Source organism: Malikia sp., from assembly GCF_028687635.1.
Taxonomy (GTDB): domain Bacteria; phylum Pseudomonadota; class Gammaproteobacteria; order Burkholderiales; family Burkholderiaceae_C; genus Malikia.
Genome location: NZ_JAQTZS010000006.1, coordinates 55,443 through 111,807, shown reverse-complemented (window position 1 = coordinate 111,807; position 56,365 = coordinate 55,443). Strand labels below are relative to the sequence as shown.

At 66.9% G+C, this 56,365-nt stretch carries 50 protein-coding genes, 3 tRNA genes and 1 riboswitch (2 of these 54 only partly in view); of the genes, 34 read left to right on the top strand and 19 right to left on the bottom strand.

Translation table 11 applies throughout. From position 1 onward, the window contains the following. Positions 1-186: the 3' portion of an arsenate reductase ArsC gene (locus tag PHR85_RS06270; protein ID WP_300051892.1), read on the top strand. It extends 321 nt beyond the left edge of the window; only the last 186 of its 507 coding nucleotides appear in the window; its start codon lies beyond the left edge, outside the window; the stop codon is at positions 184-186. Between the two features lie 3 nt (positions 187-189). Here PHR85_RS06270 and glmM read toward each other — a convergent pair whose 3' ends face one another. The 4 genes from glmM to PHR85_RS06250 form a co-directional block, all read right to left on the bottom strand. Further along, positions 190-1,521, bottom strand: coding sequence for a phosphoglucosamine mutase (gene glmM / locus PHR85_RS06265; RefSeq protein WP_300051889.1), 1,332 nt, complete (start codon positions 1,519-1,521; stop codon positions 190-192). Between the two features lie 33 nt (positions 1,522-1,554). Then, positions 1,555-2,445 carry a dihydropteroate synthase gene (gene folP, locus PHR85_RS06260; protein WP_300051886.1) on the bottom strand — a complete coding sequence of 297 codons (891 nt, stop codon included), beginning with the start codon at positions 2,443-2,445 and terminating at the stop codon, positions 1,555-1,557. Between the two features lie 71 nt (positions 2,446-2,516). Beyond that, the gene (gene ftsH / locus PHR85_RS06255; RefSeq protein WP_300051884.1) at positions 2,517-4,436 is read right to left on the bottom strand and encodes an ATP-dependent zinc metalloprotease FtsH; all 1,920 of its coding nucleotides are present in this window, start codon (positions 4,434-4,436) and stop codon (positions 2,517-2,519) included. Between the two features lie 128 nt (positions 4,437-4,564). Next, positions 4,565-5,233 carry an RlmE family RNA methyltransferase gene (locus PHR85_RS06250; RefSeq protein ID WP_300051881.1) on the bottom strand — a complete coding sequence of 223 codons (669 nt, stop codon included), beginning with the start codon at positions 5,231-5,233 and terminating at the stop codon, positions 4,565-4,567. A gap of 103 nt (positions 5,234-5,336) precedes the next feature. Between PHR85_RS06250 and yhbY the strand changes: the two genes are divergently transcribed. The 3 genes from yhbY to PHR85_RS06235 all read left to right on the top strand — a co-directional run bounded on the left by yhbY (position 5,337) and on the right by PHR85_RS06235 (position 9,822). Continuing rightward, positions 5,337-5,813, top strand: a complete 477-nt coding sequence (gene yhbY, locus PHR85_RS06245) for a ribosome assembly RNA-binding protein YhbY (RefSeq protein WP_300051879.1) — start codon at positions 5,337-5,339, stop codon at positions 5,811-5,813. 169 nt (positions 5,814-5,982) lie between these two features. Continuing rightward, positions 5,983-8,064, top strand: a complete 2,082-nt coding sequence (locus PHR85_RS06240; protein WP_300051876.1) for a M3 family metallopeptidase — start codon at positions 5,983-5,985, stop codon at positions 8,062-8,064. Between the two features lie 48 nt (positions 8,065-8,112). Beyond that, positions 8,113-9,822 (top strand): S8 family peptidase, encoded by a 1,710-nt coding sequence (locus PHR85_RS06235; protein ID WP_300051873.1) that lies wholly within the window; start codon positions 8,113-8,115, stop codon positions 9,820-9,822. Here PHR85_RS06235 and PHR85_RS06230 read toward each other — a convergent pair. Both PHR85_RS06230 and rpiA read right to left on the bottom strand, forming a co-directional pair. After that, entirely contained in the window at positions 9,721-10,314 is a 594-nt protein-coding gene (locus PHR85_RS06230; protein WP_300051870.1) for a rhomboid family intramembrane serine protease, read from the bottom strand. The two genes, PHR85_RS06235 and PHR85_RS06230, sit on opposite strands and share 102 nt — an antisense overlap. Before the next feature lie 20 nt (positions 10,315-10,334). Next, complete coding sequence (rpiA, locus tag PHR85_RS06225) at positions 10,335-11,021, bottom strand: ribose-5-phosphate isomerase RpiA (RefSeq protein ID WP_300051867.1); 687 nt, start codon at positions 11,019-11,021, stop codon at positions 10,335-10,337. Between the two features lie 67 nt (positions 11,022-11,088). Here rpiA and PHR85_RS06220 point away from each other — a divergent pair, with 67 nt between their 5' ends. Continuing rightward, entirely contained in the window at positions 11,089-12,144 is a 1,056-nt protein-coding gene (locus PHR85_RS06220; protein WP_300051864.1) for a quinone-dependent dihydroorotate dehydrogenase, read from the top strand. A 109-nt stretch (positions 12,145-12,253) separates the two neighbouring features. Beyond that, entirely contained in the window at positions 12,254-13,429 is a 1,176-nt protein-coding gene (ppk2, locus tag PHR85_RS06215; protein ID WP_300051862.1) for a polyphosphate kinase 2, read from the top strand. Between the two features lie 24 nt (positions 13,430-13,453). Here ppk2 and PHR85_RS06210 read toward each other — a convergent pair whose 3' ends face one another. Continuing rightward, positions 13,454-14,986, bottom strand: coding sequence for a methyl-accepting chemotaxis protein (locus tag PHR85_RS06210; RefSeq protein WP_300051859.1), 1,533 nt, complete (start codon positions 14,984-14,986; stop codon positions 13,454-13,456). A 359-nt stretch (positions 14,987-15,345) separates the two neighbouring features. On the opposite strand from PHR85_RS06210, the gene PHR85_RS06205 reads away from it, so the two are divergent. From PHR85_RS06205 to PHR85_RS06185, 5 genes are read left to right on the top strand one after another with little or no spacing between them, the layout of a single operon-like run. Further along, a complete protein-coding gene (locus tag PHR85_RS06205; protein ID WP_300051856.1) occupies positions 15,346-17,712 on the top strand; it encodes a class I SAM-dependent DNA methyltransferase in 2,367 nt (788 codons plus the stop codon). After that, positions 17,706-18,998 (top strand): AAA family ATPase, encoded by a 1,293-nt coding sequence (locus tag PHR85_RS06200; RefSeq protein WP_300051854.1) that lies wholly within the window; start codon positions 17,706-17,708, stop codon positions 18,996-18,998. The genes PHR85_RS06205 and PHR85_RS06200 overlap by 7 nt, the downstream gene beginning before the upstream one ends. Further along, the gene (locus PHR85_RS06195) at positions 18,995-19,675 is read left to right on the top strand and encodes a hypothetical protein (RefSeq protein ID WP_300051851.1); all 681 of its coding nucleotides are present in this window, start codon (positions 18,995-18,997) and stop codon (positions 19,673-19,675) included. Before PHR85_RS06200 ends, PHR85_RS06195 begins: the two co-directional genes overlap by 4 nt. Further along, positions 19,672-20,997: a restriction endonuclease subunit S gene (locus tag PHR85_RS06190; RefSeq protein WP_300051848.1), complete on the top strand. Its 1,326-nt coding sequence runs from the start codon at positions 19,672-19,674 to the stop codon at positions 20,995-20,997. Before PHR85_RS06195 ends, PHR85_RS06190 begins: the two co-directional genes overlap by 4 nt. A gap of 14 nt (positions 20,998-21,011) precedes the next feature. Further along, complete coding sequence (locus PHR85_RS06185; RefSeq protein WP_300051846.1) at positions 21,012-23,987, top strand: type I restriction endonuclease; 2,976 nt, start codon at positions 21,012-21,014, stop codon at positions 23,985-23,987. 35 nt (positions 23,988-24,022) lie between these two features. Here PHR85_RS06185 and PHR85_RS06180 read toward each other — a convergent pair whose 3' ends face one another. Then, positions 24,023-24,511 carry a disulfide bond formation protein B gene (locus PHR85_RS06180; RefSeq protein ID WP_300051985.1) on the bottom strand — a complete coding sequence of 163 codons (489 nt, stop codon included), beginning with the start codon at positions 24,509-24,511 and terminating at the stop codon, positions 24,023-24,025. A 109-nt stretch (positions 24,512-24,620) separates the two neighbouring features. Continuing rightward, positions 24,621-25,397: a ferredoxin--NADP reductase gene (locus PHR85_RS06175; protein WP_300051843.1), complete on the bottom strand. Its 777-nt coding sequence runs from the start codon at positions 25,395-25,397 to the stop codon at positions 24,621-24,623. 297 nt (positions 25,398-25,694) lie between these two features. On the opposite strand from PHR85_RS06175, the gene PHR85_RS06170 reads away from it, so the two are divergent. The 16 genes from PHR85_RS06170 (at position 25,695) to PHR85_RS06095 (ending at position 41,626) form a co-directional block, all read left to right on the top strand. Then, a complete protein-coding gene (locus tag PHR85_RS06170; protein ID WP_300051840.1) occupies positions 25,695-25,970 on the top strand; it encodes an oxidative damage protection protein in 276 nt (91 codons plus the stop codon). A gap of 7 nt (positions 25,971-25,977) precedes the next feature. Then, a complete protein-coding gene (gene mnmC / locus PHR85_RS06165) occupies positions 25,978-27,810 on the top strand; it encodes an FAD-dependent 5-carboxymethylaminomethyl-2-thiouridine(34) oxidoreductase MnmC (protein ID WP_300051836.1) in 1,833 nt (610 codons plus the stop codon). A gap of 125 nt (positions 27,811-27,935) precedes the next feature. Continuing rightward, positions 27,936-28,751, top strand: coding sequence for a sulfite exporter TauE/SafE family protein (locus PHR85_RS06160; protein WP_300051833.1), 816 nt, complete (start codon positions 27,936-27,938; stop codon positions 28,749-28,751). A 24-nt stretch (positions 28,752-28,775) separates the two neighbouring features. Then, complete coding sequence (locus tag PHR85_RS06155; RefSeq protein WP_300051830.1) at positions 28,776-30,563, top strand: nitrite/sulfite reductase; 1,788 nt, start codon at positions 28,776-28,778, stop codon at positions 30,561-30,563. A 29-nt stretch (positions 30,564-30,592) separates the two neighbouring features. Continuing rightward, the gene (locus PHR85_RS06150; RefSeq protein ID WP_300051828.1) at positions 30,593-30,982 is read left to right on the top strand and encodes a DUF934 domain-containing protein; all 390 of its coding nucleotides are present in this window, start codon (positions 30,593-30,595) and stop codon (positions 30,980-30,982) included. A gap of 11 nt (positions 30,983-30,993) precedes the next feature. Further along, positions 30,994-31,764: a phosphoadenylyl-sulfate reductase gene (locus tag PHR85_RS06145; RefSeq protein ID WP_300051826.1), complete on the top strand. Its 771-nt coding sequence runs from the start codon at positions 30,994-30,996 to the stop codon at positions 31,762-31,764. Positions 31,765-31,778: 14 nt separating this feature from the next. Beyond that, entirely contained in the window at positions 31,779-32,687 is a 909-nt protein-coding gene (gene cysD, locus PHR85_RS06140) for a sulfate adenylyltransferase subunit CysD (protein ID WP_300051823.1), read from the top strand. A 32-nt stretch (positions 32,688-32,719) separates the two neighbouring features. Further along, entirely contained in the window at positions 32,720-34,021 is a 1,302-nt protein-coding gene (locus PHR85_RS06135; RefSeq protein ID WP_300051821.1) for a GTP-binding protein, read from the top strand. A gap of 142 nt (positions 34,022-34,163) precedes the next feature. Next, the gene (fdxA, locus tag PHR85_RS06130; protein WP_300051818.1) at positions 34,164-34,493 is read left to right on the top strand and encodes a ferredoxin FdxA; all 330 of its coding nucleotides are present in this window, start codon (positions 34,164-34,166) and stop codon (positions 34,491-34,493) included. 27 nt (positions 34,494-34,520) lie between these two features. Continuing rightward, entirely contained in the window at positions 34,521-35,573 is a 1,053-nt protein-coding gene (locus tag PHR85_RS06125) for an NAD(P)/FAD-dependent oxidoreductase (protein ID WP_300051816.1), read from the top strand. A 28-nt stretch (positions 35,574-35,601) separates the two neighbouring features. After that, a riboswitch (TPP riboswitch) is annotated at positions 35,602-35,704 on the top strand. Between the two features lie 51 nt (positions 35,705-35,755). Next, complete coding sequence (locus tag PHR85_RS06120) at positions 35,756-36,832, top strand: long-chain fatty acid--CoA ligase (protein ID WP_300051813.1); 1,077 nt, start codon at positions 35,756-35,758, stop codon at positions 36,830-36,832. Continuing rightward, on the top strand, positions 36,829-38,289 hold the full coding sequence (locus PHR85_RS06115) for an acyl-CoA reductase (RefSeq protein ID WP_300051811.1): 1,461 nt from the start codon (positions 36,829-36,831) through the stop codon (positions 38,287-38,289). Before PHR85_RS06120 ends, PHR85_RS06115 begins: the two co-directional genes overlap by 4 nt. Positions 38,290-38,293: 4 nt before the next feature. Further along, positions 38,294-39,037 (top strand): ABC transporter ATP-binding protein, encoded by a 744-nt coding sequence (locus PHR85_RS06110; RefSeq protein ID WP_300051809.1) that lies wholly within the window; start codon positions 38,294-38,296, stop codon positions 39,035-39,037. Beyond that, the gene (locus tag PHR85_RS06105; protein ID WP_300051806.1) at positions 39,034-39,774 is read left to right on the top strand and encodes an ABC transporter permease; all 741 of its coding nucleotides are present in this window, start codon (positions 39,034-39,036) and stop codon (positions 39,772-39,774) included. Before PHR85_RS06110 ends, PHR85_RS06105 begins: the two co-directional genes overlap by 4 nt. A gap of 44 nt (positions 39,775-39,818) precedes the next feature. Then, positions 39,819-40,856, top strand: a complete 1,038-nt coding sequence (locus PHR85_RS06100) for an ABC transporter substrate-binding protein (RefSeq protein ID WP_300051803.1) — start codon at positions 39,819-39,821, stop codon at positions 40,854-40,856. Beyond that, entirely contained in the window at positions 40,853-41,626 is a 774-nt protein-coding gene (locus PHR85_RS06095) for a 3-oxoacyl-ACP reductase (RefSeq protein WP_300051800.1), read from the top strand. The genes PHR85_RS06100 and PHR85_RS06095 overlap by 4 nt, the downstream gene beginning before the upstream one ends. Positions 41,627-41,640: 14 nt before the next feature. On the opposite strand, the gene thiD is transcribed toward PHR85_RS06095, so the two are convergent. Then, the gene (gene thiD, locus PHR85_RS06090; RefSeq protein WP_300051797.1) at positions 41,641-42,495 is read right to left on the bottom strand and encodes a bifunctional hydroxymethylpyrimidine kinase/phosphomethylpyrimidine kinase; all 855 of its coding nucleotides are present in this window, start codon (positions 42,493-42,495) and stop codon (positions 41,641-41,643) included. A 61-nt stretch (positions 42,496-42,556) separates the two neighbouring features. Between thiD and thiO the strand changes: the two genes are divergently transcribed. The 7 genes from thiO to PHR85_RS06055 all read left to right on the top strand — a co-directional run bounded on the left by thiO (position 42,557) and on the right by PHR85_RS06055 (position 46,013). Further along, positions 42,557-43,678 carry a glycine oxidase ThiO gene (thiO, locus tag PHR85_RS06085; protein WP_300051794.1) on the top strand — a complete coding sequence of 374 codons (1,122 nt, stop codon included), beginning with the start codon at positions 42,557-42,559 and terminating at the stop codon, positions 43,676-43,678. Between the two features lie 7 nt (positions 43,679-43,685). Further along, positions 43,686-43,883, top strand: coding sequence for a sulfur carrier protein ThiS (gene thiS / locus PHR85_RS06080; RefSeq protein ID WP_300051792.1), 198 nt, complete (start codon positions 43,686-43,688; stop codon positions 43,881-43,883). A gap of 62 nt (positions 43,884-43,945) precedes the next feature. Continuing rightward, entirely contained in the window at positions 43,946-44,752 is an 807-nt protein-coding gene (locus PHR85_RS06075; protein WP_300051789.1) for a thiazole synthase, read from the top strand. A 7-nt stretch (positions 44,753-44,759) separates the two neighbouring features. Then, positions 44,760-45,671 carry a thiamine phosphate synthase gene (locus PHR85_RS06070; protein ID WP_300051788.1) on the top strand — a complete coding sequence of 304 codons (912 nt, stop codon included), beginning with the start codon at positions 44,760-44,762 and terminating at the stop codon, positions 45,669-45,671. A 46-nt stretch (positions 45,672-45,717) separates the two neighbouring features. Further along, positions 45,718-45,793: transfer RNA gene (locus PHR85_RS06065), tRNA-Asn, on the top strand. Between the two features lie 58 nt (positions 45,794-45,851). After that, positions 45,852-45,927, top strand: a tRNA-Asn gene (locus tag PHR85_RS06060). A 10-nt stretch (positions 45,928-45,937) separates the two neighbouring features. Next, positions 45,938-46,013, top strand: a tRNA-Gly gene (locus PHR85_RS06055). Positions 46,014-46,153: 140 nt separating this feature from the next. Here the strand turns inward: PHR85_RS06055 and PHR85_RS06050 are convergent. The 9 genes from PHR85_RS06050 to PHR85_RS06010 form a co-directional block, all read right to left on the bottom strand. After that, the gene (locus PHR85_RS06050; RefSeq protein WP_300051785.1) at positions 46,154-47,401 is read right to left on the bottom strand and encodes a transposase; all 1,248 of its coding nucleotides are present in this window, start codon (positions 47,399-47,401) and stop codon (positions 46,154-46,156) included. A gap of 118 nt (positions 47,402-47,519) precedes the next feature. After that, positions 47,520-47,939 (bottom strand): Hpt domain-containing protein, encoded by a 420-nt coding sequence (locus tag PHR85_RS06045; protein ID WP_300051783.1) that lies wholly within the window; start codon positions 47,937-47,939, stop codon positions 47,520-47,522. Further along, positions 47,939-50,497 carry an ATP-binding protein gene (locus PHR85_RS06040; protein WP_300051780.1) on the bottom strand — a complete coding sequence of 853 codons (2,559 nt, stop codon included), beginning with the start codon at positions 50,495-50,497 and terminating at the stop codon, positions 47,939-47,941. The genes PHR85_RS06045 and PHR85_RS06040 overlap by 1 nt, the downstream gene beginning before the upstream one ends. 44 nt (positions 50,498-50,541) lie before the next feature. Continuing rightward, positions 50,542-51,018, bottom strand: a complete 477-nt coding sequence (locus PHR85_RS06035) for a chemotaxis protein CheD (RefSeq protein WP_300051777.1) — start codon at positions 51,016-51,018, stop codon at positions 50,542-50,544. Between the two features lie 53 nt (positions 51,019-51,071). Then, the gene (locus PHR85_RS06030; protein ID WP_300051775.1) at positions 51,072-51,980 is read right to left on the bottom strand and encodes a sensor histidine kinase KdpD; all 909 of its coding nucleotides are present in this window, start codon (positions 51,978-51,980) and stop codon (positions 51,072-51,074) included. Then, positions 51,961-53,127, bottom strand: a complete 1,167-nt coding sequence (locus PHR85_RS06025) for a chemotaxis response regulator protein-glutamate methylesterase (protein ID WP_300051773.1) — start codon at positions 53,125-53,127, stop codon at positions 51,961-51,963. Before PHR85_RS06025 ends, PHR85_RS06030 begins: the two co-directional genes overlap by 20 nt. A gap of 3 nt (positions 53,128-53,130) precedes the next feature. Continuing rightward, positions 53,131-54,021 (bottom strand): CheR family methyltransferase, encoded by an 891-nt coding sequence (locus tag PHR85_RS06020; protein WP_300051770.1) that lies wholly within the window; start codon positions 54,019-54,021, stop codon positions 53,131-53,133. Beyond that, positions 54,011-55,939 carry a chemotaxis protein CheW gene (locus tag PHR85_RS06015; protein ID WP_300051768.1) on the bottom strand — a complete coding sequence of 643 codons (1,929 nt, stop codon included), beginning with the start codon at positions 55,937-55,939 and terminating at the stop codon, positions 54,011-54,013. Before PHR85_RS06015 ends, PHR85_RS06020 begins: the two co-directional genes overlap by 11 nt. Next, on the bottom strand, positions 55,936-56,365 hold the 3' portion of the coding sequence (locus PHR85_RS06010; protein WP_300051766.1) for a response regulator. 11 nt of this gene lie beyond the right edge of the window; 430 of the gene's 441 nt are visible here — the last part of the coding sequence; the start codon falls outside the window, past its right edge; its stop codon occupies positions 55,936-55,938. Before PHR85_RS06010 ends, PHR85_RS06015 begins: the two co-directional genes overlap by 4 nt.

The following is a 56,365-nucleotide window of genomic DNA, read 5'->3' as shown; positions in this document are numbered from 1 at the left end:
ATCGCGCACTGGTCCTACCCCGACCCGATGCTGGCCGAGGGCGACCATGACGCGCTGCTGGAAATGTTCAAGCAGGTCATGCACCGCATGCACCTGCGGCTGGAGCTGTTCATGAACCTGCCGCTGGCCAGCCTGGACCGGCTGGTGCTGGAAAGCCACGCCAAGGAACTCTCGGCGCAGCACTGAACGTCAGCCGCGCGCGGCCTCGGCCATGCGCTCGGCCAGCTCCTTGGCCTGCCGGGCGTCGCGGGCCTCGACCATCACGCGCAGCAGCGGCTCGGTGCCGCTGGCGCGGATCAGCACGCGGCCGGTCTCGCCCAGCTCGGCCTCGGCCGCTGAAATAGCGGCCTGCAGCGTCGCGTTGCTCTTCCAGTCCTGCCCCGGCTGCAGCCGCACGTTGATCAGCACCTGCGGGAACAGCTCGACGCCGGCCAGCAGCTGCGCCAGGGTCTTGCCGCCGCGCACGCATGCCTGCAGCACCTGCAAGGCCGACACCAGCGCGTCACCCGTCGCCTGCCGGTCCAGGATCAGCAGATGGCCCGAGCCCTCGCCGCCCAGCAACCAGTGGTGGCGGTGCAACTCCTCCAGCACGTAGCGGTCGCCGACCTTGGCGCGCACGAAGGCACAGCCCTTGGCCTTGAGCGCGACCTCCACCGCCATGTTCGTCATCAAGGTGCCGACCACGCCGGGCACCACCTCGTCGCGCGCCAGCCGCTCGGCAGCCAGCAGATAGAGCAATTCGTCGCCGTTGTACAGGCGTCCCTGTGCATCAACCACCTGCAGCCGGTCGGCGTCACCGTCGAGCGCGATGCCGATGTCCGCCTGATGCTGCCTGACCGCCTCCACCAATGCCTCGGGGTGGGTCGCGCCGCAGCCGTCGTTGATGTTGAGCCCGTCCGGGCTGCAACCGATGGCGGTCACCTCGGCGCCCAGTTCGTGGAACACCTTGGGCGCGATCTGGTAGGCCGCGCCGTGCGCCGCATCGACCACGATCTTCAGGCCCTTGAGCGAAAGCTCCTTGTCGAAGGTGCTCTTGCAGAACTCGATGTAGCGACCGGCCGCGTCATCCAGGCGCTTGGTCCGGCCCAGCGAGGCCGAGTCGGCCCAGACGCGCGGCTCGGCGATCGCGGCCTCGACCGCCAGCTCCCAGTCGTCGGGCAGCTTGGCGCCCTGGGCGCTGAAGAACTTGATGCCGTTGTCGGCAAACGGATTGTGGCTGGCGCTGATCACCACGCCCAGGCTGGCGCGCTGCGCGCGGGTCAGATAGGCCACCGCGGGCGTCGGCACCGGACCGAGCAGCAGCACATCGACACCGGCCGAGTTGAAACCGGACTCGAGCGCGGACTCAAGCATGTAGCCCGAAATCCGGGTGTCCTTGCCGATCAGCACCAGCGGGCGCGCTTCCTTCTGCTTGAGCACGCGACCGACCGCATGGGCGAGCCGCAGCACGAAGTCGGGCGTGATCGGATGGATGCCAACGGTGCCGCGAATGCCGTCGGTGCCGAAATACTTGCGGGTCATGAAGTGAGCTTCCTCTCTGGCTTTAGGTTTCGATTATCGCTGCTGCGCGTGCATCGCCCGCCAGACCTGGACCGCGTCGACCGTCTCGCGCACATCGTGCACGCGCACGATGCGTGCACCGCGCTCGATCGCCAGCAGATGCGCGGCCACGCTGGCCGCCACGCGCTGCGCGGGCACCTGCTGACCCGTCACGCTGCCGAGCGAGGACTTGCGCGACCAGCCCGCCAGCAGCGGATAACCCAGCGCCAGCACCTCGTCCTGGCGCGCCAGCAGCGCGAAATTCTGCTCGACGGTCTTGCCAAAGCCGATGCCGTAGTCGACGACGATGCGCCCGGGCGCCACGCCGCGCGCACGCAGCAGATCGGCGCGCTGCCGTAGGAAATCCGCCACCTGCGGCACCACGTCACCCGTCATCGGCGCGACCTGCATGCGCTGCGGCTCCAGGTGCATGTGCATCAGGCAGACGCCGCAATCGAGGTGAGCGGCGACCACCTCGACGCCATTGCCCTGCCCGTTGGCAAAGGGCCGCTGCAGCGCCCAGACGTCATTGATGATGTCGGCGCCCAGGTCCAGGCAGGCCCGCATGACCTCGGGCTTGTAGGTGTCGATCGACAGCGGCACGCCGAGCTTGAGTGCCAGACGCAAGACAGGCAGCACCCGGTCGAGCTCCTCTTGCAGCGGCACCGGCGGCGCGCCCGGGCGGGTCGACTCGCCGCCGATGTCGAGGATGGTCGCGCCGTCCTTGAGCAGCTGCTCGGCATGCGCCAACGCGCGGACCGGGTCATCGTGCCGGCCGCCGTCCGAGAAGGAATCCGGCGTGACGTTGACGATGCCCATGACCTGCGGCTGGTCCAGGGCGATCTCGAAGCGGGTGGTTTTCCAGACGGGAGCGGGATGGAGGGTTTCGGCGGTCATTTCGGCCATGACGCAGGCTGCCTGCGCTGCTGAGGAATAAAAAACCGGGGACAAGCCCCGGTCGGATGATGCTGGCCTGGTTAGGCCGCGGTGGGTGCCGGGTCGGTCTTGACCGAGGGCGTGCCACCATCGCCACCGCCACCCGCTGGCGGCTTGCGCGGCACGAAGTCCTTGGGCGGGCGCGGCGGCTTGCCGGCCATGATGTCATCGATCTGATCGCCCTCGATGGTCTCCCACTCAAGCAGGGCATGGGCCATCGCGTGCATCTTGTCGCTGTGCTCCTCGATCAGGCGGCGGGCCAGACCGTACTGCTCGTCGATGATGCGGCGCACCTCGCCGTCGACCTTGCGCATGGTGTCCTCGCTCATGTGCGTGGTCTTGGTGACCGAGCGGCCCAGGAACACCTCGCCCTCGTTCTCGGCGTAGACCATGGGGCCGAGCGCCTCGCTCATGCCATAGCGCATCACCATGTCGCGCGCGATCTGGGTCGCGCGCTCGAAGTCGTTGCTGGCGCCGGTGGTCATCTGGTGCATGAACACCTCTTCGGCGATGCGGCCACCAAACAGCATGCTGATCTGATTCAGCATGAACTCGCGGTCGTAGCTGTAGCGGTCCTTCTCGGGCAGGCTCATGGTCACGCCCAGGGCACGGCCACGCGGGATGATGGTGACCTTGTGCACCGGGTCGCACTTGGGCAGCAGCTTGCCGATCAGCGCGTGACCCGCCTCGTGGTAGGCCGTGTTGCGGCGCTCTTCCTCGGGCATGACCATGGACTTGCGCTCGGGGCCCATGATGATCTTGTCCTTGGCCTTCTCGAAGTCCTGCATCTCGACCACGCGCGCGTTGCGGCGCGCCGCCATCAGCGCGGCCTCGTTGCAGAGGTTGGCCAGGTCGGCACCGCTCATGCCGGGCGTGCCGCGCGCGATGATGTCGGCGTTGACATCGGTACCCAGCGGCACCTTGCGCATGTGGACGTTGAGAATCTGCTCGCGACCCCGGATGTCGGGCAGCGTGACATAGACCTGGCGGTCGAAACGGCCCGGGCGCAGCAGCGCGGCATCCAGGATGTCCGGGCGGTTGGTCGCGGCGATCACGATCACGCCGAGGTTGGTCTCGAAGCCGTCCATCTCGACCAGCATCTGGTTGAGGGTCTGCTCGCGCTCGTCGTTGCCACCGCCGACGCCAGCGCCACGCTGGCGGCCGACCGCGTCGATCTCGTCGATGAAGATGATGCAGGGCGCGTTCTTCTTGGCGTTCTCGAACATGTCGCGCACGCGGGCCGCGCCAACGCCGACGAACATCTCGACGAAGTCGGAGCCCGAGATGCTGAAGAACGGGACCTTGGCTTCGCCAGCGATCGACTTGGCCAGCAGGGTCTTGCCGGTGCCCGGAGGGCCGACCAGCAGCAGGCCGCGCGGGATGCGACCGCCGAGCTTCTGGAACCGGGACGGGTCCTTCAGGAAGTCGACCACTTCCTTGACCTCTTCCTTGGCCTCGTCGCAGCCGGCGACATCGGCGAAGGTCACGGTGTTGGTGCTCTCGTCGAGCATGCGGGCCTTGCTCTTGCCGAAGCTGAAGGCGCCGCCACCCTTGCCACCGCCCTGCATCTGGCGCATGAAGTAGACCCAGACGCCGATCAGCAGCAGCATGGGACCCCAGCTGACCAGCAGGGTCATCAGCAGCGAGCCCTCCTCGCGCGGACGCACGTCGAAGTCGATGTTGTTGGCGCGCAGGTCGCCGACCAGGCCACGGTCGAGGTAGGTGGCGGTGGTGCGCACGCGCTTGCCATCGACCGTCTCGGCGACGATCTCGGTGCCACCGGGAGACTCCTGGATGGTGGCCTTCTTGATGCGCTGGGCCTGGACCTCATCGAGGAACTCGGAATAGCCCATGTAGCCGGCACCGGCGCTGGTCCTGCCGTCGAACTGCTTGAAGACGGTGAACAGCACCATGGCTACGACGAGCCAGACGCCAACTTTGGAAAACCAGGGGTTGTTCAAAACGGACTCCCGAACGAAAACGCAATGTACTGATAGATGGGCGCCATTCTAGGTCTTTCAAGCGCCGGCCTGACACAGGCGGGTCACAACCGTTGCCAATGCCGGGGATGGCAAGAACCCATGCCGCTTTACTTGAGACCGATTCCGACCAGAAAGGTTTCAGACGACTTGTCGCGCGAGGACTTGGGCTTGATCGGCTTGACCAGCTTGAAGCTGTCCTTGAACAGCTTGACCATGTCCTGGTAGGCGCCGCCATGGAAGAGCTTGACCACCAGCGCGCCGTCGGGCTTGAGGTGGGCCTTGGAGAAGTCCACCGCCAGCTCGACCAGCAGCGCGATGCGCGCGGCATCGACCGAATCCACGCCCGACAGATTGGGCGCCATGTCCGACACCACGGCATCGACCGGGCGGTGGCCGCCGTCGGGCAGCAGCAGCTTGTCCTCCAGCTGGGCCAGCACGGCCTCCTCGCGGAAGTCGCCCTGGATGAACTGAACCCCCTCGATCGGCTCCATCGGCAGCAGGTCGAGGCCGACGATCATGCCGTTGAGCTCGCCCACCGCCGCGCCCGTCGGCGACAGACGCCGGCGCAGGTACTGGCTCCAGGCCCCGGGCGCGCAGCCCAGGTCGACCACGCAGTGGCCGGGCCGGATCAGGTGGAAGGTTTCATCGATCTCCTTGAGCTTGTACGCGGCGCGCGCGCGATAGCCCTCGCGCTGGGCCAGCTTGACCCAGGGATCGTTGACGTGTTGGTTCAGCCAGGCCTTGTTGACCTTCTTGCTCTGCGTTTTTACTTTCATGCAGCTTCGATTGTCCCACGTCGGCTACCATCTTGCCGGCGTGCCTCCTAGCGCGCTCGAAGCCGCAGTTCCACCGGAGCGGACGATCCGGGATAATCGCGCCATGCCTCAAATCATTCTGACACCCGCCCAGCGCAAACCCTTCCGCTCGGATGCCCACCATCTCGACCCGGTCGTCCTGATCGGCGGCGATGGCCTGACCGAAGCCGTCAAGAGGGAAGTCGACGCCGCGCTCAAGGCCCATGGCCTGATCAAGGTGCGCGTCTTCTCCGATGACCGCGACCAGCGCGCCGCCTACCTTGAGCAACTCGCCGAGGAACTCGACGCCGCCGCCATCCAGCATATCGGCAAGCTGCTGGTGCTCTGGCGCCCGATCCCCGAGAAGGAAAAGGCCATCGACGAGGACCGCATGCCGGGCCCGCGCGATGTCAAGGTCCTCAAGTACAGCTCCAAGGGCGGCCAGCGCCCCGAGGTCAAGCAAGTCCGCGTGCTCGGCAACGAGCGCCTGACCTTCGGCGGCCTGGTCAAGCGGGCCAAGAAGCCGACCCAGAAGAGCAGCAAGAAGACCCACCAGAAATAATGCGGGCGTCCCGTGTGGACGCGACTGGTTGCTGAGAATCAGCCGCCAGCTCACTTTCAGGCCAACCGCGAGGTTGGCTTTTTTGTGTGCGCACCCGGCAGCGACGGCACCCGATAATCACCCATCCAGCCACCTTGCAATCTCCCGCCACCAGCCCCAACTGCCTGACATGAACGCCACCACCGTCCCCGAATCCGTCGCCCTGAGCAGCGTCGCCAACCCGCTGCTCGACTTCGCCGACCTGCCGCTGTTCGACGCGATCCAGCCCGAGCATGTCGAGCCCGCCATCGCCCAGCTGCAACAGGCCGCCGAGCAGGCGCTCGAACAGGTCGTGGCCGCCGACTACCCGGCCGAATGGGAGGCCATGGCGCGCGTGCTCGACATAGCGACCGAGCGCCTGGGCCGGGCCTGGGGCGCGGTCAGTCACCTCAACAGCGTGGCCGACACGCCCGAGCTGCGCGCCGCCTACAACGCCGCCCTGCCTGGCATCACCGAGTTCTGGACCCGCATGGGCGCCGACGAACGGCTCTATGCCAAGTACAAGGCGATGGACCCGGCGCGACTGAACGCCGAGCAGACCCAGGCCCGCACCAACGCGCTGCGCGGCTTCGTGCTGGGCGGCGCCGAGCTGCAGGGCGAGGCCAAGGAGCGCTTTGCCTCGATCCAGGAGCGCCAGGCCGAGCTGGGCCAGAAGTTCAGCGAGAACGCGCTCGACGCGACCGATGCCTGGACCTGTTACACCAGCACCGACGAGCTCGACGGCGTGCCCGAGGACACGCGGGCCGCCACCCGCGCCGCCGCCGAAGCCGAAGGCAAGGACGGCCACAAGCTCACGCTCAAGCTGCCCTGCTACCTGCCGCTGATGCAGTTCGGCCGCAACCGCGGCCTGCGCGAGAAGCTCTACCGCGCCTACGTCACCCGCGCCAGCGACCAGGCCGAGGGCGATGCGGTCAAGTTCGACAACGGCGCCATCATCCGCGAGCTGCTGGCGCTGCGCCAGGAAGAGGCCCAGCTGCTGGGCTACCCGCATTTCGCCGCCGTCTCGCTGGTGCCCAAGATGGCGGAATCGGCTGAGCAGGTCATCGCCTTCCTGCGCGAGCTCGCCGTCAAGGCCCGCCCCTACGCCGAGCAGGACCTGGCCGACATGCGCGCGTTCGCGGCCGAGTCGCTGGGTCTCACCGACCCGCAGGCCTGGGACTGGCCCTACATCGGCGAGCAGCTGCGCCAGGCGCGCTACGCCTACAGCGAGCAGGACGTCAAGCCCTACTTCACCGCGCCCAAGGTGCTCGAGGGCCTGTTCGGCATCGTCGAGACCCTGTTCGAGGTGCAGATCCACCCCGACCAGGCGCCGGTCTGGCATCCCAGCGTCAAGTGCTTCCGACTCGAACGCTCGGGCCAGCTGATCGGCCAGTTCTACCTCGACCCGGGCGCGCGCTCGGGCAAGCGCGGCGGCGCCTGGATGGACGATGTGCGCGCGCGCTGGCTGCGCCCCGATGACGCCCGCCTGCAGACGCCGGTGGCGCAGCTGGTGTGCAACTTCTCGGAGGCCGTCGGGACCAAGCCGGCGCTGCTGACGCATGACGACGTCATCACGCTGTTCCACGAGTTCGGCCACGGCCTGCACCACCTGCTGACCCAGGTCCGGGAGCGCGATGTGTCCGGCATCAGCGGCGTCGAGTGGGACGCGGTCGAGCTGCCGAGCCAGTTCATGGAGAACTTCTGCTGGGAATGGGATGTGCTCTCGGGCATGACCGCGCATGTCGACACTGGCGCGCCGCTGCCCAGGGAGCTGTTCGACAAGATGCTGGCGGCCAAGAACTTCCAGAGCGGGCTGCAGACGCTGCGCCAGATCGAGTTCTCGCTGTTCGACATGCTGCTGCACAGCGGCGGCGCGGCGGACGGCGACTTCATGGCGCTGCAGCAGCAGGTGCGTGGCGAGGTCGCGCTGATCCAGCCGCCGGCCTACAGCCGCACGCCGCACACCTTCAGCCATATCTTCGCGGGCGGCTACGCGGCGGGCTACTACAGCTACAAATGGGCCGAGGTGCTGAGCGCCGATGCCTACGCGGCCTTCGAGGAGGCCGCACCGGCCAACGGCGGCAGCACGCTGGACCTCGAAACCGGCCGGCGCTTTAGGCGCGAGGTGCTCGAAGCCGGCGGCAGTCGGCCCGCGATGGACTCGTTCAAGGCCTTCCGTGGTCGCGAGCCAAGCATTGACGCGCTGTTGCGCCATCAGGGCATGGCGGGCTAACATCCTCGCCAGAGGGCTGGGAGGCTCTCCGGCATGGAGGGCCTCAGAATGATTCAAATCGCCAGGACCGGGCTGATCGCCTGGGGTCTGACCGCCCTGGCCGGCGCGCTGTCGCCGGCCAGCATTCAAGCAGCCGTTCACACACCCGAGTCAGCCAGCGCCAGACTGGTCATAGCCCCGGATGCACGCCTTCACCAACGCCTGATCGTCAAGCTCAGGCCGGCCCGTGCTGGCGTGGCATCGATCCAGACCCGGACCGCCGCACTCGAGATCGGCGACCTCGCCCAGCGCATGCCACCCAACGGGTCAGCGCTGGGATCGGTGCATTTTTCCCTGCACAAGTCCCTCGGCGCCGATCTGCATGTCGCCGCGACCGAGCGCCGACTGACCCGGACCGGGATGCAGCAGCTGGTCCGGCAGCTGAACCAGGACCCCAGGGTCGAATACGCCGAAATCGACGAGCCCATCTACCCCCAGTTCGTGCCCAATGACGCGTATTACGGGACGCGCCAGTGGAACCTGCAGCCACCGGCCCCGGGAATGGAAGGCGCCAGCAACCTGCCGGGCGCCTGGGATTTCGCACGGGGAGCGATTGCGTCCGGGCCGGGCGTGGTCGTCGCCGTGCTCGACACCGGGATCAGACCCCACGCCGAACTGGCAGGCCGGATATTGCCGGGCCACGATTTCGTCAGCGACCCCGACACCGCCAATGACCAGAACGGCCAATGGGACAGCGACCCGAGCGACCCCGGCGACTGGGTCAGCGGACAGGACATTGAACAGGCCGTGTTCGCGGGCTGCACGGTGAGTGCCAGCAGCTGGCACGGCACGATGATGGCCGGCACGATCGCGGCCATGGCCGACGACGGGCGGGGCATCGCGGGCATCGCACCGGCGGCCCGGATATTGCCGGTGCGGGTGTTCGGCAAGTGCGGCGGCTATGTCTCGGACGTCATTGCCGGGGTGTTCTGGGCCGTGGGTCTGGCGGTACCCGCGGTACCGTCGCGCTTCGATGCGCCAGCCATCAACCCCAACCGGGCACGCGTCATCAACCTGAGCATGGGGGCCGACGGCAGCTGCGGCAATGCCTTCCAGGAGGCCGTCGACCGGGCCCGCGAGCGAGGCGCGTTGGTGGTCGCGGCGGCGGGCAACCATGAGGGCCCGCTCGTCACGACAGCGATGAGCCAGCCCGCCAACTGCCGGGGCGTGATCTCGGTGACGGCCCATACCCGGCGCGGCGATCTGGCGTCCTACTCCAACGCCAGTCCCGACGCCACGCTCAGCGCGCCGGGTGGCGGCCAGGGCGTGAAGCGGCTGACCAACGACAACGACTCGCTCTACACGACTTCCAACAGCTACGATTTCGTGAACGGCACCAGCATTGCGGCCGCCCATGTCTCGGGAGTGGCAGCGCTGCTGCTCGGCCAGCAGCCCAACTGGACCCCCGACCAGGTTCAGGTCGCGCTGATGCAATCGGCGCGCGCCTACCCAGACAACAGCTACTGCGCGGGCGAGCGGCGCTGTGGCGCCGGCATGCTGGATGCGGCGGCGGCGGTGAACTGGCTGCAAGCCCACCCGGCGCCTGAGCTGCCGGCAGAAAACCCCAGCTCCGGCGGCGGCGGCTCGGCAGGCTGGCCCGAGCTGCTGGCCCTGCTTTCAGCCGCGTTGCTGGTGCGCTTCAAGCGAGGCCCGCGTGCGGCCTGCCAGCCGCATGAATCCGGCCGCGCACAGTCCGCCCGCCAGTCCGGCCGCGTGTGAGGGGTAATAGACCGGGAAATTCCAGGCCGTCGGCAGCCGGCCAGCCAGTTCGAGTCCGACCTTGAGCAAGAGCAGCCCGAGCAGGCCCCAGCGCCAGGGCGCGAACCTGCCAGCCGGCTCGCGCAGGACGGCCAGCGCGCCGCCCAGCCAGCCGTGCAGCGCCCCCGAGAAGCCAGCGTAGTAGGCGCAGTCGACATCGATGACGAGCCGCAGCGCGACGCCAGCCAGGGCACCCGCCAGCAGGCCCGACTGCCTCGCGCTGCCCAGCAGCGAGCGCAGCAGCCAGGCGATCAGCAGCAGCGCGGCGGCATTGGCCAGCGCGTGCGACAGGTTCAGATGCACGAACTGCGAGCTGACCGGCTCCCACCAGGCCCCTTGCACGAAGCGCGTGCGCTCGAAGCGCAGCGCGGCAGCGCCACCGGGCCAGAGCTGCAGCGCCAGCAGCAGCAACGCCGCCGCCAATGGCACCATGGCGCGCAGGCGCTGACGCACCGATGCCGCCCGCAACCGGATCAGTATTCCAGCGTCCTGACGCCGTCGTGCGTGCCGAGCAGGCAGACGCCAGCCTTCTGGAAGGCGAACAAGCCGACGGTCACGACACCGGGCCAGTTGTTGACCATGTCCTCGAAGGCCATCGGATCGTCGATCCGCAGGCCGGTCACATCGAGGATCTGCTGGCCGTTGTCGGTCACCAGCGGCGCGCCATCCTTCAGTCGCAGCGTCGCGCGGCCACCCAGCGCCTCGAACTGGCGCGCGATGCGCCGCGCCGCCATCGGGATCACCTCGACTGGCAGCGGAAAGGCGCCCAGGCGCTTGACCAGCTTGGACTCGTCGGCGATGCAGACGAACAGCCGGGACTGGGCCGCGACGATCTTTTCGCGCGTCAGCGCGGCGCCGCCGCCCTTGACCATGAAGCCGCTGGCATCGATCTCGTCGGCGCCATCGACATAGACCGACAGCTCGTCGACCTCGTTGCAGTCGAACACCGGGATGCCAATCGCCTTGAGCCGCTCGGTCGAGGCCTCGGAACTGGAGACCGCGCCCTTGATCTGGTCCTTCATGGACGCCAGCGCGGCGATGAACTTGTTGACGGTCGAGCCGGTGCCGACGCCGACGATCTCGCCGGGCCGGACGTAGCGCAGCGCGGCCTGGCCAACCAGGGTCTTGAGTTCGTCTTGGGTCAGGGAAGGATTGGTCATGGGGAAGCAATCTGGGAGAATTGACGGATGGGGCCGAATCCGGCCCGCCTAGATCCGAGATTATCCAATGTCAATGCTGCCCTACTCGCTCGCCCGCCCCTTGCTGTTCGCCATGGACCCGGAGGTCGCGCACGAGCTCACGATCGACAAGCTCGAAAAGCTCCAGCACTCGCCGCTGATGTGCCTGGCCGCTCAGCCGCGCATCGACGACCCGGTCACGCTCGCCGGCCTGCGGTTCCCCAACCGCGTCGGCCTGGCCGCCGGGCTGGACAAGAACGCGCGCTGCATCGACGCCTGGGGCGCCCTGGGCTTCGGCTTCGTCGAGGTCGGCACCGTGACCCCGAAGGGCCAGCCCGGCAACCCCAAGCCACGCATGTTCCGCCTGCCCGAGAAGAACGCGCTGATCAACCGCCTGGGCTTCAACAACGAGGGGCTCGACGCCTTCATCGCCAACGTCAAGCGCTCCCGGCTGCGCCAGAATCCGAAGCCGGGCGGCATGCTGCTGGGACTCAACATCGGCAAGAACGCCGCCACGCCGATCGAGCGCGCGACCGATGACTATCTTGTCTGCCTGGAAGGCGTCTACCCGCACGCCGACTACGTGGCGGTCAACATCTCCAGCCCCAACACCAAGAACCTGCGCGCGCTGCAGAGCGACGAGGCGCTCGACCAGCTGCTCGGCGCGCTGGCGGCCAAGCGCGCCGAGCTGGCGGACCAGCTGGGCGCCTACAAGCCGATGTTCGTCAAGATCGCGCCCGACCTCGACGAGGCCCAGGTCGCCGTGATCGCCGACACCCTGAAACGCCACGGCATGGACGGCGTGATCGCGACCAACACCACGCTGAGCCGCGAAGCGGTCAAGGGCCTGGAACACGCCGAGGAAGCCGGCGGCCTGTCGGGCGCGCCGGTGCTCGAAGCCAGCAACGCCGTGATCCGCCAGCTGCGCGCGCGGCTGGGCAAGGATTACCCCATCATCGGCGTCGGCGGCATCATGAGCGGCGCCGACGCGCTGTCCAAGATCGCGGCCGGCGCCGATGTGGTGCAGATCTACAGTGGACTGATCTACAGCGGGCCGGGGTTGGTGACCGAAGCCGCGCACGCGCTCAAGGACGGCCGCGCCTGATCATGGCGGCTAAACTGTTTCGGGCCGGCCATCGAAATGGTTTGGTCGGACATGCGATGCAATCATAAAAACGTGGCAAAATTTTTTCATCAATTTTGAAATTTTTTACATGAGCCAGACCCTGAACACCAAGCTCCCGGACGACCTTTCCGCCAACGACCTCCCCGGCCCGGACAAGACCCAGCGCGCCGCGGCCCCGGCCAAGCCGCGCGCCGTCAAGCAAGGCGATACGGCTCCCAAGCTCGAAGCGACCGCGCTAGCCCGCCATGTGCCCCAGCAAGCGACCGCGGCGGCACAGGACCAGCAACTGGCCGCCGTGCAGGGCCTGCTCGACAATCGCGAACTGGCCCCGCCGCAGCGCGCCGCCGCGCTGCGCGCCACGCTGGAAGGCGCCTCGGCCGACGACCTGGCCGTGCTGCGCCAGGCCCTGCTCGAAGAGCCGGTGCCGGTCAAGGGCCACCCCGACGACGAGCTCTCCAGCGACTGGCGCGACGGCGGCTACCCCTACAAGCACCTGATGCGGCGCTCGAGCTACGAGACGCAGAAATACCAGCTGCAAGTCGAACTGCTCAAGCTGCAGGCCTGGGTCAAGGAAACCGGCCAGCGCGTGGTGATCCTGTTCGAGGGCCGGGATGCTGCCGGCAAGGGCGGCGCGATCAAGCGCTTCATGGAGCACCTGAACCCGCGCGGCGCGCATGTGGTCGCGCTGGAGAAGCCGAGCGAGGTCGAGCGCGGCCAGTGGTATTTCCAGCGCTATGTCCAGCATCTGCCGACCGCCGGCGAGATCGTGCTGTTCGACCGCAGCTGGTACAACCGCGCGGGCGTCGAACGCGTGATGGGCTTCTGCTCGGACGCCGAATACCAGGAGTTCATGCGCCAGGTCCCCGATTTCGAGCGCCACCTGGTGCGCAGCGGCGTGCACCTGATCAAGTTCTGGTTCTCGGTCAGCCAGGCCGAGCAGCGCCGCCGCTTCAAAGAGCGCGAGGTGCATCCGCTCAAGCAGTGGAAGCTCAGCCCGGTCGACCTCGCCAGCCTCGACAAATGGGACGACTACACCCGCGCCAAGGAGGCGATGTTCTTCGAGACCGACACCGCCGATGCCCCCTGGACCGTGATCAAGAGCGACTGCAAGAAGCGCGCCCGCCTCAACGCGCTGCGCTACGTGCTGCACAAGCTCAACTACGGCAACAAGGACCTGGAGACGGTGGGCAAGCTCGACCCGCTGATCGTGGGCCGCGCCCATGTGGTCTACGAGCGCGGCGAGAAGAGCGGCGCCCTGCTCTGAGACCCAAGCCCGGCCCGGCCGGCTTCAGGACAGCGTGAAGACCGAGACGGCCTGGACCATCTGCCGCGACTGGTCCTTGAGGCTCTGCGCCGCGGCCGAGCTTTGCTCGACCAGGGCAGCGTTCTGCTGCGTCACCTGGTCCATCTCGGTCACGGCGTCGCTGACCTGGGTCACGCTGGCGCTTTGCTCGTTGATCGCGACGTTGACCTCGGCCATCAGGTCGGTCATGCGCTTGATCGCCGTGACCACGTCGGCCATCGTGGTGCCCGCCTGATCGACCAGCACGCTGCCCTGCTCGACGCGCTCGACGCTGGTCGTGATCAAGGTCTTGATTTCCTTGGCCGCCTCGGCGCTGCGCTGCGCGAGGCTGCGCACCTCGCTGGCGACCACCGCGAAGCCACGGCCCTGTTCACCCGCGCGCGCGGCCTCGACCGCCGCGTTGAGCGCGAGGATGTTGGTCTGGAACGCGATGCCGTCGATCACGTTGATGATGTCGGCGATCCTGGTCGAAGCCTCGTTGATGCCCTTCATGGTGCCGATGACCTGCTCGACCACCCGACCCCCCTGGGTGGCCACGTCGGACGCGCTGAGCGCGAGTTGAGTGGCCTGCTTGACGGTGTCGGCGTTCTGGCGCGCGGCGCCGCCGAGTTCCTCCATCGAGGCCGCGGTTTGCTCCAGCGAGCTGGCCTGCTCCTCGGTGCGCTGGCTCAGATCGAGGTTGCCCTGCGCGATCTGGCTGCTGACGCTGGCGACGCCCTCGGCGTTCAGGCGTACCTGGCTGACGACCTGCGCCAGGCTCTGGGTCATGATCTGGAGCTGCGCCAGCATGCTGCTGTTGTCGCCCGGGCGCAGCTCGACCTTGACGCTGAGGTCGCCGTTGGCGATCGAGCGCGCGAGTTCGCTCGCGGTCGTGGGCTCGCCACCGAGCTGGCCCGTGATCGAGCGCGCCACCAGCGCGCCCAGCAGCACGGTCAGCGCGATGCCAAACAGGTTGCCGCCGATCAGCCAGGCCAGCGCCCGCTGGCTGGCCTGCTGGCTCTCCTGATCGGCTTGCGCGTTGCGCTGCTTCTGCAGCTCGAGCAGCTGCTCGAGCAGGCCGAGCCAGGCATCGGTCGCGGGCGCGCCCTTCTCACGCAGCAGGGCCAGCGCCTCCTGATCGCGCTGGGTCAGGGCAAGCTCCAGCACCTGGTTGTTCAGCGATCGCGCGGCGGCGGCGGCGGCGTCGATCTGGTCGCGCAAGACCTGGCCATGCTCGCTGGCTGGCATCGCCATCAGCGCGCGGCGAGCCTGCTCATAGACTTCGCGCGCCTGGTTGAGCTTGGCCTGCTGCTCGCGCATGCCTTTTTCGTCGGTGATGAGCACCGCGTTGCGCAGGCTGACCCTGACACCATTGATGCCGTTGATCATGGTGTTGGTGTGCTCCATCCTGACGTTGTTGTCGTGAACCACCTGGTCGAGTTCCGCCTGCAGGGTCAGCAACCCGTAGACGGCTATCAGTGACAACATGACCATCAGCAGCAGGATGCCGCCAAAAGCCATGCCCAGTCGCGTGCCCACTCGAAAATTCGTGAATTTAATAGCCGACATGGAAAGCAAAAAAATAACCTGAACCCGGCGCATTCACGCTCGGATGCAGGTCTTGTTTGAAATTGGTTTTTACGGCAGTAATATTACAATCGAAAATTATGTATTTCTGATGACCGTATTTTTTATCAATTCAAACTTTGATATTGATCAAGAATCAGCAAGAGAAAAGCGCCTCGATGCGCTGATATTGCGGTCGTCAAAACATCGCAAAAAGCAGTATATTTGCAGGATAACCAATCTAAGCCCGTTCGGACGCCTGCCAAGCGCAAGGCGCCATCGCATCGATGATGCAAGACACTGGCCCATGCCCAGTGCAGAACAGAAAACCCATGGATCACTCAGTACACAACAAGATCGTCAGCTTCATCTGGTCAATCGCCGACGACTGCCTCCGGGATGTCTTCGTGCGCGGCAAGTACCGCGATGTCATCCTGCCAATGTTCGTCCTGCGCCGCCTGGACTGCCTGCTGGAGCCCGGCAAGGAAGCGGTGCTCGAAGAGGTCCGCTTCCAGCGCGAGGACGCGGAGATGGCCGACCTCGATCCGCACGGCCTGCGCGAGGCATCGGGCTACGTGTTCTACAACACCTCCCGCTTCACGCTCAAGTCGCTGCTGGGCAACCCCTCGCAACTGGAAGCCAACCTGAAGAACTACCTCGACGGCTTCTCGGACAACGTGAAGGAGATCGTCGAGAAGTTCGACCTGCGCAACCAGATCCGCAAGATGGCGCAGTCGAACGTGCTGCACGACGTGATCGAGAAGTTCGTCTCCGACGAGATCAACCTCAGCCCCCACGACCGCAAAGGCCCGGACGGGCGCCCCCAGCCGGGGCTGTCCAACCTGGGCATGGGCTACGTCTTCGAGGAACTGATCCGCAAGTTCAACGAAGAGAACAACGAGGAGGCCGGCGAACACTTCACGCCGCGTGAGGTGATCCAGCTCATGACCAATCTGGTCTTCATTCCGGTCAAGGATCAGCTGCCCAACCCGCTGACCATCTACGACCCGGCCTGCGGCAGTGGCGGCATGCTGACCGAGGCTCAGGACTTCATCATTGACCCCGAGGGCGAGATCAAGGCCAAGGTGGGCGTCTACCTCTACGGCAAGGAGGTGAACCCCGAGACCTATGCCATCTGCAAGTCCGACATGATGATCAAGGGCAACGACCCGGAGAACATCAAGTTCGGCTCCACGCTGGCGACCGACGACTTCTCGGGCACGCGCTTCGACTTCATGCTGAGCAATCCGCCCTACGGCAAGAGCTGGAAGAGCGACCAGAAGAGCATCGTCGATGGCAAGGACGTGATCGACCACCGCTTCCAGGTCAACCTGACGGAATTCACCGAAGAGGACCACGACTTCTACCCGGCGATTCCGCGCTCGTCGGATGGTCAGCTCCTGTTCATGATGGAGATGATCAACAAGATGAAGCGCCGCAGCGACAGCCCGAACGGTCGCTTCACGGGCTCGCGCATCGCTTCGGTCCATAACGGCTCGGCTCTGTTCACCGGGGATGCGGGCAGCGGCGAAAGCAACATCCGCCGCTACATCATCGAGAACGATTGCCTGGAAGCCATCATCCAGCTGCCGAACAACCTGTTCTACAACACCGGCATCACGACCTATGTCTGGGTCCTGTCCAACAACAAGGCCGAGCCACGACGGGGCAAGGTGCAGCTGATAGACGCCAGCAACCTGTACCAGAAGCTGCGCAAGAACCTGGGCGAGAAGAACTGCGAGTTCAGCGCCGAGCACCTGCAACAGATCACCCAGCTCTACCTGGAGATGCCGAACGCCGGCATTTCCAAGGTCTTCCACAACCGCGACTTCGGCTACTACAAGGTCACGGTGGAGCGTCCGCTGCGACTGGCAGCCCAGTTCAGCCCCGAGCGCATCGCCACGCTGCGCTTCACGCCGGGCCTGCAGGACAGCATGAAGTGGGTGTACGGCAAGTACGGCGACGAGGTCTACACCGACCTGAAGTTGCACGCCGAGGCCATCGAAGCCCACCTGGAGCGCGAAGAGATCACCCTTTCGCCCAAGAACCGCAAGGAACTGCTGTCCGAGTCGACCTGGCGCGAGCAGCGCGACCTGATGCAGGCCGCACAGCAACTGGCGGGGAAGATCGGCAGCGGGGAATACCTCGACTTCAACCGCTTCGAGTCCATCGTCGATGACGCGCTCAAGGCTCTCAAGCTCAAGCTGACAGCGCCGCAGCGCAAGCAGATCCTGAACGCCGTCAGCTGGCGCGACGAGCGGGCCGAGAAGGTCATCAAGAAGGTCCACAAGCTCAACGGCGCCAAGCTGGGCGAGTTGCTGGCACAGCTGAGCACCACCCGCGACAAGCTCGGTGACCATGGCTATGTGGCCACGCCGACCGGCGAATACATCGAGTACGAGCCGGACAGCGAACTGCGCGATACCGAGAACGTGCCGCTGGCACTGGACAGAAACCTGTCCGCTTCCAGCGTGATCCACGACTACTTCATGCGCGAAGTGCGCCCGCATGTGGATGAGGCCTGGATCGCGATCGACAAGACCGTGATCGGCTACGAGATCAGCTTCAACAAGTATTTCTATCAGCACAAGCCGCTGCGCAGCCTGGAAGAAGTCACGGCGGAAATCCTGGCGCTGGAGGCTGAAACCGATGGCCTGCTGAAAGCATTGGTGAGCTTCGTGGGGGGCAAGGCATGTTGAACCAGCTCACGCTGAAAGGCGTCGGCCCGGCTCAGAGGCTGGTCATCGACTTCAAATCTCGCCTGAACTTTCTGACCGGCGACAACGGCCTGGGCAAGAGCTTCGTGCTCGACATTGCCTGGTGGGCGCTGACACGGACCTGGGCACGCGGGGTCATGGCCGCACCACGCCAGGACGCGGACGATTCCAGCATCGGCTACCGCTACACGGGCAGCACCGGCGACCATGCCGGTGAACGCGTGTTCGATCATGAAACCCAGCAGTGGCTGGTCAGCCAGGGGCGTCAAGCGATCCCAGGCGTGGTGATCTATGCCGGCGTCGATGGCAGCTTCTCGGTCTGGGACCCCGCGCGCAACTACTGGAAAGGCGACAAGGATGAAGCTGCAACGCCGAACCGCCCCCGCAGCTTCGACTTCAGCCCTGAAGCGGTCTGGAACGGCTTGCAAGCCAGCGATGGCAAGACTCAGCTGTGCAATGGTCTGCTACATGACTGGGTGCTGTGGCAGGAAGCCGGCAAACCGGCCTTCGACGATCTGGTCAAGGTGCTGGATGCGCTGTCGCCATCGGGCATCGAGAAGATTCGACCTGGCACCCCGATGCGCGTGGGCGACAGCGTCAAGGATCTGCCGTCACTTCGCATGCCCTACGGTCAGGACGTGCCGTTGATTCACGCCTCGGCCGGCATGCGCAGGATTGCCGCGCTGGCGTATCTGCTGGTTTGGACCTGGCGTGAGCATCAACTGGCCTGCGAGCGTTTTCGCGTGAATCCAGCGCGCGAAATCATTTTCCTGGTGGACGAGATCGAGTGCCACCTGCACCCGCAGTGGCAGCGGCGCATCGTCCCGGCCCTGCTGAACGTGATGAACGCCCTGACAGGCAGCCGCGAGGTGCCCGTCCAGCTGCTGGCCGCCACCCATTCACCCCTGGTGCTGGCATCGGTCGAACCCAGCTTCAACCCGGAGGAGGACTGCATCTGGGACTTTGATCTGATCGACAACGAAGTTCATGCACATCTTTACCCTTGGTCACGCAAAGGCGATGTGAATGCCTGGCTGGCGTCCGAGGTGTTCAACCTGAAGGAGCCGGCTTCGGTGCAGGCGGAGGAAGCACTGGGCCTGGCCCGTGGTTTTTTACGGACGGTGGCGATGACACACAACGTACTGACCGACGAGCAAAGGCAGCAATTGCAACACATCGACGACCAACTGCGGGCCAGCCTGAGTGATGTGGATGCGTTCTGGATTCGCTGGAGCCGGTTCCGGGATCGACTGGAAGGCGGCGCATGATCCGGGTGGAGCGAGCGCCAGAGCCTGCTGACTTCGACAGCAAGGTCAGGCAGCCAGGCTTGCGGGCCATTGCCGAGATGGTAGGCAGCCCCGGATTGCCCAAGCGTCGAGGTCGGCCGAGGGAAGTGATAGCGGCATCACCAGATGAAATACCGGCTGACAAGTTTCCTCCCATCTGGACAGAGGTTTTGCCCGAACTTCTCGAAGCCTATGGCCGCGTCTGTGCCTACATGAGCTTTTACATCGAGCGCGTGACGGGCGCTGCGTCGGTGGATCACATGCTGCCAAAGTCGGTCGATTGGCACGAAATCTACGAATGGCGCAACTACCGATTGGCATGTTCGCTGATGAACAGCCGCAAGAACGACTATCAGGATGTGCTCGATCCCTTCGAGATCGATAACGGCTGGTTCCGCATGGAGTTGGTGGGGTATCAGGTGATTCCGACACCTGACCTGCCATCGGACATTCAGAAGAAGGTGCAAGCCACCATCGACCGCCTCAAGCTCAATGACTATGAATGCCTGAAGCTGCGTGAAGAATACGCAGAGGAGTTCCACCGAGGTGACATCAGCCAGGCCAGATTGCGCCGACGTGCACCGTTTCTGGCCAGGGAAATCGAGGCGAGTCGCCCGGCCACTGCGCCACGGACTGAACAGGAAGAACTACAAAAATGACTGAAAAAACTGGCGTGATGCAGCGCTACGAGAGCTACAAGCCGAGCGGCATTCAGTGGATCGAAAAGGTTCCGAGCCACTGGGGCGTTGAACGCGCCAAGTGGCTGTTCAACAGGATGGAGCGCCCCGTAAGGCCCGAAGACGATGTGGTGACGGCATTTCGGGATGGTCAAGTGACGCTGCGCACCAACCGCAGAACTGAAGGCTTCACCAATGCGATTCAAGAACATGGCTACCAAGGCATCCGCAAGGGTGACTTGGTGATCCATGCGATGGACGCCTTTGCCGGTGCGATTGGCGTTTCCGATTCAGACGGAAAATCAACGCCTGTGTATGCCGCTTGCGTTCCTCGCAGCGAGTACCCGGTCAACAGCTACTACTACGCCTATCTGCTGCGATACATGGCGCACTCTGGGTACATCGAATCTCTGTCGAAGGGTATTCGAGAGCGCTCAACCGATTTCAGGTTTACCGAGTTCCGTGAATTGCCTTTACCCATCCCGGACAAGGACGAACAAGACCGTATCGTTGCCTTCCTCGACCAGAAAACTATCGAAATTAATTCCGCGATTGCGAAGAAAGAACGTTTGATCGAGTTGCTTAACGAGCAGCGCTCTGTCCAAGTAAATCGGGCGGTGACTTTGGGTATGAATCAGTCAATTCCTTTTAGGAAAGGCGAATCTGAGTGGATCGAATCGGTCCCTGAGCACTGGAAAATAGCTCCTTTGAAGCACATCTCAACGGTACAAAGCGGTGTGACATTGGGAAAAAACCACGCACCATCCAAATCGACAAAATCTTTTCCCTACCTTCGAGTTGCCAATGTACAGGATGGGTATATCGATCTCTCCGCTATCACGGAAATCGTACTACCTATGCAAGAGGCCAAGAACTACCTCTTGCGTACAGGTGACATCCTTGTCACCGAGGGCGGCGACATTGACAAGCTTGGGCGCGGGAACTGCTGGGATGGGCAGATAGAAGAGTGCCTTCATCAGAACCACGTTTTTTCAGTCCGCATACTCAAACGCGTACGGCCAGAATTTGTTGCACTAATTACCGGCGTTTCTTACGCTCGACGCTACTTCACAACCACGGCAAACAAAACCACAAATTTGGCATCCACCAATAAGACGAAGCTCGGAAATCTACCAGTGCTAGTCCCTCCGCTGCCGGAGCAAGATGCCATCTTGGACTTCTGCAAAGGAATCAAAGCACAGTACGACGTGCTAATTAGCTCCGTTTTAAGGGAGATTTCCGCTCTCAAGGAAATGAAATCATCATTGGTCGCCAATGCTGTTTCAGGAAAAATAAAGATCTGAGGGGGGGGGGAAACATGGTCAGCCAAACCAACGAAGCCGCGCTCGAAGCGCACATCGAAAACGCCCTCACCCAGGACGGCTACCGCGTTGGCAACCCGGCTGACTTCGACCGGGAATTCGCCATCGACGGCAAGCTCTTCTGGCAGTTCCTCGAAGCCACCCAGCCCAAGGAACTGGCGAAGCTGAAGGACAGACCGAACTGGCAACGCCTGCTGCTGGAACGCCTGAACAAGAAGATCAGAAAGGACAGCGTGCTGGCGGTGCTGAAGAAGGGGCTGGACATCGACGATGCCCATTTCGACCTGCTGTACCGACTGCCCTACAACGGCCTGAACCCGGAAGTCGCAGCCCGCTTCGAGGCCAATGTCTTCAGCGTCACCCGGCAGGTGCATTACAGCCAGGGCTTTGGGAATGGCGACAGCTTCAAGTCGGTGGACATGGTGCTGTTCATCAATGGTCTGGCAGTCGCCACGCTGGAGCTGAAGAACCCGTGGACTGGCCAGAATGTCCACCATGCTGTTCGGCAGTACCGCACCGACCGTGACGCGCGCGAGCCGCTGTTCGAGTTTGGCCGCTGCCTGGTCCACTTCGCGCTGGACCCGGACGAGGCCTATATGTGTGCCCAGCTGGCCGGCAATGACAGCAATTTCCTGCCGTTCAACCAGGGCTGCAACAATGGCCGCGGCAACCCGGTCAACCCGAAAGGCCACAAGACGGCCTACCTGTGGCAGGAGATCCTGCCGCGCCGCAGCCTGAGCAACATCGTCGAGCAGTTCGCCAAGTTCACCGTCGAGAAGGACAGGAAGACCGGCAAGGAGCGCAAGGCGCTGTTCTTTCCCCGCTATCACCAGCTGGACGTGGTGCGCGGCATCCTGGCTGATGCCAAACAGCATGGCGTCGGCCAGACCTACCTGGTCCAGCATTCAGCGGGCTCGGGCAAGTCCAACTCGATCACCTGGCTGGCATACCAGCTGGTGGAGCTGTACGACATGACGGGCACGGCCAATGTATTCGATTCCGTAGTGGTGGTGACAGACCGCCGGGTGCTGGACACCCAGCTCAAGGACAACCTCAAGCTCTTTTCCGAAACCAGGAACATCGTGGCGCACTGCGAGAATGCCCAGGAGCTGAAGTACCACCTGGAGCTGGGCAAGAAAATCATCATCACCACGGTGCAGAAGTTCCCATTCATCGTGGACGGCATCGGTCAGCTGTCGGATCGCAAGTTCGGCGTGATCATCGACGAGGCGCACTCTTCCCAGTCCGGCATCGCGTCGGACAAGGTCAACGAGACCCTGGGCGGGCTGGCAGACGAAGAGGAACCCGAGGACCTGCAGGACAGGATCCTGGCGGCCATGAAGGGCCGCAAGATGAGCCGGAACGCCAGCTACTTCGCCTTCACCGCCACCCCGAAACCGGCGACGCTGGAAAAGTTCGGGCGGCAAGGCCAGGACGGGAAGTTCTACCCCTTCCACCTGTACTCGATGAAGCAGGCCATCGAGGAGAAATTCATCCTCGACGTGCTGGAGAAATACACCACCTACAAGAGCTACTACGAGGTCCGGAAATCGGTCGAGGAAAACCCGCTGTTCGACACCGCCAAGGCGCAAAAGAAGCTCAAGGCCTTCGTCGAGGCCAGCCCCAGGACCATCGAGGTGAAGGCCAGGATCATGGTCGATCACTTCATGGGCCAGGTCTGGCAGGCCAAGAAGCTCAAGGGCAAGGCGAAGGCGATGGTGGTCACGCGCAACATCGAATGCGCGATCCGCTACTTCTTCGCCATCCGTACCGCGCTGCAGGAGGCCAACGCGCCCTTCAAGGCGCTGGTGGCTTTCTCGGGCGACAAAACCATCGATGGCGTCAAGTACACCGAGGACGGACTGAACGGCATTCCGGCCCGTGACCTGCCCGACGAGTTCGAGAAGGACGACTACAAGATCCTGGTGGTCGCCAACAAGTACCTGACCGGCTTCGACGAGCCGATGCTGCACACCATGTACGTGGACAAGAAGCTGCAGGGGGTGCTCGCGGTGCAGGCGCTGTCACGCCTGAACCGCTGCAACTGGAAGCTGGGCAAGACAGACACCTTCGTGCTCGACTTCTACAACACGGTGGACGACATCAAGGCCGCGTTCGATCCGTTCTACACGGCCACGGCCCTGAGCGAGCCCACCGACGTCAACGTGCTGCACGACCTCAAGGATGTGCTGGATGACGTCGGCATCTACGACTGGTCGGAGGTGACGGACTTCAACGAGAAGTTCTTCGCCAGCGCCGAGGCCGAGGAACTGCACCCGATCATCGACGCCGTGGTGGCCCGCTTCGAGGCCGACCTCGACGACGAGCAGCGCATCGACTTCAAGATCAAGGCCAAGCAATTCGTGAAGATCTACGCCCAGGTGGCGGCCATCATCCCGTTCAACAATGTGAAGTGGGAGATGCTGCACTGGTTCCTGAAGTTCCTGATCCCCAAGCTCAAGGTGAAGGACCCGGATCAGGACAAGCTCGACGAGCTGCTGAACAGCGTGGACCTGTCCACCTACGGGCTGGAACGGTCACGGCTGGAGGTGAAGATCGGTCTCGACGATGCGGAAACGGAGCTGGAACCGCAGAACCCCAACTTGCGCGGCGTGCATTCCGGCCCCGAAGAGAAAGACCCACTCGACGAGATCGTGCGTGCCTTCAACGAACGCCACTTCGCGGGCTGGGAGGCCACGCCCGAAGAGCAGCGCGTGAAGTTCATCAACATCGCCAAGCATGTGATGAGCCACGCCGACTACAAGGCCCAGGTCGAGGACAACCCGGACCGCCAGAACCGGCAGTTGGCGCTGGAGCGGCTGATCCAGCAGGCCGTGAGTATCGAGCGGCGGCGGGAATTGGATTTGTATAAGCGGTACGCTGGCGATCCGGACTTCAAGCTAGCGTTTGATGCGAGTGTGTCGAGGCTGTTGGCATCGACCGGAACTGCTGCCTTCATGGCAGGTGGCTAGCGCCCCACGGATCGCTCTGCTCCACCCTGCTCCACTCAGCGCCGGCGCAGCAGCAGCACGGCGCCCAGCGCGGCGACCAGCATGAAGTTCAGGAACGACCAGTTGGCGATCGTCAGCCCGAGGAAGGTCCAGTCGACCGCGCTGCAGTCGCCGCTGCCACGGAACAGCATCGGGATCACGCGCTTGAGCGGAAACGACTCGATCATGCCGTAGAAGTCGCGCCCGCAGGTTGCGACCTCGGGCGGGAACCACTGCAGCCAGCTCTGGCGCGCGGCGACGAAGGCACCCGAAAGCGACAGCAGCGCCATCAGGCCGCCCATCCAGCGCGCGGCGGCGGCGGGCAGCGCAGCGCCCAGGCCAGCGACCAGAGCCACCAGGATGAACAGGTAGCGCTGCACGATGCACATCGGGCAGGGTTCGAGCCCGACCGCGTGCTGCAGGTACAGACCGAAGGCCAGCAGCGCGATGCAGCTGACCGAGATCAGCGCCAGCAGGCGGCGCGGCTTGTCAAAAATGGCTGTCAGTGCTTCCAAGTCTGTTCTCCACCGGCTACAGGGCCGGATCCACTTTCGAGTATCCAACAAAAAAGGACGACCATCAGGCCGTCCTTTTGCGCTTGAGCCGGCGTCTGGCTTACTGCTCGACGAAGGCGCGTTCGATCACGAAATCGCCCGGCGTGCTGGTGTTGCCTTCCTTGAAGCCGCGCTGCTCGCACAGTTCCTTCAGCGACTTGAGCATCTCGGGGCTGCCGCAGATCATGACGCGGTCGGTCAGGGGATTGAGGTCGGGCAGGCCGGTCTCGCGCGCGACCTGGCCGCTGGCGATCAGGTCGGGGATGCGGCCCTGGCGCTCGAAGGGCTCGCGCGTCACGGTCGGGTAGTAGATCAGCTGCTGGCTGACCATCTCGCCGAGGAATTCGTTCTGCGGCAGCTCACGCGTGATGTAGTCGCGGTAGGCCAGTTCCTTGACCTCGCGCACGCCGTGCATCAGGATGACCTTCTCGTAGCGCTCGTAGGTATCGGGGTCGCGGATGATGCTCATCCAGGGCGCCAGGCCGGTGCCGGTGCCGATCAGGTACAGGTTCTTGGCCGGCAGCAGGTAGTCGAGCAGCAGGGTGCCGGTGGGCTTGCGGCCGACCACGATCTTGTCGCCCGGCTGGATATGCTGCAGGCGGCTGGTCAGCGGGCCGTCTTGCACCTTGATGCTCAGGAACTCGAGGTGCTCCTCGTAGTTGGCGCTGGCGATGCTGTAGGCGCGCAGCAGCGGCTTGCCGTCTTCCTTGCGCAGGCCGATCATCGTGAAATGGCCGTTCGAGAAGCGCAGGGCCTGGTCGCGGGTGGTGGTGAAGCTGAACAGACGGTCGGTCCAGTGGTGAACGGTCAGAACGGTCTCTTCGAGGAATGCGCTCATGGTGTTGATGTATGCGAGGCAGGGCCGGATCGGCGCTGCCCGAGCCCTGGCGGCAATTCACCGCAGTCAGGGCAGGATGGAAACGTGGTAAGGCTGCCAGGCAGCCAAGGCCCGTAGTGTAGCGGCAGGCCGCCACGGCCGCTTGATCAGCGTCAAGCCTACTCCGGATACGGCATGCAAAGCTTGCTACAGTCTCAAGCTTGGTCAGCGGGCAGGATTGTGCCTGCGCTTGCTGCAAGGCAGAACCAATAAAATTTCATACTTTCATAACCTGAACTTCTAAAGAAGGAACGCAAGATGGCGCGCACCGTTCAATGCATCAAGCTCGGCGTCGAGGCCGAAGGCCTGGATTTCCCGCCCTACCCCGGCGAAATGGGCAAGCGCATCTGGCAGCACGTCAGCAAGCAGGCCTGGGCCGACTGGCTCAAGCACCAGACCATGCTGGTCAACGAGAACCGCCTGAACCTGGCCGACGCCCGCGCCCGCCAGTACCTGGCACGCCAGATGGAGAAGCATTTCTTTGGCGAAGGCGCCGACCAGGCCGCCGGCTACGTCCCGCCGTCCGAGGGCTGAGGCGGTCATGCGCCCTGCCAGCACCAACTCGGAGAGCCCAGCGCCAGCGGTCCCCCTGTGCTGGGCTGGCCAGCCGGTCTGGCATCAGCTTGAGATCGGCGTTGGCACGGGGCTGAACTTCCTCCAGTGCTGGCAGGTCTGGCGCGACGATGCGCGGCGGCCCGGGCGCCTGTTCTACACCGCGGTCGATCCCGAGCCGGTGGCGGTGGCCGAGCTGCTGCGCGCAGCCGCCTGCGAGCCCGAGCTGTCGGCCTTGGCTCAGCAGCTGGCAAGGCGCTGGCAGGCCCTGTTGCCGGGCGTGCATCGTTTCGCATTCGACGACGAGCGGGTGCTGCTGACGCTGTGCGTGGGCCAGGCGCAGGACTGGCTGCCGACGCTGGACGCGGCGGTCGACCAGATCTGGCTGTCCCGGCAGAACCCCGATATTGACACCCTAGACTCCCGCTCAGCTTCGACGGGCCAGGAACGTGAACAGGCCCGCATGCTGGCGCGCCTGTGCCGACCGGGCAGCCACCTGAACGGCGACCGTGCCAGTGCCGCCCTGCAAGCCGAGCTGATCGCGGCCGGCTTCGCCATTTCCGAACCACCCCCCGCAGCAGATGCCGGGCTGCAAGCCCGATACGCACCACGCTGGCAACCCCGTTCCGCGCTGCGCCCGCGCGCGGCTGCGAACGGCCGCCATGCGGTCGTGGTGGGTGGCGGACTGTCGGGCTCGGCCGTGGCCTGGAGTCTGGCCCAGCGCGGCTGGACGGTCGAGCTGCTGGACCAGGCCGCCGAACCGGCCACGGGTGCGTCCGCCCTGCCAGCCGGGCTGGTGGCGCCCCATGTGTCGCCCGACGATGCGGCACTGTCGCGCCTGACCCGCGCGGGCGTGCGGCTGACGCTGCAGCGGGCCGCCGCGCTGCTGCGCGAGGGCAAGGACTGGGCACCCAGCGGCGTGCTGGAACACCAGATCGAGGGCAAGCACAGCCTGCCGCGCGGCGAGGCCTGGCAGCGGGTCGGCGTGCAGTCCAGCCGCGCGGCCAGCCCGGATGAACTGGCGGGCGCCAGACTAAACCCCGACACCCAGGCACTCTGGCACGGCATGGCTGGCTGGCTGCGCCCGGCCCGACTGGTCAGCGCGCAGCTTGCTCACCCCAACATCCAATGGCGCGGTGACTGCAAGGTCGCGGCGCTCGCGCCGCTGGCCGAGGGCGGCTGGCGCCTGCTCGACGCGGACGGCACCGAACTGGCCCGCGCCGAGCAGGTCGTGCTCGCCTGCGCCTACGACACGCGCGGGCTGCTGCAGCGCAGCGGCCTCACCTCGCCGCCGCTCAATCCGCTGCGCGGCCAGATCAGCTGGGGCGCGATCGACGAGCTGCCCGGGTCGGTACGCGCCCTGCTGCCCACCATGCCGGTCAACGGCCACGGTTGCTTCGTCAGCGGCACGCCGGGGCCGGACGGCCGCCCGGCCTGGATCGCCGGCTCGACCTTCGAGCGCGGCGCATCAGGCGCCGACCTCAAGTCCGAGGACCAGATCGCCAACCGTGACAAGCTGATGCGCCTGCTGCCCGAACTTGGGGCGGCACTGGCGCCGGCTTTCGAGCAGGCGGGTGCCTGGGCCGGGCTGCGCTGCACGCTGCCGGACCGGGTACCGGCCGTCGGCCCGCTGGAGCCACAGGCCTGGCCGGGCCTGCATGTCTGCGCCGGCATGGGCGCGCGCGGCCTGACGCTGTCGGTGCTGAGCGGCGAGCTGCTCGCCGCGCTGCTGCATGGCGAGCCCTGGCCGGTCGAGCGCCGGCTGGCGCTGTCGCTGCTGGCGGCGCGGTTCATCAAGCCGGCACCGGCCAGGACCGCTTAAGCCGCTGCTTGGCCAGGGACTGGCGGACCCAGGCAGCAGCCGCCAGTACATATAACTTTTTTCATATGTAGAAAAAAGAAAAAAATCGTTTGGGATTATTAAGGCTGCCTTTACAGTTACGACCCATGCACGATATTGGCTTTGTCATTGCGGGGTTCGCCGTGGGTCTGATCGTCGGTCTGACCGGCGTCGGCGGCGGCTCGCTCATGACCCCCATCCTGATCTTCTTCTTCGGCGTCAAGCCCTACATGGCGGTTGGCACCGATCTGCTGTTCGCGGCCTTCACCAAGGCCGGCGGCACCGTCAGCCTGATGAAGAAGCGCCTGGTGCCCTGGAAGGTGGTCGGCCAGCTCTGCTCGGGCAGCATCCCGGCTTCACTGATCACGCTCTATGTGCTGCATTCGGTCGGCCCAGCCGGCGCCGAGGTGCAAAAGCTCATGACCACCACCCTGGGCTGCGCGCTGCTGCTGACCGCCGCGGCCACCTTGTTCAAGGCCGTGCGCATGCGCAAGCCCCCGGTGCGCGTGATGAACAGCCAGGGCGCCGTGGCGCCGGTCGGTGAGAGCGACGCCGCGATGCGCGCCCGCCACTGGAGCCTGCCGGTGCTGTTCGGCGCGCTGATCGGCTCGCTGGTCACCATCACCTCGGTCGGTGCCGGCGCCATCGGCGTGACGGTGCTGCTGGTGCTGTTTCCGCTGCTGCCGCTGCCGCGTATCATCGCGGCCGATATCGCCTACGCCGTGCCGCTGACCCTGGTCGCGGGGCTGGGCCACGCCTCGCTGGGCTCGGTCGACTGGGAGCTGCTGCTCAAGCTGCTGGCGGGCTCGCTGCCCGGCATCTGGATTGGCGCGCAACTGATCCACAAGACCCCGGAGCGCGTGGTGCGCTCGCTGCTGGCGCTGCTGCTGGCCTATGCCGGCACCAAGCTGATCGCCGTCTGAACCGTTTATTGAACCTGAACCCGTATGTACCAGTACACCGAATTTGACCGCCAGTTCGTGCGCCAGCGCGCCGAGCAGTTCCGCGACCAGCTCGATCGCTTCCACGCCGGCACCCTGGGTGGCGATGAATTCAAGCCGCTGCGGCTGCAAAACGGCTGGTACATCCAGCGTCACGCACCGATGCTGCGCGTCGCCGTGCCCTATGGCGAGCTCAGCACCAGGCAGCTGCGCGTGCTGGGCCGGATCGCGCGCGAATACGACCAGCCCAGCCACGAGGTGTTCCAGGGCGCGGTCGCGGCGCAGAACAAGCTCGGCGACATCCAGCTGCGCGACGGCAAGGCGATCGGCAGCCGGCTGCTGACCGGCTACGCCCATTTCACGACGCGCCAGAACGTCCAGTTCAACTGGATTCCGCTGACCCAGGCCGCCGACGTGATGGACCTGCTGGCCACGGTCGGCCTGCACGGCATCCAGACCAGCGGCAACTGCATCCGCAACACCACCAGCGACGCGCTGGCCGGCGTGGCGGTCGACGAGATCGCCGACCCGCGCCCGTTCGGCGAGATCCTGCGCCAGTGGAGCACGCTGCACCCCGAGTTCGGCTTCCTGCCGCGCAAGTTCAAGTGCGCCATCGTCGGCGCGACCGAGGACCGCGCCGCGATCGCCTGGCATGACGTCGGCCTCAGGCTCAAGAGGAACGAGGCCGGCGAGCTCGGCTTCGAGGTGCTGGTCGGCGGCGGCATGGGCCGCACCCCGGTGATCGCGACCACCATCCGCGACTTCCTGCCCTGGAACCAGCTGCTCAACTACCTGGAAGCGGTGATCCGCGTCTACAACCTCTGGGGCCGCCGCGACAACCTGTACAAGGCGCGCATCAAGATCCTGGTCAAGGCCGAGGGCCAGCGCTACTTCGACGAGGTCGAGACCGAGTACCGCCGCATCCTGGAGCAAGACGGCGGCCCGCACACCATCACCGACGCCGAACTGGCGCGCGTGCAGGCCTGCTTCGTCGAGCCGACGATCGACTTCGCCACGCCGGCGGCCGAGCCGGTCAGCGCCGAGCAACAGGCTGAATTCCAGCGCTGGCTGGCGCGCAACGTGCAGCCGCACCGCAACCCGGGCTTGAGCGCGGTCACGCTGTCGTTCAAGCGCGTGGGCCAGTCGCCCGGTGACGCAACGGCCGACCAGCTCGACGCGGTGGCCGAACTGGCCGACGCCTTCAGCGCGGGCGAGCTGCGCGTGACCCATGACCAGAACCTGGTGCTGCCCTGGGTGCGCGCCGACCAGCTGCCCGCCGTCTGGCGCGAGGCCAAGCGCCTGGGCCTGGCCAAGGCCAACGTGCGCCTGCTGACCGACATGATCGCCTGCCCGGGCGGTGACTTCTGCGACCTGGCCAACGCGCGCTCGCTGCCGCTGGCCGACGCCATCACCGAGCGCTACCAGGACCTGGACGAGCTGGAAGACCTGGGCGAGATCGACCTGCACATCAGCGGCTGCATCAACAGCTGCGGTCACCACCACAGCGGCCATATCGGCATCCTGGGCGTGGACAAGGACGGCAAGGAGTGGTACCAGATCACGCTGGGCGGCTCGGACGGCTCGGACCTGAGCGGCGCGCCGACCCCCGGCAAGGTGATCGGCCCGTCGTTCGCACACAATGAAGTCCCCGACGTGATCGAAGCCCTGCTCGACACCCATGTCGCGCAGCGCCAGGCCGGCGAGACCTTCCTGGCCACCTACCAGCGCGTCGGCGCCGAGCCCTACAAGGCCGCCGCCAATGCGATGCGGGTCGCCACCGCCCGCGCCGAATGATCGCCTGCCGACCCGAGGAGAACAAGAACATGAAACTGCTGACCGCACAAGACATTCAAGCCAGCGCCGAGGCTGGCGCCAACCCGGCAGTTCTCGCCGTGGCCAACGACGCCGACGTGCAGACGCTGGACCTGGCCGGGGTGGAGCGCATCGAGCTGACCTTCCCCAAGTTCGCCGACGGCCGCGCCTTCAGCCAGGCTTTCGAGCTGCGCCGCCATCGAGGCTTCGCGGGCGTGATCCGTGCCACCGGCGACGTGCTGGTCGACCAGCTGGTGCAGATGAAACGCTGCGGCTTCTCCGAGGCCGTGCTGCGCGCCGACCAGGACCCGGCCGTGGGACAAAAGCTGCTGCAGCATTACAACGGCTTCTACCAGGGCGACGCGACCGACCTGCAACCCCGTTTCGCCAAGACGGCCTGAAGGGACACCAGATGAGCGAAACTTCCCCACTGGGCACTGCGTCCGCCTTCAAGCCGCAGCGCCTGTCAGCGACCGAACTGCACGCCAAGCCCTCGGCCGACTACGCCGACAAGCTGGCGACCACGAAAGCGCTGCTGCAACGCGCCGCGGCCGAGTTCCAGCCGCTCAAGCAGGCGTCGAGCCTGGGCGCCGAGGACGTGGTGATCACGCACCTGATCAACGCGCTGTCGCTCGACATCCCGGTGTTCGTGCTCGAAACCGGCCGCCTGCACCCCGAGACGCTGGCGCTGCTGGAGCGCACCGAGGCCCATTCACGCGCGCCGATCCAGGTCTACCGCCCGCAGCACGAGGCCGTGATTGAGTTCGTGCGCGACAAGGGCCAGGACTCGATCCATGACAGCATCGCGCTGCGCAAGGAATGCTGCGGCATCCGCAAGATGGAGCCGCTGGCGCGCGCGCTTGAGGGCCAGAAGGCCTGGATCACCGGCCTGCGCCGCGAGCAGTCGAACGCCCGCGCCGAGGTGCCGTTGATCGATGAATCCGAAGTCGCCACCAAGGGCCTGACCAAGTTCAACCCGCTGGCCGACTGGAGCTGGGGCGATGTCTGGCATTACATCGCTGAGAATAAGGTCGACTACAACCCGCTGCACGACCAGTTCTTCCCGAGCATCGGCTGCGTGCCCTGCACCCGCGCCATCAGCCTGGGCGAGGAATTCCGCGCCGGGCGCTGGTGGTGGGAGGACGAGTCCGCCAAGGAATGCGGCCTGCACGTGAAGCAATGACTGAAAGAAAGAACATGAGCCACCAACTCAACAACTCGCACCTCGACGCGCTGGAAGAAGAAACCATCTTCATCCTGCGCGAGGTCGCCGCCACCTTCGAGCGCCCCGCCATGCTGTTCTCGGGCGGCAAGGACTCGCTGGTCATGCTCAAGTGCGCCGAGAAGGCGTTCGGCATCGGCCGCATCCCGTATCCGCTGCTGATGATCGACACCGGCCACAACTTCAAGGAAGTGACCGATTTCCGTGACTTCCGCGCCCAGGAACTCGGCGCCGAGCTGATCGTGCGCAGCGTGGAGGATTCGATGGCGCGCGGCACCGTGCGCCTGAGCCACCCCGAGGAAAGCCGCAACGCGCATCAGTCGGTCACGCTGCTGGAGGCGATCGAGGAATTCCGCTTCGACGCGCTGATGGGCGGCGCCCGTCGCGACGAGGAAAAGGCGCGCGCCAAGGAACGCATCTTCAGCCACCGCGACGCCTTCGGCCAGTGGCAGCCCAAGGCCCAGCGCCCCGAGCTCTGGACGCTGTTCAACACCCGGCTGCAGCCGGGCGAGCATTTCCGCGTGTTCCCGATCAGCAACTGGACCGAGATGGACGTCTGGCAGTACATCGAGCGCGAGCACATCGGCCTGCCCAGCCTCTACTACACGCACCAGCGCGAGATCGTCGAGCGCAAGGGCCTGCTGGTTCCCGTCACGCCGCTGACCCCGCCCAAGGAGGGCGAGCAGGTCGTGCTGCGCGACGTGCGCTTCCGCACCGTGGGCGACATCACCTGCACCTGCCCGGTCGCCAGCACCGCCGCCACCCCGGGCGAGATCGTGATCGAGACCCTGGCGGCCGACCTGTCCGAGCGCGGCGCGACCCGCATGGACGACAAGACCAGCGACGCGTCAATGGAAAAGCGCAAGCGCGAAGGCTATTTCTAAGCCCCCGTCAGACCCGCAAAGAGACTAGACACATGGACGCACTCAAATTCATCACCTGCGGCTCGGTCGACGACGGCAAGAGCACGCTGATCGGTCGGCTGCTGGTCGACAGCAAGGCCGTGCTGCAGGATCACCTGGCCGGCGTGCAACGCGGCGGCGAGACCGACCTGGCGCTGCTGACCGACGGCCTGAGCGCCGAGCGCGAGCAGGGCATCACGATCGACGTGGCCTACCGCTACTTCAGCACCGAGGACCGAAAGTTCATCATCGGCGACGCGCCGGGCCACGAGCAGTACACCCGCAACATGGTGACGGCCGCCTCCAGCGCCGACGCCGCCGTGGTGCTGGTCGACTCGATCAAGCTCGACTGGGCCGACGCCGGCCTCAAGCTGCTGCCGCAGACGCGGCGCCATTCGCTGCTGTGCAAGCTGCTGCGCGTGCCCAGCATCGTGTTCGCGGTCAACAAGCTCGACGCGGTGGACGACGCCGCGCTGGCGTTCAAGCACATCAGCGGCGCGCTCAACGCCTTCGCGGCCGAAGCCGGCATTCCCGTGACCGCCATCGTGCCGGTGTCGGCGCTCAAGGGCTGGAACGTGGTCGACTTCACCAACCCCGGCTGGTGCGGCTACGAAGGCCCGACCCTGCTGCAGATCCTCGAAAAACTGCCCAACACCCCGACCGACGTGCAGGCTCCGGTCGCGCTGCCGGTGCAGTGGGTCGAGAAGCAGCACGACAGCCATGTGACCAGCCAGGGCCGCCGCGTGTTCTGGGGCCGCGTCGCCGCCGGCGGCTTCGCGCCCGGCATCGAGGTGCAGGTGTTCCCGAGCGGCCAGAAGGCCGTGGTGGCCCAGGTGCTCGACCATGCCCGCCGCCCCGGCGCCGTGGCGGCCGGGCGCAGCGCCGGTGTCACGCTCGACCGGGAGGTGGATGTCTCGCGCGGCGACTGGATCCTGGCCGCTCCGGTGGCCGCCGCCGTGGCCGACGACGACTTCGACACCCCGGCCGCGGTCAGCCCCTACCCGGGCCAGAAGGAACTGTCGGCCACCGTGGCCTGGATGGACGACGAGCCGCTGGTCGCCGGGCGCGTCTACTGGGCGCTGCACGGCCACCGCTGGGTCAAGGCCAAGGTCAAGCGCGTGGTGCACAAGCTGGAGATCAACACCCTGGCCGAGGAAGCGGCGGATCGACTCGACCCGAACGCGATCGGCCATGTCGAGCTGCTGCTGCAGGAAGCGCTGCCGGCGGTGTCTTTTGCCGACTCGCGCCTGCTCGGCGCGCTGATCCTGGTCGACACCGCCAGCCACAAGACTTCGGGCGCCGTGCTGGTCAACTGATCCGTATCAAGCCCTGACTAGAGTCAAATCGCCCGCGAGGCCCTAAAATCGCGGGTTCGAGCACAGCCGGCCTGCTCCGTTCGCGGGGCAGCGCCGGCATTCTCTTGAACGCCTAACACTGCTGCCGCGGCAGCCCGCCACCATGACCCACGTTGTTACCGAAGCCTGCATCGCCTGCAAATACACCGACTGTGTGGACGTCTGCCCCGTCGACTGCTTCCGCGAAGGCCCGAACTTCCTGACCATCGATCCGGACGAGTGCATCGACTGCGCGGTCTGCATCCCCGAGTGCCCGGTCGGCGCCATCTACGCCGAAGAGGATGTGCCCAAGGACCAACAGCACATGACCAAGATCAACGCCGAGCTGGCCCTGCTGCCGAACTGGAAGAGCATCACCAAGCGCAAGGCGCCGCTGCCCGACCACGAGCAGTTCAAGGACAAGACCGGCAAGCTGAACCTGCTGCAGCGCTGATCGGTGCCCGCGGTGGCCGAGTCCGACTTGAGCGCGCCGACCGACGCCTTGATCATCGGCGCCGGTCCGGTCGGGCTGTTCCAGGCCTTCCAGCTCGGCCTGCAGGAAATTGCCTGCCAGATCGTCGATGCCCTGCCCCACGCCGGCGGCCAGTGCGTCGAGCTCTACGGTGACAAGCCGATCTACGACCTGCCGGGCATCCCGGTCTGCAGCGGGCGCGAACTCGCCGAGCGGCTGCTGCGGCAGCTCGCCCCCTTCAAGGTCCCGCTGCATCTGGGCCAACAGGTCATGAGCCTGGCGGCCACGGCTGACGGCCGCTGGCGGCTGCAGACCAGCAGCGGCCAGGTTTTTCTGGCGCGCGCGGTCATCATCGCGGCCGGCGTCGGTGCCTTCGTGCCGCGCCGGGTCGCGATCGACGGTCTGTCCGCCTTCGAGGGCGGCCAGGTCCACTACCACCAGACCGACGCGAGTCGGCTAGCAGGTCAGCGCGTGGTCGTGCTGGGCGGCGAGGACGCCGCGCTCGACACCGCGCTGCGGCTGGCCGGCAGCGGGCATTGCGCCAGCGTCACGCTGCTGCACCGGAACACCAAGTTCAAGGCCGAAGCCGCGCTGGAGCAGGCGCTGCGGCAGGCCGTGGCCCGGGGCGCGATCGCGCTCAAGGTCGGCCAGCCGGTCGGCATCGAGACGGCTGACAGCGGCGCGCGCCTCGCAGCCTTGCAGATCGCCACCGGCGACGACAGCAGCGAAACCCTGGCCGTCGATGCGCTGCTGCCGCGCCTGGGCCTGAGCCCGAAGCTGGGGCCGATCGCCGACTGGGGACTGGCCATGGAGCGCAAGCTGCTGAGCGTCGATCCGGCGACCCAGGCCACCGCCCTGGCCGGCATCCACGCGGTGGGCGACATCTGCCACTATCTGGCCAAGCGCAAGCTGCTGCTGTGCGGCTTCCACGAGGCGACCCTGGCGGCGTTCGCGCTGGCGACCTACCTGCGCCCCGAGCAGCGCCAGCTGCTGCAGTACACCACCACCAGCCCGCGCCTGCACGAGCTGCTGGGCGTGGCAGGGTCATCGGCACGGACGTAGAATAGTCAGTGTTTTGATTTTCTTCAGGACAAGATGCTGGGGGTGTTGACGTCCACTGGGGCGCCGACTGAGACAGTCCCTTTGAACCTGATTGAGGTAATCCTCGCGCAGGGAAGCTGGTTCCGGGGTGCCACCATGGCGGTGCCGCACCGGGCTTGGCCGCCCTGCCCTAGAAAGCTGCCATGGCAACGACCCCACTGGTCCAGGATCTGCTGGACTTCATTTCATTGCCCGACGCGGACGACGCGGCCTTCCATGCCATGGCCATGCGCCTGTTCGCGCACCAGGTGCGCCACAACCCGGCCTACGCGCGCTTTTGTCAGTCGCGCGGCCGCACCCCGGCCACGGTGCGCCGCTGGCAGGACATCCCGGCGGTGCCGGTCAACGGCTTCAAGCAGCTCACGCTGAGCTGCACCCCGGTCGAGGCCTGCGAGCGCGTCTTCATGACCAGCGGCACCACCGGCGGCGACGAGCACAAGGGCCGCCACTACCACCCGGACCTGCGGGTCTACGACGCCTCGATGCGGCGCCACTTTGCCGACTGCGCCGGCCCGACCCCGATCCGCATGGCCATCCTGTTCCCGGACGAGACCGCGCTGCCGAACTCGTCGCTGGCGCATTACCTTGAACTCTGCCGGCGGGAGTTCGGCCTGCCCGGCAGCCGCCACTACTGGGATCCGGAGGGCATGGATGAGGCCGGCCTGCTGGAATTCCTGCGCGGCGCACGAGCCGAGCAGCAGCCGGTCGCACTGCTGGGCGCCAGCTACAGCTTCGTGCACCTGATGGACGCGCTGGCCGGCCTGATCGAGGACTTCCGGCTGCCGGCGGGCAGCTGGCTGCTGGATACCGGCGGTTTCAAGGGCCGCTCGCGCGAGATCCCGATGGAGCGCTTCTACGCCCAGCTGTCCGAGGTGTTCGACGTGCCACGCGAACGCTGCCTGAACATGTACGGCATGACCGAGCTCAGCACCCAGTTCTACGACCACGGCAACGCCGTGGTGCCATCGGTCAAGCACGGCCCGCACTGGATGCGCACCCGCGCGATCGACCCGCTCACCGGCCAGTCGGTGCCCGACGGCGAGCGCGGCATCCTGGTGCACACCGATCTGGCCAACTACAACTCGGTGCTCGGCATCCTGACCGAGGATGTCGGCATCGTCGGCGCCGATGGCTTCCAGCTGCTCGGGCGCGCCGAGGGCGCCCAGGCCAAGGGCTGCTCGCTGGCGGTCGAGTCCTTCGTCCAGGCCGCGCGCCCATGACGGTCGAAGTCTTTCGGGTCGGCCATCTGCCGGGGATCGATGCCGCCGGCCTGGCCTGGCGCGAGCTGCCGGCGCCGCAACTACCGCCCGGCCATGCCTTCGAGGTGCCGGCGCTGGATCAACAGCAGCTGCAGGCGCTTTGCGAGCAGATCCGCGGCCCCGGCCGCCAGGGCCTGCGCGCGCTGCCGGTGCGCGACATCGTGCGAGCGATCGACCGCGTGATCCAGCAGCTGCTCGACCCCACCTCGGCCGAACATCAGCTGCTGCTGCGCTGGCTGCCGCTGAGCACCGGCTTCTCGCCCGAGATGATCCGGGTCAATCTGCCGGCCACGCTGCGGACTTTCCGCGCCCTGCAGCTGCAGCGTTTCCTGGTCGAGGACCTCGGCAACCCGGCGCTGCTCGACGGCTTCGAGCCGCGCGTGACCGGCGGCTGGACCCATGCCGAAGGCCCCGATCTGCTGGCCCATGTCTGGGCTGGCAACGTGCCGGGCCTGCCGCTGTGGAGCCTGGTCTGCGGCCTGCTGGCCAAGGCCGGCAACATCGGCAAGGTCTCGGCTGGCGAGCCGGTGTTCGCCACGGTGTTCGCCCGGACGCTGGCCAGGCTGGAGCCGCGCGTGGGTGATGCCGTCGCGGTGCTGTGGTGGGACCGGCAGGACAGCCAGACCCCGCGCGCCGTCTGGCAGCGGGCCGATACCGTGCTGGCCTATGGCGGCGATGCGGCGCTGCGCGACCTGCGGGCGCAGATGCCGCCCGGCGTGCGCTTCCTGCCGCATGGCCACAAGCTGAGCTTTGGCGTCGTCGGCCGCGCCGCCCTGAGCGCCGGCCGCGCGCCCACCGTGGCAAGGCTGGCCGCCGATGACGTGGTCCGCCACGAGCAGCAGGGCTGCTACTCGCCGCAGGTGTTCTACGTCGAGCGCGGCGGCCAGGTCACGCCACGGGAATTCGCCCAGCGGCTGGCCGCTGGCCTGCAGCAGCTGCAGCCCAAGTTTCCGCGTCCGCAGCCCGGACTGGCGGAATCAGCCCAGATCGCCCAGTGGCGCGGCAGCCTGGAATGGGCCGGACTGGATGACGCCAGCGTGCAGCTGCTGGGCCACCCGGAGCACGGCTGGAGCGTGGTCTACCGCGACCAGGCCACCCCGATCGCGCCCGGTCCGCTGCACCGCTGCGTGCAGGTGGTGGCGCTCGACAGCCTCGACCAATTGCCAGCCTGTCTGGCCCCGCAGCGGCGCTATCTGCAAAGCGCGGGCCTGGCGGTGGCGCCGGAGCAGCTGCAGGCGCTGGCCAGCCAGCTGGCGGCGGTGGGGGTCACGCGCCTGAGCGCCATCGGCCAGCTGACCCAGCCGGCGCCGGGCTGGCACAACGACGGCCGCCCGAGCCTGCTAGACCTGGTGACGCTGGTGGATCTGGAAGCCTCGGCCGAAGCGCTGGCCGAACGCCTGACAAGCTATGAAATCTGAAGCGATGCCCCTGCTGACCATCGAGCAGGCCGGTTTCGCCTATGCGGATGGCCAGCCGGTGCTGCACGGCATCGACCTGCAGATCGAGGCCGGGCGATTCCATTGCCTGCTGGGCCGCAGCGGCTGCGGCAAGACCAGCCTGCTCAAGCTCGCCGCTGGCCTGCTGCTGCCGAGCAGCGGCCGGGTAATCTGGCGTGGCAAGCCGGTGCGCGGCCCGCTGCCCGAGGTCGCCTTCGTGTTCCAGCGCCCGACCCTGCTCGACTGGCTGAGCGTGCTCGACAATGTGCTGCTACCTGTCTCGCTAAAGCAGCGCGTGACCTCGTCTGACCGCGAACTGGCCCAGCACTGGCTGCAACGGCTGGGCATAGCGGAGCAGGCCCAGCGCCGGCCGTCTCAGCTGTCGGGCGGCCAGCAAAGCCGGGTCGCCGTGGCCCGGGCCTGGATGCAGCAGCCGGCACTCTTGTGCATGGACGAGCCGTTTGCCGCGCTCGACGCGCTGACGCGCGAGGAACTGCAGCAGGACCTGCTGGCGGTCTGCGCCGAACAGGGCAGCGCGGTGCTGTTCGTGACCCATGACCTGAGCGAGGCGGCCTTCCTGGGCGATCAGGTCAGCCTGCTGGACCGGGGCCGGCTGCAGGCCCACATGCGGATCAGCGCCGAGCGTCCGCGCAGCGCCCAATGGCGCGACGCGGACAGCTTCCATGCCCAATGCGCCAGCCTGCGCCGGCAACTGGAGCTCACGCGATGAGGCGCCTGCTCGATGCCGGCATATCGGCCGCGCTCGGCCTGGCGCTGCTGCTGGCCTGGGAGCTCTCGACCCGCTGGTGGCAACTGTCCGCGCTGGTGCTGCCGGCGCCGTCGCAGATCGCGCGCTCGCTCGACCAGGGTTTCCAGACCGGCTACTGGTGGCCGCATCTGGCCCAGACGCTGCTGTCGGTGCTGCTGGGGCTGGCACTGGGCGCCGCGCTGGGCTTTGGCTCCGGCCTGCTGCTCGGACAAAGCCGGCGCCTGCGCCGCTGGCTGACCCCCTATCTGGTGCTGAGCCAGGTGACCCCGAAGCTCGCGCTGGCGCCGCTGTTCATCGTCTGGTTCGGCTTCGGCACCCTGCCCACGGTGGTGATGACGGCGCTGATCTGCTTCTTCCCGCTGCTGGAGAACACGCTGGGCGCGCTGGATCAGACCGACCCGCGCCAGCTCGAACTGTTCCGCGCGCTGGGGGCCAGCCGCTGGCAGACCCTGTGGCGGCTGCAGCTGCCGGCCGGGCGCCACACCCTGGCGGCCGGCCTGCGCGTGGCGCTGGTGCTGGCCTGGGTCGGCGCCGTCGTGAGCGAATTCATCAGCGCCAGCCAGGGCCTGGGGGCGGTGATCATCGGCGCCCAGGGCTCGATGGACACCGCGCTGATGTTCGCCGCGCTGGCGCTGATCGCGGCGCTGGGTATCGCGTCCTACGCCCTGCTCGGCGCGCTGGAGCGACGCTGGCAATAAAGGCACCGGCTGGAATGAGCCGTTTTAATCCAAGGAATACGCTGATGCACAAGCTTTCTCGACGCGATCTGGCCCATGGTTTGGCACGTTATCTGGCCATGGGCGGACTGGCCAGCGGCTTCGGCCCGCTGGGCGGCCTGGTCAACCTGGCCCAAGCCCAGGGCACGCCACTGGACAAGGTGGTGCTGGCCGGCTGGAGCAAGCCGATCTCGGAGATCACCCAGCTGCTGGTCGAAGCCGACAAGGGCTTCTTCCGCGCGCAGGGCATCGAGTTCAGCTACCTGCCCGGCGCCGGCGGCGGCGATGCCCTGCGCAACCTGCTCAGCGGCCAGGCCGATGTGGCCTTCACCGACCCGGGCTCGCTGTTCGCCGCGCTCGACAAGGGCGAAAAGCTGCGCGCCATCTACGACGTCTATCCGCAAAACGTCTTCAACGTCGTGTCGCTCAAGTCGCGCGGCATCACCAAGCCGGCCGACCTCAAGGGCAAGCGCGTCGGCGTCTACAGTCTGTCGAGTGGCACGCGGCAGAACCTGCAGCTGCTGCTGCATTCGGCCAGCCTGAGCGAAGCCGACATCACGCTGGTGCCCACCGGCCTGCTCAACTTCGCGCCGCTGATGCAGGGCCAGGTCGATGCCACCGCCGCCACCGACACCGGCCTGCTGGTGGGCCGCCAACGCGGCCTGGGCGAGGTCAACGTGATGGAGGTGCGCCAGCAGCTCAACCTCACCAGCGACCTGCTGGTGGTGCGCGAGGACACCTATCAGCAGAAGAAGGCCTTGCTGCGCCGCTTCCTGGCGGGTTTTCGCGACAGCGCGCAATGGATGATGCGCGCGCCCGAGGAAGCGGCTCGCCTGGCGACACGCTTTGCCATCGACGGCCAGCACGAGGCCATCAACCTGGAGGTGATCAAGCTGCGCAATGCGTCGAGCGTCTCGGCGCTGACGCAGAAGAAGGGCCTGGGCAGCATCGACAGCGCCATGCTGCAGCGCGGGCTGCAGGTCTACCGCGAGCTGGGCGTGCTGTCGCGCGAGATCGCGGTCTCCAGCATCGTCGGTACCGACCTGCTGCCGGCCAAGCCATGAGCCGCCCGTTCGAGCAACAGGTCGTGCTGGTGACCGGCGCCAGCCGGGGCATCGGCGCGGCGATCGCCGAAGCCTTCGCGCGCGAAGGCGCGATGGTGGTGGTCAACTACCGCGAGCGCGCCGATGCCGCGCGCGAGGTGGTGGCACGCTGCGAGTCGCACGGCGTGCCGGCCTGGGCCATGGCCGCCGATGTGCGCGACCCCGCCGCCGTGCAAGCGATGGTCGACGAGGTGCTGGCGCTGACCGGGCGCATCGACGCGCTGGTCAACAACGCCTTCGCGCCGTACCGCTTCGACCCGGAAACCCGCGCCCGCTTCTGGGAAACCCCCTGGGACGCCTACCAGACCCAGTTCGACGGCGCGGTGCAGGCCAGCTACCACCTGTGTCAGGCCGTGCTGCCCGCGATGCGACAGCGGCTGCAGGGCAGCATCGTCAACCTCGTGACCGACCTGGTGCACCAGCCCAGCGTGGCCTACCACGACTACGCCACGGCCAAGGCGGCGCTGATGGGTTTCAGCCGCCAGCTCGCCAGCGAGCTCGGCGGCCTGGGCATCCGGGTCAACTGCGTGGCGCCCGGACTGGTCAGCCCGACCGATGCCAGCCGCGCCACCCGCGAGGCGGTCAAGGACCAGCTGATCGCGCGCACCCCGCTCGGACGGGTGGCCACGCCCGAGGACGTGGCCGGCCCGGTGCTGTTCCTGGCCTCGTCCTGGAGCCGCTTCATGACCGGCCAGACCCTGATCGTCGACGGCGGCCTGGTGATGTCATGAAGCGTCCGAGCGATTCAATCCTGCGCGCGCAGCAGCCGCATCGGCTGCGGGGCGTAGCCATGGTTCAGCGGCCCATGGCCCTGGCCGGTGCGCACCTCGGCACCAGCGGCGATCGCGCCACGGATATAGGCGTGCGCCGCCTGGACCGCCTCGGCCAACTCCAGGCCCAAGGCCAGCTGGGCGGCAATCGCCGAGGACAAGGTGCAGCCGGTGCCATGCGAGTTGCGCGTCGCGATGCGCGGCCCGCTCAGGCGCAGCCATTGGTCGGCGGGCTGGTCGGCCCGCGCCAGCAGGTCGGTCAGCTGCTCGCCGCCCAGGTGCCCGCCCTTGAGCAACACGGCGCGGGCGCCCAGGCCCAGCAGGTCGGCACAGGCGGCGTCGAGGTCGGCTACCTCGCGCACCGGACGACCCAGCAGCAGCGCGGCCTCGTCGAGGTTGGGCGTGACCAGCGTCGCGCGCGGGAACAGCTCCGACATCAGCGAAGCGATGGTCTCCTGCCGGATCAGCGCGTCGCCACTGGTCGCGACCATCACCGGATCCAGCACCACCCGCTGCAGCTGGTAATGGTCGATTGCCCAGGCCACCACCTCGACGATCTCGGGCGCGTGCAGCATGCCGATCTTGACCGCATCGACGCCGATGTCCTCGACCACGGCCGCGATCTGCTCCCGCAGGAAGGCGGCCGGCACGCCGTGGATCGCGCGCACGCCGACCGTGTTCTGTGCCGTCAGCGCCGTGATCGCGCTCATGCCGTAGCAGCCCAGCGCGGCAAAGGTCTTGAGGTCGGCTTGTATGCCCGCGCCGCCGCCGGAATCGCTGCCGGCGATGGTCAGGACGCGCGCGTAATGGAGATTGGAATCTTGGCTCATCGCAAAATTATCCCGCAGCGCCCGGGCGCTGCCTGTTCTTTCGTCCAGCAGGAGTATCGCCATGCCTGAATCCGTCCAATCGCAACCCCCGGTGCTGGTGCTCGGCGCCGGCCTGATGGGCCGTCTGCTCGCGCTGTCGCTGGCGCAGGCCGGCCACCCGGTCCGCCTCGTCGATGCCGGCAAGCCCGACAGCAGCGGTGCGGCGGCCTGGGTCGCCGCCGCCATGCTGGCGCCGCTGGCTGAATCCGCCATCACCGAGCCCAGCGTGGTCGCCATGGGCCAGTACGCGCTGACGCGCTGGCCGCAGCTGATCGCCGGCCTGACGCGCCCGGTCTACTTCCAGCGCAACGGCACGCTGATCGTCTGGCACCGCCAGGACGCCCACGAGGCGCAGCGCTTCTCGGGCCTGCTGGCGCAGACCGGCCGCGCCCTGCCCGAGCAGCCCAAGCCACGCGGACTCGACGGCCAAGGCCTGGCCGAACTCGAACCCGCGCTGGCGCAGCGCTTTCACCAGGGCCTGTATCTGCCCGAGGAAGGCCAGCTCGACAACCGCCAGCTGCTGGCGGCGCTGATCGACTCGCTGGCCGCGCGCGGCATCAGCATCGAATGGAACACCTCCCTGACGCTGGAACAGGCCCGGGACATCCAGGCTGACCAGGGCGGCTGGGTGCTCGATTGCCGTGGCCTGGGCGCCCGCGCCGACTGGCAGGCACCGCAAGCCCTGCGCGGCGTGCGCGGCGAGGTCGTGCGCCTGCACGCGCCCGACGTCACGCTGCAGCGCCCGACCCGGCTGCTGCACCCGCGCTACCCGATCTACATCGCGCCCAAAGAGGACCATGTGTTCGTGATCGGCGCCACCGAGATCGAGAGCGACGACATGAGCCCGGCCAGCGTGCGCTCGACGCTTGAGCTGCTGAGCGCCGCCTATGCGGTCCACCCCGGCTTTGGCGAGGGCCGCATCCTCGAGCTCTGCACCCATTGCCGCCCGACCCTGCCCGACAACCTGCCGGCCGTGCACGAAGTCGCGCCGCGCGTGCTGCAGGTCAACGGCCTGTACCGGCATGGCTTCATGATCTCGCCGGCCATGCTCGACGCCGTGCTCGAATGGATGCAGCGCGGCAGCCGCACGCTGGCCGACCGCCTGCAGCTGCACTTCACCACCCTGGCCGCCCTCCCGGCCTGAGCCCACCATGCAAGTCCTCATCAACAACCAGGCCCACCAGCTGCCCGACCACGCCACCCTGGCCGACGCGGTGCAAGCCATTGCCGCCAGCGGCCCGTTCGCCGCCGCCGTCAACCTGCGCTTCGTGCCGCGCGGCCAGTACGCCCAGACGGCGCTGGCCGAAGGCGACCGGATCGAGATCATCGCCCCCGTGACCGGCGGCTGACCGCCCTCGGATCGCCCGCCGGCCGCAGCCCCCGCCCACCGCACAACATCCACCAGAATCCCATGACCACAGCCACCCCCACCCAAGACCCGCTGGTCCTCTACGGCGAGACCTTCGCCAGCCGCCTGCTGCTGGGCACCTCGCGCTACCCCTCGCCCGCCGTGCTCGAAGCCGCCGTGGCCCGCAGCCAGCCCTGCATGCTGACCGCCTCGCTGCGGCGCCAGGGCGCCAGCGGCCTCGACGCCAGCCACGGCTTCTGGCCGCTGCTCAAGAAGATGGGCGTGCCGGTGCTGCCCAACACCGCTGGCTGCCACAGCCTGCAGGAAGCCATCACCACCGCCGAGATGGCGCGCGAGGTGTTCGAGACCGACTGGATCAAGCTTGAGCTGATCGGCGACGACTACACCCTGCAGCCCGATACGCTGAACCTGGTCGAGGCCGCCGAGCGCCTGATCAAGTCCGGCTTCAAGGTGCTGCCCTACAGCACCGACGATCTGGTGCTGTGCCAGCGCCTGGTCGACATCGGCTGCCAGGCCGTGATGCCCTGGGCGGCGCCGATCGGCACCGGCCAGGGCCCGATCAACCCCTACGCGCTGCGCACGCTGCGCGAGCGCCTGGACGTGCCGCTGATCGTCGATGCCGGCCTGGGCCTGCCCTCGCACGCCTGCCAGGTGATGGAATGGGGCTATGACGCGGTGCTGCTCAACACCGCCGTCGCGCTGGCACAGGAACCCGTCACCATGGCCGGCGCCTTCGCCGACGCGGTGCAGGCCGGGCGCAGCGCCTTCCTGGCCGGCGCCATGACCGCGCAGGACGCCGCCCAGCCCAGCACCCCGGTGCTCGGCACCCCCTTCTGGCACCAGCCCTGAGTCCGCCATGCCCGCTACCCTTGAACTGATGCAGCAGATCGTCGCGCGCCATGCCGCGCTCGGTCTGGACAGCAACGCCGACCCGCAGGCCCTTCCAGTCGACGACAGCCCGCGCGCGATCAGCTACGCCGCCGCGCGCCGGCTCGGCTTCATCCCGGCCGATGCCGAGGTGGTGGCGCGCGCCTGGCAGCGCCAGAGCGATCGCACCGGCTGCTTCGACCCAGAGAGCTGGCCTCGCGAGCAGGCCGACTTCGGCATCCCCTCAGGCCCACGCCCCGATGCCTTCGCGCCCTGCCCGCCACGGCTCGGCCTCTATGCCGTGCTGCCCAGCGCCGAATGGGTCGGCCGCATGGCGCGCGCGGGCCTGCCGACCGTGCAGCTGCGCTTCAAGTCGCAGGACGCCGCCGCCGTGCGCGCCGAGATCCGCGCCGCAGTCGAAGCGGTGCGCGGCAGCTCCAGCCTGCTGTTCATCAACGACCACTGGCGCGAAGCCATCGCCGCCGGTGCCTACGGCGTGCACCTGGGTCAGGAAGACCTCGACACGCTTTCAACCTCCGAACTGGCCGAGATGCGCCACGCCGGCCTGCGGCTGGGCCTGAGCACGCATGGCTACGCCGAGATGCTGCGCGCCGATGCGGTGAGGCCGAGCTACCTCGCGTTGGGCGCGGTGTTCCCGACCACGCTCAAGGCCATGGTCACGCCGCCACAAGGCACGGGCCGGCTCCAAGCCTACGCGCGGCTGATGCGTCAGCGCAGCCTGGTCGCCATCGGCGGCATCGGCGCCGAGCAGCTGCCCGAGGTCGCCGCCAGCGGCGTCGGCTCGTTCGCGGTCGTGCGCGCCATCACCGGCGCCGCCGACCCGGAGGCCGCCGCCGCCGCGCTGCGGCAGGCCTGGGCCGCGCTGCCAACGGAAATTTGAGCCCGCTCGAAAAAGCCCGGAAAACCTGGCTATAATCGAAAGCTATTCCTCGATAGCTCAGTCGGTAGAGCGCCGGACTGTTAATCCGTAGGTCCCTGGTTCGAGCCCAGGTCGAGGAGCCAACACCGTTACCAACACCGTTACCAACATCTGCTGCAACGCAAGTTGCGGCAGGTCTGTTCCTCGATAGCTCAGTCGGTAGAGCGCCGGACTGTTAATCCGTAGGTCCCTGGTTCGAGCCCAGGTCGAGGAGCCAGAAGATCCCTGCGGGATTAGCTCAGTTGGTAGAGCGATACCTTGCCAAGGTATAGGTCGAGAGTTCGAGTCTCTTATCCCGCTCCAATACAAGACGCCCGTCGCCACCCGCGACGGGCGTTTTTGTTTCTGCACACCACTGCGATGCGGCACACTGGCCCAAGCTACAGCTGTTGACTTCCTCCCCGGCCTGAAGGCCAAGGATTCCTACCGGGTGGGTGCGCGCGCTAGACACGCATCAACCCTTCGGTGGGTTCCTGCTTCTTCGCGGCTGCGCGCTTCGCCCTCGCGGGCTTGGCGCGGCTGACTTCCGCTCCACAGGCTGCGGTCCCGCAGGACCAGACCGCCAGTCCGGCGGCCAGAATGTTCTTCGCGGCGTTCGTGTCCGCGTTGTCGGCATGGCCACAGGCCACGCAGGCAAAGGCGCCTTGCGTCTGGCGGTTGTCGGCCGAGACATGGCCGCACTGGCTGCAGCGCTGGCTGGTGTAGGCCGGGTTCACCGACACCACGGCGCCGCCCCGGGCGGCGCACTTGTATTCGAGCTGGCGGCGGAACTCGGCCCAGCCCTGGTCGAGGATCGCGCGGTTCAGTCCCGTCTTCTGGCGCACCCGCTTGCCCGGCGCCTCCACCGTGCCGGCGGCGCTGGCCGACATCGCCGCGACCTTCAAATCTTCTATCGCGATCACCGGGTGGCGATCGGCCAGCTCAGTGCTGAGCTTGTGCAGCCAGTCGCTGCGCTGCGCGGCGATGCGCGCGTGGATGCGGCTGAGCCGCTCCACCGCCTTGCGGCGGTTGCGCGAGCCCTTGACCTTGCACGAGACGGCGCTCTGGTAGCGCTTGAGGCGGCGCTGCTGGCGCTCCAGTGCCTTGAGGGGCTCGATCTTGTCGCCGCTCGACGTGGCCGCGAACAGCGCCACGCCCAGATCGATGCCCAGCGTCGGCGCCAGATCGGCGGCTGGCAACACGTCGGGCAGCTCGACCTGCAGCGACACGAACCAATGACCGCGCTCGCGGGTGACGGTGGCGTTGCGCGGTTCGCCGACCACGGGCTGCGACAGGCGCAGGCGCTGCCAACCCAGCTTGGGCAGCTTCACTCGGGCGTTGACAGGGTCCAGCGCGAACTGTTTCGGATCGGGGAAGCGCAAGCCCGGCTCCTGGCCGCGCCGCTTGAACTTGGGGTAGCCGCCCTGGCCCGCGAAGAAGCGCTGGTAGGCGGCTTCGAGCCGGCGCAGCGTCTGCTGCAGCGGATGGACCGGGGTTTCAGCGAGCCAACCGGTTTCGGGCGCGTGCCGCCATGCGGTGAGCCACTGACACATGGCTGCGTGCCCGGCGAACTTCTCGCCCGCCTCGCGCCGGCGCTGCTGCTCGGCGATCGCGGCATTCCACACCCAGCGGCACGAGCCGGCAAACCGGCGCAGGGCGCGCTCGGTGCCGGGCTTCAAGCGAAGCTGAAAGCGGAAAGCCCTGATCGACATGGGCAGGCTATCGTAGCAGCAAAGGTGGTCTGTGCTGTGATGGATGTGGCCCGCTGCGCGGGCCGGCGCTCTTGACCTCCCCCTGAAGGGGGAGGCTTGCCGCGCTCTTGGTCAAGGATCAGGCAGCAGCCACCAGCCCCATGCGCCGGCACAGCGCCTGCGTGGTGTCCCAGCACTCGCGCAGCTTGGCGGCTGCCTGCTGGCAGTCGGCCGGCGTGAACGCGGCGCCCTGCTCCTCGCAGTGGAAGGCTTGCTGAGCCAGGGCCTTGAGCCCCAGCACGCTGGTTTCACCCTTGAACGAATGCGCATCGGCCCGGATCGCCGAGGTCTGGGCGCCGTCGAGCGCGCACAGCAGCCGCCCGAGGCTGCCGGATTGCTCGCTGAACACCGCGTCGAGCAGCTTGCTGTAGCCGGCAAAGGTCACCCCCAGGCAGATCTGGCCGATGATGAGCATGTCCAGGTTCTCGGCGACATCGATGGCACGGAAGCGCCGACGCGGCGTCGGCTGGCTCGGATTGGGAACGGTAGTAGGGGTCATCAGATAGAGATCTCAAAACTGGGAAAGTCCGCCGCTGGCGAGGGCAAATCATGGCCCCACAGACGCCACTGTAATAGATGGGACTCCAGCGCATCCAGATCCAGCGGCTTGAAGATCACCGCGTCCAGGCCCGCGCAGTTCAGCTCATGCTGGGCGATCGTGGCGGCCGCCGTCAGCGCGAGTATCGGCAAGCGGCGCCGACCGCAAGCCGCTTCCCATTGCCGGATGCGCCGCGACGCCTCCATGCCATCCATGACCGGCATCTGGATATCCATCAGCACCATGTCCACCACCGCGCCCGAGGTGATGGCCGTGACGGCCTCCAGCCCGTTGTTGCAGGATTGCACCATGACCCCCTGCTCCTCCAGGAAGCCGACCACCAGCTGGCGGTTGACCGGATTATCCTCCACCACCAGCACGCGCCTGGGCAGGGCGCCTTCGGCCGGTTCGGCTGACACCTCGGACAGCTCGTCGTGGCAGGCCTGCTCGACCGGCTCCGTGACCGGGCACTCCAGCACCTCCAGCGGAATCCGGAACCAGAACCGGGCCCCATGGCCGGGCTGGCTGCTCACGCCCGTCTCGCCGCCCATCTGGCGGGTCAGGCCGGCCACGATCGAAAGCCCCAGGCCAGCCCCCTCGCTGGGGCGGGCATAGGAGCTGTCGAGCTGGCTAAAGGGCCGAAACAGCAGCGCCTGCGCCTGCGGCTTGATGCCCGGACCCGAGTCCACCACCGCGAACTCCACCATGGCCTGCAGGCCCTGGCGCGACAGCTCGCTGGCCTCCAGGCGCACCCAGCCCTGTTCGGTGAACTTGAGCGCGTTGTGCAGCAGGTTGCCCAGCATCTGCCGCAGCCGCACCGGGTCGGCCCGGTAGCAAGCCTGCGGGGGACCGTCCCAGGTCAGCTCCAGGCGAATGCCCTGGTCGATCGACTGGAACTCGTACAAGGCCACGGTGTCGCGCAGGAACCGCTCCAGCGGCACCGCCTCGGGCCGCACCGCCAGGGTGCCCTGCTGCATTTGGGCGGCATCGATCAAGTCTCCCAGCAGCGTCTTGAGCCCGAGGCCGGCGCTCAGGATCGCATCGACCAGGCGACCCTGGGCGGGCGGCAAGGCGCCCATCCGCTTGAGCAGCTGAGCCGATCCCAGCATGCCGTTCAGCGGGGTGCGCAATTCATGTGACATCGTGGCGAGGAACTGGGACTTGGCCCGGCTGCCCGCCTCGGCCGCGTCACGCGCCGCGTGCAGTTCGTCCTCGTAGCGCAGCTGCTCCGAGATATCGACCACGATCGACCAGACGAAGCGTTCGCCACCGGCGGTCTCGATCAGCTGACCGTTGAGCTCCACGTCCACCAGCTGCTGGTCCTTGCGCCGGTAGCGCTTGCGGTAGGGCCCGTACTGACCAGTCTTTTCGAGCGACTCGAGCTGCCGGGTCTCGGCCTCCAGGTACTCGGCGGGCGTCAGTGCCCAGTAGTCGAGCGCCTTGAGTTCCTGCGGCGGATAGCCGCACAGCTTGGCGAACGCGCTGTTGAACTCGACGAAGCGACCCCGCATGTCGGTCAACGCGATGCCCTTTTGCGACAGCTCGAACAGGCCCTGGAGGCGCTGCCGATCGAAATGCAGCTTGCTGTAATAGCGCCAGAGCGAGCGCGCCATCAGGATCAGGACCAGCGTGATCAGCAGCGATTGCGCCAGCAGGATGCCCGCGTTGCGCCGCCAAGAGGCGAGGTCATCGTCGACCGACACCGCCGTCACGACGAACCAGGGCACCCCCTTGACGCGCCGGAACGCCACTTTCTGCGCCAGGCCGGCACGGTCGTCCTCGAAATCATAGACCGCCTGCTTCGCCCCCGATGCCACCAGCTGCTGGAGCCTGGCGGAGACCAGCCGACTGCCCGGCTGGCCCTCGGGCGCCGCGGTCGGCTGGTGGCGGGCCAGCAACGCCAGGTCCTCGTGGCGCAGTTCCGCGACACCCTGCGGCCCGAGGTCGAACGAATTCAGCATCGCCGACCAGGCGGACAATTCCACGGTGGCGACCACCACCCCGGCGAAATGCCCGTTGGGGTAGTTGTAGCGCTGGCTGAACACCACCACCTGCTTGCGGGAAATCATCGCCATGAGCGGCCGCGTCACGCGCATGCCGGCGTCGGCATGGTCCCGTGCATAAATGAAATATTCACGCTCGCGCCAGGAGACCGGCAGCTCCTGGGCGACGGCCCGGCCCGCCAGCACCAGCCCCGTCTCGTTGCTCACGCGCAGCGCATCCACCGCGCCCAGGTGCGCCAGATGCTGCTCCAGCATCCAGCTGACGGCCGCCCGATCCAGCGGTCCCTGGCCCAGTCTCTGCTCGAGCTGGCCCGCGACCGACTCCAGCGCCAGACCGATCTGGTCCACCTGCTCCTGCAGCAGCATCGCCAGGCCATTGCCGAAATTCGTGGCGCGCACCGTGGTTTTTTGCTGGACTTCCTGATAGGACTGGTAGAGCATGAACCCGACGCTGGACCAGACCCCCAGCAGCAGCAGCAGGATGCCCAGCCCCAGCCGGGCGCGGAATTTGTTCAAGCCGCCAGGATTGAAATCGTGCAGGCGATCCGTCGGTGAATGGCTCATCCGAGCTGGCACTCGATCTTGCGCAGCACCCGCAGGATGACCTCGCCCGAGCCGGTCTCGAACGCGATCTTGGTGCCATGGTCGGGCTTGATCCTTTGCGCGACCACCGGGATCTCTTCCAGCGCCAGCGCCTGCAAGGCGTAGTCGGCGTTGCGAAAGCCCACGTTGAAGCGCGGTGGGGGTTCGCCCTGGCCGAGCACGTTGCCGCCACCGAACACCTTGGCCACCAGGCGCGAGCGCCGGCCGCCCGCGGCGACCACAGCCTCGATCAGCTTGGGGATGGCGATGTTGCCATAGCGCGGACTGGGCAGACCGTTGCCGTCCCAGCGCGGCAGCATGAAGTGGTTCAGGCCACCCACGGCGGCGCTCTGGTCCCACAGGCACACGGCCACGCAGGAGCCGAGCACGGTAGTGATCGTGCAGGGGCCGGCCGAAGCGTAGAGCTGGCCCATCATCAGGTTGTGATGGTGCATGGGTTCAGACCACCCTGACTGTGCCAAGGCCGGCCAGGCTGCCTGGTCGGGGCTCAGAATGTTTCGTCTTCAAACGCATCGTCGTCCTCTAAGCGATCAAAAAAGAACACGTTATCGTCGGGCGCATCGGTGAGCTGGCCCGCTTCCAGCGCGGACAGGTGCAGCGTGAAGCGCGTGCCGGCATCGCCTGCCTCGGACAATTGCAGCTTGCCACCCAGCAACTCGGCGCAGCTCGCGGCCACCGACAGGCCCAGACCCAGGCCACGGTAGCGCTTGGTGGTGCTGTCGTCGCTCTGCCAGAAGCGGTCGAAGACATGGGCCTGGTCGGCCGCCGCGATGCCCGGGCCGTCGCTTTCCACCGCGATGTCCAGGCCGATGGGGTTGATGTCGACCCGCACGCGCACCTCGCTGCCGGTCGGGGAGAACTTCACGGCGTTGTCGAGCAGGTTGGCGAAGATCAGGCTGAGCGCGGCGCCATCGGTATTGAAATGGCGCGTGGTGCCCGCCATGGACAGCAGCGCGTGCCCGCCGTTGCTGCTGATCGTCACGCCCTTGCGTTGCGCCAGCGCCAGGTAGCGCGTGGTCACCGCGTTGAGCACGGCATGGACATCCACCCTGGCGCAGCTCATCTGGGCCACGCCCGCTTCGAGCTCGCCGGCCATGAACAGGTTCTTGAGCTGGAACTCGAGGTAGCTGCCCTCGTCGTGCACCCATTGCAGCGACTGGCGCACCTGGTCCCAGGACGGCTGCCGCATCGACATGAACTGCTCGGTCAGTCCGATGATGGCCGCCAGCGGGTTGTTGAGCTCGTTGAGCGCGTGCGAGATGAAATAGCTCTTGCCGTGCTCGGCCTTGAAGAGACGGGCATTGACTTCGTCCAGCCGGGCTTCGAGCTCGGCAATGACTGCATTGGCCTGGCTCAGCGCCAGCGCGGTCTGTGATTCAGCGTTTTTTTCCGACATGCATCCAATCCTCTGTCTGATCCAGTTTTGTGACCCAGTGCGCCAGCTGGTCCAGTGGCGACACCTTATCCACGCCGCCGAGCTTGATGGCCTCGGCCGGCATGCCGAACACCACGCAGCTGGCCTCGTCCTGCGCCAGGGTGAAGGCGCCCGCGACATGCATCTCCCGCATGCCATGCGCGCCGTCGTCGCCCATCCCGGTCATGATCACGCCGATCGCGTTGGAGCCGGCGTAGGTGGCCGCCGAGCGAAACAGCACATCGACCGAAGGTCGGTGGCGGCTCACGAGCTCGCCGTGCACCACCTCGACCAGATAGCGCGCGCCGCTGCGCTTGAGCAGGGTGTGCCGGTTGCCCGGCGCGATCAGCACCCGACCGCGCAGCACGCTGTCGCCGCTGACCGCTTCCTTCACGTCCATGCGGCACAAGGAGTCCAGCCGCTTGGCGAAGGAGGCGGTGAAATTCTCCGGCATATGCTGCACCACCACGATGCCCGGGCTGTCCGCGGGCAAGACCTCCAGGAAGCTGCGCAGGGCCTCGGTGCCGCCGGTGGAGGCGCCGACCACCACCACGCGCTCGGTGGTGCGGACCATCGCCTTGCCAATGGGCGGCGGCGGCAGCACCACGTCGGCATTCAGCTTCGGGGGCACGCCATGCACCAGGCTGCTGCCACGGCGCGGCTCGGCCAGGTGTTCCTGACTCTGGCGCAGTTGCGCGCGCGCGGCCACCTGCAGCCGCTTGAGCCGGGCCACGGCGGCCCCCTTGACGACGTCAATGATGCGCAGGCGCTCTTCCATGAGGAAGTCCCGCACGCCCAGGGCCGGCTTGGCGATGATGTCGACCGCGCCCGACTCCAGCGCGCGCATCACCGTATCGGAGCCGAACTGCGCCAGGCTGGAGCAGATCACCACCGGCACCGGGTGCTGGCTCATGAGCTTGCGCAGGAAGGTGATGCCGTCCATGCGCGGCATCTCCACATCGAGCGTGATCACGTCGGGCAGTTGCTGGGCGATCTTCTGCGCCGCCACATAGGGGTCCGGCGCCGTCGCGATGACGCGGATCTCGGGATCGGACTCCAGCACCGCGGTCAGCGCCTGGCGCACCATGGCGGAGTCGTCGACCACCAGCACCTTGATGATTCGGGCCATGGCTTACTCCGGCAACTGGTAGATGGTGGGCTCCAGCGCGACGAAGGGCGTGCGGATGCGCCCCAGCGACTCGGCGTGCCCGGTCAGGAACAGTCCGCCCGGGTGCAGGTGGCGGGCCAGGCGGTTGACCACCTGCTCCTGCGTCGGCGGATCGAAATAGATCAGCATGTTGCGGCAGAAGATCACATGGAACTTCTCGCCCACGTGGTACTGCTCGTCCATGAAGTTCATGTGCTTGTAGCGGGTGTTTTGCCGCAGCTCGGGCGCGATGCGCACCAGGTTTTCATCGGCATCCTTGCTGCGCATCAGGTATTTCTTGCGCAACGGCAGCGGCACCGGCTCGATCTCGTGGTGCGGGTAGACCGCGCGCCGCGCCACGTCGATGGCGAAGCCCGAGAGGTCGGAGCCCAGGATCTCGAAGTCGAAACCGCGCTGGCGCCGCGCGTACTCGGCCAGCACCATGGCCAGGGTGTAGACCTCGTGGCCCTTGGAGCAAGGCGCGCTCCAGAACCGCAGCCTCGGCCCGAAGCGGCTCACCAGCTCGGGCAGGCCTTGCTCGATCAGATAGTCGAAATGATAGGGTTCGCGGAAGAAATCGGTCTTGTTGGTGGTGACCGCATCGATCATCGACTGCAGTTCGAGCCGCGTGCCCTCGGCGCTGAAGACGTAGCGCACATAGCTGTCGTAACTCTTGTGACCCAGCTTGCGCATGCGCTTTTGCAGCCGTGCCTGCAGCATGACGCGCTTTTCCGGCGGCATGCGGATGCCGGCCGTCTGCTGGATGTAATCCGACAGTTCGGCAAACAGCCTGGGCGCCATCTCGGGATTGACCCCGAAGCCCGGCGCGCTGGCGGGGGCCGTCGACAGGGCGGCCGTTCTTGATTCAGTGGCCATCGGGATGCACTCGCAGTTCGATTTCAGCCTGACGCAACAGCGCGGCCGGGTCCAGGATCAGTGCCACGGTCCCGTCGCCCAGGATCGTCGCGCCCGACAAGGCGGCATCCTCGGCATACAGGGACGGCACCCCCTTGATCACGGTTTGCTGCTGTCCGATCACGCGATCGACCAGCAGGCCCGCGCGGCGTTCGCCACCGCTGACGACGATGACCTGCCCGTCTGGCGCGGCGCTGCCATCGTCGAGCTCGAACAGCCGCGACAGGCGCACAAAGGGCAACAGCTGCCCACGCAGGTTCAGGATGTCCTGATCATGGCCCTCGCCACCGCGCGCCGTGCGCAGGTTGACCACCTCCTCCACCTGCGCCAGCGGCAGCACGAAGGTGCTGCCGCACACCGCCACCAGCAGGCTGTCGATGATGCCCTGCGCCAGCGGCAGGCGCAGCAGATGCCGGCTGCCCTGCCCCGGCAGCGGCCTGGCCTCGCAGGTCCCGCGCAAGGCTTCCACGGCGGCACGCACCGTCTCCAGTTCGGCAGCGGGAACACCCGCGCCATCGTCGCTGACGGTCAGCAGCACCTCGGCGCCGGCCTTTTCGACCGACAGCGACAGCTGCCCCGCCGCCGGCTTGCCCAGGCGCGCGCGTTCCTCGACCGGCTCCAGGCCCTGCTGCGCGCAGCCGCGCAGCAAGGCCAGCACCGGCGCGCGCAGCGCCTGCAGCACCGACAGGTCGAGCTCGGTGTCAGCCCCGCGCGCGGCAAAAGCCAGCGGACGCCCCAGCCGCTCGGCGCAATCGGCCACCGCCTGCGCCAGGTCGGCGAACAGCGTGCCCACCGGCACCATGCGCAACCGCATGGCGTTGTCGCGCATGTCGGTGGTCAGGCGCATCACCTGCTCGACGGCGCTGCTGAGCTGCGGCTGCTGGAGACGGGCCGCCAGCTGGATCAGGGTGGACTGCGCGATCACCAGCTCCCCCACCAGATCGATCTGGCGGTTGAGCCGCTCCACCGGCACCGGAATCACCACCGCCACGGCGGACTGGTCGCCGGGCAGCGACCCGGGCGCCTCGCTGCCGTCCGCGAACGCCGGCCCCTTGGCCGGCAGGCACAGCTCCTGCGCGAGCCGCTCGGGCGACAGCCAGGGTCGGCGCAGCAGCAAGGCACGAGCCCGCAGCGCCCAATCGTCGTCGAGCGGCCCGGCCAGCGACAGCGCCTGCAGCACCACCTGGCTGTCGACGGCGACGAACATAAACACGTCCCGCACGGCTTCGGCGCCGGCCTGGGTGCGCAACAACATGCGCCAGCCCAGGTACACGCTGTCGGGCTGCATGGCGTCGAGCGCGGGCAGGCGGTCCAGCCCGGGCACCAGGACCAGTTCGCCCAGCCCCGCCAGTTCGTCCAGCAGCGCCAGCACGTCCACGCCGCGTCGCATCAGCTGCTCGCCGGGCTCGAAGATCAGATGGAACAGTTGCTGCGCGCTTTCGGCTTCGCGCCGGTCTGGTGGCCGCGCCGCTTCGGGCGACTCCGCGCGCGCGACCCAGGACAGGCGTTCGAGCAGTGCGGCGATGGCCTCGGACAGCTCGGCATCGGCCGACCCCTGGGCGGCGAGCAGGCGGCGCAACAGACACACCGCCTCTGCCGTGAGCGCCACGGTGTCGGCGCCCAGCGCCTGACGCCCATGACGCATCGGCTCGAACAGGTCCTCGAACGCCCTGGCCAGGTCGACGAGCTGGTCCAACCCGTTCATCGCCGCCGAGCCGCGCAGCGTGTGGAAGGCGCGAAACACGGTGTCGACCCCCGCCGGGTCAGCTCGGCTGCCCTCCAGCGTCGCGTCGATCAGATCCAGTCCGGCGCTCGACTCCTGCTGGAACAGCTCCAGCATCCGCTCGGCCAGGGCCTGAGCGTCTGTCGGCTCGCTCATGGCGTGGCGGCGGGCCTGGCCAGCGTGGCCAGTGGCGCGCGCTTGCCCAGCGCCTTGGCCACCACCTTGAGCAAGGTGTCGCTCTTGAAGGGCTTGACGATCCAGGCCGTGAGGCCCGCCTTCAACCCCTCCTGCACCGCGTTGTTCTGCGACTCGGTGGTCAGCATCACGATCGGCAGGTAGCGCCGCGCGGCCAAGGCGCGCGTCTGGCGCACCAGCTCCAGGCCGTCGATGCCGGGCATGTGCAGATCGGTCACCAGTATGTCGACCCGCTGACCGGAGGCCAGCACTTCCAGCGCTTGCTGACCGTCGCTGGTTTCTATCGTCACGAAGCCGGCCGCCTCGAGCGCCGTGCGCACCAGAAAGCGCACGCTGGGCGCATCGTCGGCGAACAGGACCACCGACTTGTCGCCGCAGGCATTCGAA

What these genes read in the sequence shown, in the direction of transcription:
- PHR85_RS06190 (WP_300051848.1), top strand. Translation starts at nt 19,672, where the DNA reads ATGACTGAAAAAACTGGCGTGATGCAGCGCTACGAGAGCTACAAGCCG.
- glmM (WP_300051889.1), bottom strand. Translation starts at nt 1,521, where the DNA reads ATGACCCGCAAGTATTTCGGCACCGACGGCATTCGCGGCACCGTTGGC.
- PHR85_RS06110 (WP_300051809.1), top strand. Translation starts at nt 38,294, where the DNA reads ATGCCCCTGCTGACCATCGAGCAGGCCGGTTTCGCCTATGCGGATGGC.
- ppk2 (WP_300051862.1), top strand. Translation starts at nt 12,254, where the DNA reads ATGAGCCAGACCCTGAACACCAAGCTCCCGGACGACCTTTCCGCCAAC.
- PHR85_RS06200 (WP_300051854.1), top strand. Translation starts at nt 17,706, where the DNA reads ATGTTGAACCAGCTCACGCTGAAAGGCGTCGGCCCGGCTCAGAGGCTG.
- PHR85_RS06155 (WP_300051830.1), top strand. Translation starts at nt 28,776, where the DNA reads ATGTACCAGTACACCGAATTTGACCGCCAGTTCGTGCGCCAGCGCGCC.
- PHR85_RS06145 (WP_300051826.1), top strand. Translation starts at nt 30,994, where the DNA reads ATGAGCGAAACTTCCCCACTGGGCACTGCGTCCGCCTTCAAGCCGCAG.
- PHR85_RS06150 (WP_300051828.1), top strand. Translation starts at nt 30,593, where the DNA reads ATGAAACTGCTGACCGCACAAGACATTCAAGCCAGCGCCGAGGCTGGC.
- mnmC (WP_300051836.1), top strand. Translation starts at nt 25,978, where the DNA reads ATGCGCCCTGCCAGCACCAACTCGGAGAGCCCAGCGCCAGCGGTCCCC.
- PHR85_RS06020 (WP_300051770.1), bottom strand. Translation starts at nt 54,021, where the DNA reads ATGGCCACTGAATCAAGAACGGCCGCCCTGTCGACGGCCCCCGCCAGC.
- PHR85_RS06015 (WP_300051768.1), bottom strand. Translation starts at nt 55,939, where the DNA reads ATGAGCGAGCCGACAGACGCTCAGGCCCTGGCCGAGCGGATGCTGGAG.
- PHR85_RS06235 (WP_300051873.1), top strand. Translation starts at nt 8,113, where the DNA reads ATGATTCAAATCGCCAGGACCGGGCTGATCGCCTGGGGTCTGACCGCC.
- PHR85_RS06100 (WP_300051803.1), top strand. Translation starts at nt 39,819, where the DNA reads ATGCACAAGCTTTCTCGACGCGATCTGGCCCATGGTTTGGCACGTTAT.
- PHR85_RS06095 (WP_300051800.1), top strand. Translation starts at nt 40,853, where the DNA reads ATGAGCCGCCCGTTCGAGCAACAGGTCGTGCTGGTGACCGGCGCCAGC.
- thiO (WP_300051794.1), top strand. Translation starts at nt 42,557, where the DNA reads ATGCCTGAATCCGTCCAATCGCAACCCCCGGTGCTGGTGCTCGGCGCC.
- PHR85_RS06170 (WP_300051840.1), top strand. Translation starts at nt 25,695, where the DNA reads ATGGCGCGCACCGTTCAATGCATCAAGCTCGGCGTCGAGGCCGAAGGC.
- PHR85_RS06045 (WP_300051783.1), bottom strand. Translation starts at nt 47,939, where the DNA reads ATGACCCCTACTACCGTTCCCAATCCGAGCCAGCCGACGCCGCGTCGG.
- PHR85_RS06050 (WP_300051785.1), bottom strand. Translation starts at nt 47,401, where the DNA reads ATGTCGATCAGGGCTTTCCGCTTTCAGCTTCGCTTGAAGCCCGGCACC.
- PHR85_RS06030 (WP_300051775.1), bottom strand. Translation starts at nt 51,980, where the DNA reads ATGTCGGAAAAAAACGCTGAATCACAGACCGCGCTGGCGCTGAGCCAG.
- fdxA (WP_300051818.1), top strand. Translation starts at nt 34,164, where the DNA reads ATGACCCACGTTGTTACCGAAGCCTGCATCGCCTGCAAATACACCGAC.
- thiD (WP_300051797.1), bottom strand. Translation starts at nt 42,495, where the DNA reads ATGAGCCAAGATTCCAATCTCCATTACGCGCGCGTCCTGACCATCGCC.
- PHR85_RS06240 (WP_300051876.1), top strand. Translation starts at nt 5,983, where the DNA reads ATGAACGCCACCACCGTCCCCGAATCCGTCGCCCTGAGCAGCGTCGCC.
- PHR85_RS06105 (WP_300051806.1), top strand. Translation starts at nt 39,034, where the DNA reads ATGAGGCGCCTGCTCGATGCCGGCATATCGGCCGCGCTCGGCCTGGCG.
- thiS (WP_300051792.1), top strand. Translation starts at nt 43,686, where the DNA reads ATGCAAGTCCTCATCAACAACCAGGCCCACCAGCTGCCCGACCACGCC.
- PHR85_RS06205 (WP_300051856.1), top strand. Translation starts at nt 15,346, where the DNA reads ATGGATCACTCAGTACACAACAAGATCGTCAGCTTCATCTGGTCAATC.
- PHR85_RS06135 (WP_300051821.1), top strand. Translation starts at nt 32,720, where the DNA reads ATGGACGCACTCAAATTCATCACCTGCGGCTCGGTCGACGACGGCAAG.
- PHR85_RS06035 (WP_300051777.1), bottom strand. Translation starts at nt 51,018, where the DNA reads ATGCACCATCACAACCTGATGATGGGCCAGCTCTACGCTTCGGCCGGC.
- PHR85_RS06070 (WP_300051788.1), top strand. Translation starts at nt 44,760, where the DNA reads ATGCCCGCTACCCTTGAACTGATGCAGCAGATCGTCGCGCGCCATGCC.
- PHR85_RS06025 (WP_300051773.1), bottom strand. Translation starts at nt 53,127, where the DNA reads ATGGCCCGAATCATCAAGGTGCTGGTGGTCGACGACTCCGCCATGGTG.
- folP (WP_300051886.1), bottom strand. Translation starts at nt 2,445, where the DNA reads ATGGCCGAAATGACCGCCGAAACCCTCCATCCCGCTCCCGTCTGGAAA.
- PHR85_RS06175 (WP_300051843.1), bottom strand. Translation starts at nt 25,397, where the DNA reads ATGAGCGCATTCCTCGAAGAGACCGTTCTGACCGTTCACCACTGGACC.
- PHR85_RS06195 (WP_300051851.1), top strand. Translation starts at nt 18,995, where the DNA reads ATGATCCGGGTGGAGCGAGCGCCAGAGCCTGCTGACTTCGACAGCAAG.
- PHR85_RS06160 (WP_300051833.1), top strand. Translation starts at nt 27,936, where the DNA reads ATGCACGATATTGGCTTTGTCATTGCGGGGTTCGCCGTGGGTCTGATC.
- PHR85_RS06185 (WP_300051846.1), top strand. Translation starts at nt 21,012, where the DNA reads ATGGTCAGCCAAACCAACGAAGCCGCGCTCGAAGCGCACATCGAAAAC.
- PHR85_RS06250 (WP_300051881.1), bottom strand. Translation starts at nt 5,233, where the DNA reads ATGAAAGTAAAAACGCAGAGCAAGAAGGTCAACAAGGCCTGGCTGAAC.
- yhbY (WP_300051879.1), top strand. Translation starts at nt 5,337, where the DNA reads ATGCCTCAAATCATTCTGACACCCGCCCAGCGCAAACCCTTCCGCTCG.
- cysD (WP_300051823.1), top strand. Translation starts at nt 31,779, where the DNA reads ATGAGCCACCAACTCAACAACTCGCACCTCGACGCGCTGGAAGAAGAA.
- PHR85_RS06220 (WP_300051864.1), top strand. Translation starts at nt 11,089, where the DNA reads ATGTCAATGCTGCCCTACTCGCTCGCCCGCCCCTTGCTGTTCGCCATG.
- PHR85_RS06120 (WP_300051813.1), top strand. Translation starts at nt 35,756, where the DNA reads ATGGCAACGACCCCACTGGTCCAGGATCTGCTGGACTTCATTTCATTG.
- PHR85_RS06115 (WP_300051811.1), top strand. Translation starts at nt 36,829, where the DNA reads ATGACGGTCGAAGTCTTTCGGGTCGGCCATCTGCCGGGGATCGATGCC.
- PHR85_RS06075 (WP_300051789.1), top strand. Translation starts at nt 43,946, where the DNA reads ATGACCACAGCCACCCCCACCCAAGACCCGCTGGTCCTCTACGGCGAG.
- rpiA (WP_300051867.1), bottom strand. Translation starts at nt 11,021, where the DNA reads ATGACCAATCCTTCCCTGACCCAAGACGAACTCAAGACCCTGGTTGGC.